This window comes from Acinetobacter sp. CY79 (assembly GCF_059515845.1).
Window position 1 is genome coordinate 1 of record NZ_JCAKMY010000028.1, and the last position, 45863, is coordinate 45863.

43 protein-coding genes, 4 tRNA genes and 1 pseudogene are annotated in these 45863 nt (G+C 39.1%); 24 read left to right on the forward strand and 24 right to left on the reverse strand.

The features are described 5' to 3' along the window. The first annotated feature begins 411 nt into the window (after nucleotides 1–411). Genes yfiR through yfiB form a run of 3 tightly spaced genes read left to right on the forward strand, consistent with a single transcriptional unit; the run spans nucleotide 412 to nucleotide 2640 of the window. A complete protein-coding gene (yfiR, locus tag AC5YCE_RS11895; RefSeq protein ID WP_496126321.1) occupies nucleotides 412–915 on the forward strand; it encodes a regulatory sequestration protein YfiR in 504 nt (167 codons plus the stop codon). A 5-nt stretch (nucleotides 916–920) separates the two neighbouring features. Next, nucleotides 921–2138, forward strand: coding sequence for a diguanylate cyclase DgcN/YfiN (gene dgcN / locus AC5YCE_RS11900; protein ID WP_496126320.1), 1218 nt, complete (start codon nucleotides 921–923; stop codon nucleotides 2136–2138). 22 nt (nucleotides 2139–2160) lie between these two features. Next, nucleotides 2161–2640: an outer membrane lipoprotein YfiB gene (gene yfiB, locus AC5YCE_RS11905; RefSeq protein ID WP_496172187.1), complete on the forward strand. Its 480-nt coding sequence runs from the start codon at nucleotides 2161–2163 to the stop codon at nucleotides 2638–2640. A 128-nt stretch (nucleotides 2641–2768) separates the two neighbouring features. Here yfiB and AC5YCE_RS11910 read toward each other — a convergent pair. The 8 genes from AC5YCE_RS11910 to secA form a co-directional block, all read right to left on the reverse strand. Further along, nucleotides 2769–2845: transfer RNA gene (locus AC5YCE_RS11910), tRNA-Pro, on the reverse strand. Between the two features lie 15 nt (nucleotides 2846–2860). After that, nucleotides 2861–2936 (reverse strand) — tRNA-His (locus tag AC5YCE_RS11915). Between the two features lie 40 nt (nucleotides 2937–2976). Further along, nucleotides 2977–3053 (reverse strand) — tRNA-Arg (locus tag AC5YCE_RS11920). 46 nt (nucleotides 3054–3099) lie between these two features. Continuing rightward, nucleotides 3100–3176, reverse strand: a tRNA-Pro gene (locus tag AC5YCE_RS11925). 156 nt (nucleotides 3177–3332) lie between these two features. Next, nucleotides 3333–4400: a quinolinate synthase NadA gene (gene nadA / locus AC5YCE_RS11930; RefSeq protein ID WP_496172188.1), complete on the reverse strand. Its 1068-nt coding sequence runs from the start codon at nucleotides 4398–4400 to the stop codon at nucleotides 3333–3335. A 125-nt stretch (nucleotides 4401–4525) separates the two neighbouring features. Next, a complete protein-coding gene (gene argJ / locus AC5YCE_RS11935; RefSeq protein WP_496172189.1) occupies nucleotides 4526–5746 on the reverse strand; it encodes a bifunctional glutamate N-acetyltransferase/amino-acid acetyltransferase ArgJ in 1221 nt (406 codons plus the stop codon). A 166-nt stretch (nucleotides 5747–5912) separates the two neighbouring features. Further along, a complete protein-coding gene (locus AC5YCE_RS11940) occupies nucleotides 5913–6260 on the reverse strand; it encodes a hypothetical protein (RefSeq protein WP_496126316.1) in 348 nt (115 codons plus the stop codon). A gap of 205 nt (nucleotides 6261–6465) precedes the next feature. Further along, nucleotides 6466–9183 (reverse strand): preprotein translocase subunit SecA, encoded by a 2718-nt coding sequence (secA, locus tag AC5YCE_RS11945; RefSeq protein WP_496126315.1) that lies wholly within the window; start codon nucleotides 9181–9183, stop codon nucleotides 6466–6468. Between the two features lie 335 nt (nucleotides 9184–9518). Between secA and AC5YCE_RS11950 the strand changes: the two genes are divergently transcribed. After that, complete coding sequence (locus AC5YCE_RS11950) at nucleotides 9519–10154, forward strand: peroxiredoxin (protein WP_496172190.1); 636 nt, start codon at nucleotides 9519–9521, stop codon at nucleotides 10152–10154. A 253-nt stretch (nucleotides 10155–10407) separates the two neighbouring features. After that, nucleotides 10408–11004 carry a dual specificity protein phosphatase family protein gene (locus AC5YCE_RS11955; RefSeq protein ID WP_496172191.1) on the forward strand — a complete coding sequence of 199 codons (597 nt, stop codon included), beginning with the start codon at nucleotides 10408–10410 and terminating at the stop codon, nucleotides 11002–11004. Nucleotides 11005–11027: 23 nt separating this feature from the next. On the opposite strand, the gene AC5YCE_RS11960 is transcribed toward AC5YCE_RS11955, so the two are convergent. The 4 genes from AC5YCE_RS11960 to trpA are packed head-to-tail and all read right to left on the reverse strand — an operon-like array spanning nucleotide 11028 to nucleotide 14962. Beyond that, entirely contained in the window at nucleotides 11028–11993 is a 966-nt protein-coding gene (locus AC5YCE_RS11960; RefSeq protein ID WP_496172192.1) for an SPOR domain-containing protein, read from the reverse strand. Next, a complete protein-coding gene (gene folC / locus AC5YCE_RS11965) occupies nucleotides 11980–13269 on the reverse strand; it encodes a bifunctional tetrahydrofolate synthase/dihydrofolate synthase (RefSeq protein WP_496172193.1) in 1290 nt (429 codons plus the stop codon). Before folC ends, AC5YCE_RS11960 begins: the two co-directional genes overlap by 14 nt. Further along, entirely contained in the window at nucleotides 13266–14162 is an 897-nt protein-coding gene (accD, locus tag AC5YCE_RS11970; RefSeq protein WP_496126310.1) for an acetyl-CoA carboxylase, carboxyltransferase subunit beta, read from the reverse strand. Before accD ends, folC begins: the two co-directional genes overlap by 4 nt. Further along, entirely contained in the window at nucleotides 14159–14962 is an 804-nt protein-coding gene (trpA, locus tag AC5YCE_RS11975; RefSeq protein WP_496126309.1) for a tryptophan synthase subunit alpha, read from the reverse strand. Before trpA ends, accD begins: the two co-directional genes overlap by 4 nt. A 348-nt stretch (nucleotides 14963–15310) precedes the next feature. Here trpA and AC5YCE_RS11980 point away from each other — a divergent pair, with 348 nt between their 5' ends. After that, nucleotides 15311–16660 (forward strand): Na+/H+ antiporter NhaC family protein, encoded by a 1350-nt coding sequence (locus tag AC5YCE_RS11980; RefSeq protein WP_496172194.1) that lies wholly within the window; start codon nucleotides 15311–15313, stop codon nucleotides 16658–16660. A gap of 123 nt (nucleotides 16661–16783) precedes the next feature. Here AC5YCE_RS11980 and AC5YCE_RS11985 read toward each other — a convergent pair whose 3' ends face one another. Then, nucleotides 16784–17824 (reverse strand): helix-turn-helix transcriptional regulator, encoded by a 1041-nt coding sequence (locus tag AC5YCE_RS11985; RefSeq protein ID WP_496172195.1) that lies wholly within the window; start codon nucleotides 17822–17824, stop codon nucleotides 16784–16786. 169 nt (nucleotides 17825–17993) lie between these two features. Between AC5YCE_RS11985 and AC5YCE_RS11990 the strand changes: the two genes are divergently transcribed. Both AC5YCE_RS11990 and AC5YCE_RS11995 read left to right on the forward strand, forming a co-directional pair. Beyond that, a complete protein-coding gene (locus AC5YCE_RS11990) occupies nucleotides 17994–18869 on the forward strand; it encodes a metal-dependent hydrolase (RefSeq protein ID WP_496172196.1) in 876 nt (291 codons plus the stop codon). 198 nt (nucleotides 18870–19067) lie between these two features. Next, nucleotides 19068–19943, forward strand: a complete 876-nt coding sequence (locus AC5YCE_RS11995; RefSeq protein ID WP_496172197.1) for a metal-dependent hydrolase — start codon at nucleotides 19068–19070, stop codon at nucleotides 19941–19943. A gap of 62 nt (nucleotides 19944–20005) precedes the next feature. Here AC5YCE_RS11995 and AC5YCE_RS12000 read toward each other — a convergent pair whose 3' ends face one another. Both AC5YCE_RS12000 and AC5YCE_RS12005 read right to left on the reverse strand, forming a co-directional pair. Then, nucleotides 20006–21001: a DUF2804 domain-containing protein gene (locus AC5YCE_RS12000; protein WP_496172198.1), complete on the reverse strand. Its 996-nt coding sequence runs from the start codon at nucleotides 20999–21001 to the stop codon at nucleotides 20006–20008. Between the two features lie 171 nt (nucleotides 21002–21172). Further along, nucleotides 21173–22291 (reverse strand): CaiB/BaiF CoA transferase family protein, encoded by a 1119-nt coding sequence (locus tag AC5YCE_RS12005; RefSeq protein WP_496172199.1) that lies wholly within the window; start codon nucleotides 22289–22291, stop codon nucleotides 21173–21175. 207 nt (nucleotides 22292–22498) lie between these two features. On the opposite strand from AC5YCE_RS12005, the gene AC5YCE_RS12010 reads away from it, so the two are divergent. The 4 genes from AC5YCE_RS12010 (at nucleotide 22499) to AC5YCE_RS12025 (ending at nucleotide 28044) form a co-directional block, all read left to right on the forward strand. Then, on the forward strand, nucleotides 22499–23509 hold the full coding sequence (locus tag AC5YCE_RS12010; protein ID WP_496126302.1) for an AraC family transcriptional regulator: 1011 nt from the start codon (nucleotides 22499–22501) through the stop codon (nucleotides 23507–23509). 406 nt (nucleotides 23510–23915) lie between these two features. Next, entirely contained in the window at nucleotides 23916–24131 is a 216-nt protein-coding gene (locus AC5YCE_RS12015) for a cold-shock protein (protein ID WP_496126301.1), read from the forward strand. A 551-nt stretch (nucleotides 24132–24682) separates the two neighbouring features. Continuing rightward, nucleotides 24683–25888: an acetyl-CoA C-acetyltransferase gene (locus tag AC5YCE_RS12020; RefSeq protein ID WP_496172200.1), complete on the forward strand. Its 1206-nt coding sequence runs from the start codon at nucleotides 24683–24685 to the stop codon at nucleotides 25886–25888. Nucleotides 25889–25899: 11 nt separating this feature from the next. Then, a complete protein-coding gene (locus AC5YCE_RS12025; protein ID WP_496172201.1) occupies nucleotides 25900–28044 on the forward strand; it encodes a 3-hydroxyacyl-CoA dehydrogenase NAD-binding domain-containing protein in 2145 nt (714 codons plus the stop codon). Between the two features lie 86 nt (nucleotides 28045–28130). Here AC5YCE_RS12025 and AC5YCE_RS12030 read toward each other — a convergent pair whose 3' ends face one another. After that, nucleotides 28131–28601 (reverse strand): Lrp/AsnC family transcriptional regulator, encoded by a 471-nt coding sequence (locus tag AC5YCE_RS12030; RefSeq protein WP_496172202.1) that lies wholly within the window; start codon nucleotides 28599–28601, stop codon nucleotides 28131–28133. A 135-nt stretch (nucleotides 28602–28736) separates the two neighbouring features. Here AC5YCE_RS12030 and AC5YCE_RS12035 point away from each other — a divergent pair, with 135 nt between their 5' ends. Then, the gene (locus AC5YCE_RS12035) at nucleotides 28737–29405 is read left to right on the forward strand and encodes a LysE family translocator (RefSeq protein ID WP_496172203.1); all 669 of its coding nucleotides are present in this window, start codon (nucleotides 28737–28739) and stop codon (nucleotides 29403–29405) included. 206 nt (nucleotides 29406–29611) lie between these two features. Continuing rightward, nucleotides 29612–29959 (forward strand): hypothetical protein, encoded by a 348-nt coding sequence (locus tag AC5YCE_RS12040; RefSeq protein WP_496172204.1) that lies wholly within the window; start codon nucleotides 29612–29614, stop codon nucleotides 29957–29959. Nucleotides 29960–30032: 73 nt separating this feature from the next. Here the strand turns inward: AC5YCE_RS12040 and AC5YCE_RS12045 are convergent, their stop codons facing one another. Further along, nucleotides 30033–30473: a GNAT family N-acetyltransferase gene (locus AC5YCE_RS12045; protein ID WP_496126294.1), complete on the reverse strand. Its 441-nt coding sequence runs from the start codon at nucleotides 30471–30473 to the stop codon at nucleotides 30033–30035. Nucleotides 30474–30563: 90 nt separating this feature from the next. Further along, nucleotides 30564–31781 carry a class I SAM-dependent methyltransferase gene (locus AC5YCE_RS12050; protein WP_496172205.1) on the reverse strand — a complete coding sequence of 406 codons (1218 nt, stop codon included), beginning with the start codon at nucleotides 31779–31781 and terminating at the stop codon, nucleotides 30564–30566. A gap of 103 nt (nucleotides 31782–31884) precedes the next feature. Between AC5YCE_RS12050 and trhA the strand changes: the two genes are divergently transcribed. The 3 genes from trhA to AC5YCE_RS12065 all read left to right on the forward strand — a co-directional run bounded on the left by trhA (nucleotide 31885) and on the right by AC5YCE_RS12065 (nucleotide 34755). Beyond that, the gene (trhA, locus tag AC5YCE_RS12055) at nucleotides 31885–32535 is read left to right on the forward strand and encodes a PAQR family membrane homeostasis protein TrhA (RefSeq protein ID WP_496172206.1); all 651 of its coding nucleotides are present in this window, start codon (nucleotides 31885–31887) and stop codon (nucleotides 32533–32535) included. A gap of 142 nt (nucleotides 32536–32677) precedes the next feature. Beyond that, nucleotides 32678–33991, forward strand: coding sequence for an MFS transporter (locus AC5YCE_RS12060; protein ID WP_496126291.1), 1314 nt, complete (start codon nucleotides 32678–32680; stop codon nucleotides 33989–33991). A 140-nt stretch (nucleotides 33992–34131) separates the two neighbouring features. Further along, a complete protein-coding gene (locus AC5YCE_RS12065) occupies nucleotides 34132–34755 on the forward strand; it encodes a hypothetical protein (RefSeq protein WP_496172207.1) in 624 nt (207 codons plus the stop codon). Nucleotides 34756–34822: 67 nt separating this feature from the next. Here the strand turns inward: AC5YCE_RS12065 and AC5YCE_RS12070 are convergent, their stop codons facing one another. Further along, complete coding sequence (locus AC5YCE_RS12070) at nucleotides 34823–35860, reverse strand: metallophosphoesterase (protein ID WP_496126289.1); 1038 nt, start codon at nucleotides 35858–35860, stop codon at nucleotides 34823–34825. A 93-nt stretch (nucleotides 35861–35953) separates the two neighbouring features. Here AC5YCE_RS12070 and AC5YCE_RS12075 point away from each other — a divergent pair, with 93 nt between their 5' ends. Continuing rightward, entirely contained in the window at nucleotides 35954–37579 is a 1626-nt protein-coding gene (locus AC5YCE_RS12075) for a phospholipase D family protein (RefSeq protein WP_496172213.1), read from the forward strand. Between the two features lie 201 nt (nucleotides 37580–37780). Here AC5YCE_RS12075 and AC5YCE_RS12080 read toward each other — a convergent pair whose 3' ends face one another. Further along, nucleotides 37781–38578 carry a lysophospholipid acyltransferase family protein gene (locus tag AC5YCE_RS12080; protein WP_496172208.1) on the reverse strand — a complete coding sequence of 266 codons (798 nt, stop codon included), beginning with the start codon at nucleotides 38576–38578 and terminating at the stop codon, nucleotides 37781–37783. A 194-nt stretch (nucleotides 38579–38772) separates the two neighbouring features. On the opposite strand from AC5YCE_RS12080, the gene AC5YCE_RS12085 reads away from it, so the two are divergent. From AC5YCE_RS12085 to AC5YCE_RS12110, 6 genes are all read left to right on the forward strand, one after another. Next, the gene (locus AC5YCE_RS12085; protein WP_496126287.1) at nucleotides 38773–38910 is read left to right on the forward strand and encodes a hypothetical protein; all 138 of its coding nucleotides are present in this window, start codon (nucleotides 38773–38775) and stop codon (nucleotides 38908–38910) included. Nucleotides 38911–38979: 69 nt separating this feature from the next. Beyond that, nucleotides 38980–40311, forward strand: coding sequence for a ribosome rescue GTPase HflX (hflX, locus tag AC5YCE_RS12090; RefSeq protein ID WP_496172209.1), 1332 nt, complete (start codon nucleotides 38980–38982; stop codon nucleotides 40309–40311). 59 nt (nucleotides 40312–40370) lie between these two features. Next, nucleotides 40371–40742, forward strand: a complete 372-nt coding sequence (locus tag AC5YCE_RS12095) for a hypothetical protein (protein ID WP_496126322.1) — start codon at nucleotides 40371–40373, stop codon at nucleotides 40740–40742. Between the two features lie 9 nt (nucleotides 40743–40751). After that, nucleotides 40752–41426, forward strand: coding sequence for an LrgB family protein (locus AC5YCE_RS12100; RefSeq protein ID WP_496126285.1), 675 nt, complete (start codon nucleotides 40752–40754; stop codon nucleotides 41424–41426). A 348-nt stretch (nucleotides 41427–41774) separates the two neighbouring features. Then, a complete protein-coding gene (locus AC5YCE_RS12105) occupies nucleotides 41775–41948 on the forward strand; it encodes a DUF2147 domain-containing protein (protein ID WP_496172210.1) in 174 nt (57 codons plus the stop codon). 166 nt (nucleotides 41949–42114) lie between these two features. Beyond that, nucleotides 42115–42558: a DUF2147 domain-containing protein gene (locus AC5YCE_RS12110; protein WP_496126284.1), complete on the forward strand. Its 444-nt coding sequence runs from the start codon at nucleotides 42115–42117 to the stop codon at nucleotides 42556–42558. 87 nt (nucleotides 42559–42645) lie between these two features. Here the strand turns inward: AC5YCE_RS12110 and AC5YCE_RS12115 are convergent, their stop codons facing one another. From AC5YCE_RS12115 to AC5YCE_RS12130, 4 genes and pseudogenes are all read right to left on the reverse strand, one after another. Continuing rightward, nucleotides 42646–43506, reverse strand: a complete 861-nt coding sequence (locus AC5YCE_RS12115; RefSeq protein ID WP_496172211.1) for a symmetrical bis(5'-nucleosyl)-tetraphosphatase — start codon at nucleotides 43504–43506, stop codon at nucleotides 42646–42648. A gap of 2 nt (nucleotides 43507–43508) precedes the next feature. After that, entirely contained in the window at nucleotides 43509–44321 is an 813-nt protein-coding gene (gene rsmA, locus AC5YCE_RS12120; protein WP_496126282.1) for a 16S rRNA (adenine(1518)-N(6)/adenine(1519)-N(6))-dimethyltransferase RsmA, read from the reverse strand. Nucleotides 44322–44354: 33 nt separating this feature from the next. Next, nucleotides 44355–45323: a 4-hydroxythreonine-4-phosphate dehydrogenase PdxA gene (gene pdxA, locus AC5YCE_RS12125; protein ID WP_496172212.1), complete on the reverse strand. Its 969-nt coding sequence runs from the start codon at nucleotides 45321–45323 to the stop codon at nucleotides 44355–44357. 366 nt (nucleotides 45324–45689) lie between these two features. Then, a pseudogene (locus AC5YCE_RS12130) lies at nucleotides 45690–45863 on the reverse strand (IS982 family transposase); the annotation flags it as partial.

Here is a 45863-nt window from a genome sequence, read left to right on the forward strand (position 1 = left end):
TTCGATTAATCAATCAGTAAAAATCCACACAAGTTGTTCTTCATAATCTCTTAATGATCTTCTCGTTGGTTCGTCACCAGCAAGCTAGGTCGGCTATACTACTCTCTTTCGATAAATAGTCAACTGCAATTTCAAATTATTTTAAACTTTCTTTCTAAAACCCAACTTAATCATTTTTAACTAAGTTACTGTTTTATCAGAAGTTTTAATCTTCATCACCGCCGATGGATGTGCATTCTACAGCATTTCAGATCCGTTGCAATACCCTTTTTTAACTTTATTTAACAAATGACCATTTTTTCCTCTAAATTCACGTTGATTTGATTTATTGATTCATTTTTTAAGCTATTTATATTTTTTTATATGTTTTAAACTAACCAATAATACAACGACTAAAATACTAAATTTTAAATGGCGCCATTTATAAATAGAAAATTCTTCTGTTTCGGGGTACTACTTTTATTGAGTAGTCTTTCTCATGCCAATTCAAATCACTCGATCTTTACTATTACGTTTTCAATTATGAGCTATGTGAAGTGGTCAAGCCAAAATCCCAGCTTATGTGTTGTAGATGATCAGATAACTCAAAATGAATTGGCTGTCATCGCAAGTTCCAAAAAACCCAACTTAAAAGTCATAAACGTTTCATCAAACAACATAGCTAACCTTAAATGCGATGCCATTTTCTTTTCGAAAAACTCCCCTTCTCAAGAACAGAATATTATTAATAATTTAAAGACTCCCCCTGCACTTTCATTTTCAATCAACAACAATGATTGTGAGATTGGAAGTGTATTCTGCTTATATACATCTAAAGGTGGCAAATCTCTTTTTAAAGTAAATCTTGACAGCTTAGCTAAAACAAAAATTCATATTGATCCCCGCGTCTTACTTCTAGCGCAACAAACGGAGTAAGTATCATGATTAAAAAATATTTTGATTTACGCTCACTTCAATCAGTATTTAGAAGATCGCAATTTATTATTTTTGCGATCACCTTCTTAATTTGTACACTGACTTTTACATCAATTTCAGTTTTCACTGTAAATTCTTATGCAAAACAAAATTTGCTTTTGGTGAGCCGAACAGTTGCAGAACGAATCCAACCTGCTTTGGTATTCCAAGACGAACTGACATTGAATCAAATTATTCAAGAATATACACAACAACATTCTGTTCGATCCATTCAAATCAACAATAGTATTGGGCAACCTATTACTAATAGTATTAAAGATATTCATCACTACTCATCACTACAAAATATCTTTGATCAATTATTTTTTAAAGAACCATTACGTATAGATGTAAATCATAATAGTGAAAAAGTCGGTGAAGTTGTTTTATATGGCAGTTCAAATAAAATTTTAATTTTTATGCTTAAAATTTTTCTAGGCTTATTGCTCGGCATGCTGTTCATGGTATTTGCATTATGGTGGTCAGTAAATATCACCTATCAACATATTATGAATTCAATTTCACCAATCAGTCATATCGCACAAATAGTAAGTAAACAAAAAGCGTATAATTTAAGATTTCCACAAAACAATATTAAAGAATTTGATGATCTTAATATTGTATTTAACGAATTATTGGAAGAAATTCAGTCATGGCATATTCACTTACAAAGTGAAAATAGCCAACTGACTCACCAAGTCCAACATGATGATCTGACTCAACTACCTAATCGAAATTATTTCAATCAGGTTTTACAGGATGTTTTTTCAAATCCTGAATTACGTGAGCATGCAGCACTCGTGTTTATTGACAGCAATAACTTTAAAAACATCAATGATAAGTATGGTCATCCAGTTGGCGATGAAGTTTTAAAAGAAACAGCCAGAAGACTAAAAACAAGTACTCGGCAAAATGATTTTGTTGCTCGATTAAGTGGTGACGAATTTGCCATTATCCTCAAATCAGTCAACCAAGTAGAGCACCTGATTTCTATCGCAGAGAATTTAATTAAGTGCTGTGCAGAACCACTAATTTACAAAGATCACGTTGTTCCTTTTAGTTTCAGTATTGGAATTGCAATTGCAAAAGAAGCGAACAGTCCCGAAGACTTAGTCGCACAAGCTGACCAAGCAATGTATAAAGCAAAAACACTCAAACATCATTGGTTCATTTATCATTCTTAAACTTATTCTAAGGTTGCAAATAATGTTTAATCGAAAATTAAAATTTATTGTTTTAGGGATTCTACTTATTACACTGTCAGGTTGTTTAAGTTTTGGTTCTCTCAATTATAAACAAGTTAAAATGCTGAAACAGCAAGGTTTCGTATTAACTGAAGAAGGTTGGAGTTTAGGTTTACCTGAGCGTTTATTGTTTGATTTTAATGCTTCAGAAATTTCAACACAAAAACATGCTGAAATAAATCAACTTGCAACGCAACTGCATAAGTTCAAATTAAATAAAGTGAAAGTTGTTGGACATAGCGATAATGTTGGCGATCCCGATTACAACTTAAAGCTTTCCCAGAAACGCGCAGAAAGTGTTGCTCAAATATTTTTAGCAAACCAATTCCAACCACAGAATATTCAAATAATAGGTAAAGGTTCATCCCAACCTATTGAGCATGCTGATACTGAAGCTGCACGCGCAGCCAATAGACGCGTTGCGATTATCATTATCCCTTAATATTTCATTCATGTAAAAAAGACTCCCTATAGAGTCTTTTTTTTGTTGCTGCAGTTTAATAGATTTTTATAGACGTAAAAAAACCGCTATTAAGCGGATCATTTTTCAATGTTCAAACTTTATTTAAATGGTCGGAGCAGTAGGATTCGAACCTACGACCCCCTGGTCCCAAACCAGGTGCGCTACCAAACTGCGCCATACTCCGATTCTCATAAGAGAGTGGGGTGGATGAAGGGGCTCGAACCCTCGACAACCGGAATCACAATCCGGGGCTCTACCAACTGAGCTACAACCACCATTACAACATTTTAGATTCTACAACATCAAACGACCAGATGGCGCGCCTGACAGGATTCGAACCTGTGACCATCCGCTTAGAAGGCGGATGCTCTATCCAACTGAGCTACAGGCGCATTACCTAACGATCTAAGATCACTGGAAAACCTTGCCTTGAAGAATTGGTCGGAGCAGTAGGATTCGAACCTACGACCCCCTGGTCCCAAACCAGGTGCGCTACCAAACTGCGCCATACTCCGATTCATCTCAGCTTTGGTACCGTCCAACTTATCTTTCGATGTATCGTTCGGTACGGTGTGCATTCTAGGCGCGACGCTTAATCTCGTCAACACCTATATTCAAAAAAAATGAAAATAATGCTTCAAATGTATATTTATCAAGCATTTTAGCCACTTTTATCGTTTTAAAGAGGCACTAAAGTTCAACATTCGATCTAAAGGCTGTTTTGCACGTTTTGACAATGCGGCATCAACGAATATTTCTTGATCGCCTTTGCGTAAAACATCCAAAATACCATCTAATTCATTCATCGCCATCCACGGGCAGTGCGCACAAGAACGACAAGTCGCACCCTCTCCTGCTGTTGGCGCCTCGATTAATGTCTTGTCTGGTACCATTTGTTGCATTTTGTAGAAAATACCGCGATCTGTTGCGACGATCATGGTATCGTGTAGAAGCTCTTGTGCCGCCTTAATCAACTGTGAAGTACTACCTACAGCATCCGCAACTTCAATCACCGATTCTGGAGACTCTGGATGCACCAGCACAGCTGCATTAGGATAAAGCGCTTTCATCTGTGCAATACCACGTGCTCGGAATTCTTCATGCACAATACAAGAGCCATCCCAAAGCAACATGTCTGCGCCCGTTTTCTTTTGAATGTAACGACCAAGGTGCTGATCAGGCGCCCAAATGATTTTTTCACCTAGACTATCGAGGTGCTCAATAATCTCAACCGCACAACTAGATGTCACCACCCAATCTGCGCGTGCTTTGACTGCTGCTGATGTATTGGCATACACAACCACAGTATGCTCTGGATGTGCATCACAGAAAGCTGTGAACTCGTTTACAGGACATCCAAGGTCTAGGGAGCAGGTTGCCTCCAACGTCGGCATCAGTACTGTTTTTTCAGGCGATAAGATCTTCGAGGTTTCCCCCATAAACTTTACACCAGCCACAACCAAGGTTTTTGCTGGATGATCACGACCAAAACGCGCCATCTCTAAAGAGTCAGAAACGCAACCACCCGTCAATTCAGCAAGTTCCTGAACTTCAGGATCACAATAATAATGTGCAACCAATACAGCATCGCGCTTAATCAATTCCGCTTGGATTTGTGCAAATTTCTGTTTTTTCAGTTCAGGAGATATTACATGCTCCTTCACTTCACCCAATAAGTCTAAATGCGCTTGTACAATCGTCTTTGCATCGTTGGCAATTAAATTGGTTGCATCATTCATTCTAGCTGTCTCTATCCTTAGCGCTCAAGTGAGCTATCACACACCGATTGATAATTTGGCAGTTTGCTTTTTACCAATCATTAAAATATATAAAAAAGCCTCAATCATATTGAGGCTTTTTTGCATTAAGAACGATAATCAGCATTAATCTTGACGTAGTCATAAGACAAGTCGCAGGTATAGACCGTATCTTTGGCTACCCCTCGACCTAGATCAACACGTATCATGATCTCTGCTTGATTCATCACTTTGGCACCTGCTTCTTCTGTATAGTCTGCTGCCGCACCACCATCTTTACAGATTTGCACATCATCCAACCAGACTTGGATTTTCTCAACGTTCAAATCTTTTACACCTGCATAACCAATCGCTGCAAGGATACGCCCCCAGTTAGGATCAGATGCAAAGAATGCCGTTTTGACTAACGGAGAATGCGCAATACTATATGCAATATCACAGCATTCTTGAGTATTTGCGCCCCCTTCAACAGCTACAGTAATAAACTTCGTTGCACCTTCACCGTCACGAACGATGAGTTGTGCTAAACGTTTCATAATACGCGTTAATACTTCTAGAACGACTGCATAGCGAGCATCTTCAGTTGATGTAATTTCTGCACCACCAGCTTGACCCGTTGCTGCAAAAATACATGAGTCATTCGTCGAGGTATCACCGTCAATCGTAATACGGTTAAATGACTGCTCTACTGTCGCCTTAAGTAATTGCTGTACCAATGCTCTCGAAATTGGAGCATCTGTCGCAACAAAACCCAGCATGGTTGCCATATTTGGACGAATCATGCCTGCACCTTTTGAAATACCCGTCATGCTATACAGCACACCATCCATTTCAAACTGTTCAGAAGCGCCCTTTGGCAAAGTATCTGTGGTCATAATGCCAGCAGCTGCCAAAGCCCATGCATCATCAACAAGCGTGTCGAATGCAGGTTTAAGGCCTTGAATTAGACGATCCATTGGCAATTGCTCACCAATCACACCAGTTGAGAAAGGTAGAACTTCATTTGTATCCACATTGGCAATTTTGGCAAATTCAGTACACGTTGTTTGAGCATTTTGCATTCCCGTTGGACCTGTACCTGCATTGGCATTACCAGTATTAATCACCAGATAACGTGGATTAGTTTCAGCCAAATGTGCTTTAGATACATGCACAGGCGCTGCACAGAATGCATTCTGTGTAAACACACCTGCAACATTCGTCCCTGCTGAAAATTCAAAAACAACTAAATCACGTCGGTTTGGATAACGCACATACGCTTCTGCTGAGCCTATTTTTACACCTTTTACCACATGCATCTGTGGCATCGCCACGTCACCAACCGCCATTTTTAAATGTCCAAAATTGAATTAAAGGAAAACTAAGCTTAGTAGAAAAGAGTCAAAAAATCGAGTCGTTCTATACCGCATTTTTTGCTTATATGAGCTTTTATAAAACAATACCAGCAAAAGCTGCTGGTATTGATCTTAAGATTAAAGCCAATAGTGTTGAAAATTATTGAGCATTTCCATCCAATAAAGCTTGTTTGGCTTTTTCTTGACTCGAAGCAGATAATGCTGGGTTAGATGCCACGATACGATTTGCCGTTGCAGGCGTTACCGCAGAAATAGCCGCTGTTTTCAAAATGATTGGGCGACCGCCTGTATTCCCCAAAGTATAGCGAATACCAGTACGCGGGCTAATCACTGTCGTAGAATTATCTTTCACTTCAGCTTGAGCAACTTGAGCACCCGTCGCCGCTTTTACTTTATCAACAGTTGTGGTTTGTGTCGCAGCATTTGCAAATGCAAGAGTCGGTAGTGCCAATGCGATAGCGAAGATTGGTTTTAATAGTTTTTTCATTTTCTTTCCAATGTTTCATTCATGACATGTAAATAACATTAACTTATTCATTAGGCAATATTTATTCACATCTTGTAAATATCAAACCACGATTTAATCCATAATCCAACGCATAAAATATACTCATCCAAATAAAAAAAGCAGAATCTAAATTCTGCTTTTTCTGAATATCATGTTTAATTCTAAGGATACATTAAGTCAGATCTTAGATTTTACCGTGACATTGCTTGTATTTAAGACCTGAGCCACATGGACAAGGTGCATTACGACTTTCAGGTGGGATGATTACATCACCCGCAGATTGATTTACATCTTGCTCAACAACTGTTTCTTCACCCGTTAAACCATCCACTTCAGCATGTGACAATGACAACTGCATTGCCTCAGCTTGAGCTTGTTGCTGTGCTTCCATCTCAGCCAGCTCTTCAGGTGTTGGTAAACGAACCAATGACAAGTCAGTCACCACATCAGACTTAATCACAGCCAACATATTGACGAATAAGTTAAATGCTTCTTTCTTATATTCCTGTTCAGGATTTTTCTGCGCATAGCCACGCAAGTGAATCCCTTGACGCAAGTAATCCATAGCCGCCAAATGATCTTTCCAATGACGATCAAGCGAGCTCAACATAAAGTTACGCTCTAACATCGCAGCTGATTCTTCACCCATTTGCTCACGGCGAGAACGATAACGTGAAATGACTTCATCAGTAATGCGTTCTACCAATGCTTCTTCATCTAGACGACGATCATTCTCAAGCCATTCGTTGACAGGCAAATTGATACCAAAATCAGCATTGAGTGCTTGCTCTAGACCTGCAATATCCCATTGATCATGAATTGACTCAGGCGGGATGAAGTTTTCAATCACCCCTTTCATCACTTCGCGATGCATACCTTCGATGTAATCTTGTAAAGTGCTTGCAGCAAGGACTTCATCACGCTGTGAGTAAATAATCTTACGTTGTTCATTGTTGACATCATCGTACTTCAATAGATTCTTACGAATATCAAAGTTACGAGCTTCAACTTTACGCTGTGCATTTTCGATTGAACGCGACACCATTTTGTGTTCGATCGCTTCATTTTCTTGCAAGCCCATCGCACGCATCATACCGACAACACGATCACCTGCGAAAATACGCATCAAATCATCTTCAAGTGATAAGAAGAAGCGAGAAACACCAGGGTCACCCTGACGACCTGAACGACCACGTAGCTGGTTATCAATACGACGTGATTCATGGCGTTCAGAACCAATGATATGCAACCCGCCTGAAGCAAGCACCATTTCATTGTTTTGTTCCCACTCTGCTTTCAGACGTGCTTCGTCCTCTGCAGTTGGATTTTCAATTTTTGCGAGTTTAGATTTCCAGTTACCACCCAGTAAGATATCTGTACCACGACCCGCCATATTGGTTGCGATGGTCACTGCACGCGGAGAACCCGCTTGCGCAATAATATCGGCTTCACGCTCATGCTGTTTCGCATTCAATACCTCGTGGGTAATCCCCGCCTCTTTCAATTTATCAGACAAAATTTCAGAAGCTTCAATGGTCGCTGTACCAATCAAAATTGGGGCAACGCCAGCTTCGTGAATTTTTTTAATCTCTTCAATAATGGCGTTGTATTTACCGTTACGGTTTAAATAGATTAAATCGTTTTGGTCATTACGCACCATTGGGCGATGTGTAGGAATCAGTACCACATCTAAACCATAAATTTCTTTCATTTCCGCCGCTTCAGTATCAGCAGTACCTGTCATACCGGAAAGCTTTTTATATAAACGGAAATAGTTCTGGAATGTCGTTGTTGCAAGCGTTTGGTTTTCAGGTTGGATTTCCAACCCTTCTTTCGCTTCAACGGCTTGATGCAGACCTTCAGACCAACGACGACCTGGCATCGTACGACCTGTATTTTCATCGACAATAATCACTTCACCATCATTGATGATGTATTGAACATTACGCTGGTAAAGATAATGAGCACGAATCGCAGCAGTCACATGATGAACCAAATTCAGATTTGCAGCCGAATATAAGCTCTCGCCTTCAGCCAACAAGCCCATTTCAATCAATTCAGCTTCAACCGCCTCAAAACCTGCTTCAGTGATTTCAACTGAGCGTTGCTTTTCATCAATCCAGAAATGACCACCATCGGCCACTTTTTCTTCTTTTTGAGCATGCAACTTGGGTGGAATCGCATTGATTGCCGCATAAAGCTGAGAAGAATCTTCACTTTGACCTGAAATGATCAAAGGTGTACGTGCCTCATCGATCAAGATCGAATCGACCTCATCAATAATCGCATACGTTAAACCGCGCTGTTTTTTCTCAGCGAGAGAAAACACCATGTTGTCACGTAGATAGTCGAAACCAAATTCATTGTTTGTGCCATAGGTAATATCAGCGCGATACGCTTCCGCTTTTTCAAACGGCGCTTGCATTGAATAAATAACACCGACGCTCAGACCTAAAAACTCATAGAGCGGACGGTTTAACTCAGCATCACGTTGTGCCAAGTAATCGTTCACCGTAATGACATGCACACCTTGTTCGGTAATTGCATTGAGGTATACCGCCAAAGTACCCATCAGGGTTTTACCTTCACCAGTACGCATTTCTGCAATTTTACCTTCATGTAAGGTAATACCACCGATCAGCTGAACGTCATAGTGACGCATCCCCATAATGCGCTTACCCGCTTCACGGCACACCGCAAAAGCTTCTGGTAGCAACTTATCTAGGCTTTCGCCTTTCTTATATCGTTGTTTGAATTCTTCGGTTTTTGCAGATAAATCTGCATCACTTAATGCAGAGATCGTCGGCTCGAGCGCATTGATCTTCTCGACAATTTTACGCATACGCTTCAGTTCGCGCTCGTTTTTAGTACCGAAGATACCTCCGATCAGACTTGCCAACATGTATAAACTCTCTAAAACTTGCTTATTAAAAATAAATTTTTTCTCAGACGTTATTATGGTGCTAGAAATTTGAAGTACAAGGGTTTTAAACAAAAGCATTCAAAAAATTCTGACCAGTGCATTTACAGCATAGCGTCAAGGGCGAATTAATGTAGCAAATTTAATCGTTCTATAGATAGTTGATTCTTATCAAACAAATCATTTTTTTAAATAAATTTTAAGTATTTATCCATTTTTTTCATAATAAAAGCTTAAAACACTATTTTTCATTCTAAATAAAATCCTCCATATTCTGATTCAACATACACCATATACAGCATAAATGAGGATTTAACATGTCTTTACGTTTAGGTGATATTGCACCAGATTTCCAACAAGAATCGAGCCAGGGTACCATTAATTTTTACGAGTTTTTAGGTGATCATTGGGCAATTCTATTTTCGCACCCTGCTGACTTTACCCCAGTCTGCACCACTGAGCTTGGCTTTACGGCAAAACTCAAAGATGAATTTGAAAAACGTCATGTCAGAGCGATTGCTTTGTCTGTAGATGATGTCGAATCACATTATGGATGGATTCAAGACATCAATGAAACACAAAATACTCAAGTGAACTTTCCCATTCTTGCCGATAAAGATCGTAAAGTATCCACGCTTTATGATTTTATTCACCCCAACGCCAGCGAAACCACGACTGTACGTTCTTTGGTGGTGATCGATCCAGATAAAAAAGTGCGTTTAATCATCACTTACCCTGCTTCAACAGGTCGTAATTTCCATGAAATTTTGCGGGTCATTGATTCTTTACAACTCACAGAGAACCACAAAGTTGCTACCCCTGCTAACTGGCAACAAGGTGAAGACGTCGTGATTGTCCCTGCGTTAACAGATGAACAAGAAATTAAACAACGCTTCCCTCACGGGTATACAGCTGTTAAGCCTTATCTGAGATTTACGGCTCAACCCAAATAAAGAGCCATTATATCTTTTGACTTAGGTTCAAGATTCTTTGACGAGCCATCTTGAATCACACCGCTTATTTTCAAATAGGCCTTTTTCTTTAAACAACATTAAATCCAATTAAAATCAAAGCTACACCTCAATCATCAGATTCGTTTTTTTGATACTTTCATTCAGCTTTGGTTGCAAGAATCAACTTGAATCCACTGAACTTCGTCACCTAAAATCGCTTTAAATTTAAATCTTGAAAATATCTAGAACGACAATGAAAACAACACCAAATTTTAATCATTTCTGCTACAGCTTGATCCTCTCTAGTCTGCTTTTAACAGGCTGTATGACCACACCTACGCTGCCAGATGATCGCAGACCAAGCCATTGGGGAAAATCAATACAGCGCGCTGATAATTTCTACCAAATCAGTTCATTTGTGTTTCGAAGCGAACAGCCTGAAGCTGAGATTATTCCTTTACTTAAACAACATCGCATTCAAACCGTTATTAATTTACGTAGTCGTGATCAAGATTCCAAAGTTTTATCCAACACCGATTTAAATCTCGTTCATATTCCAATATACACGTGGGCAATTAGCCGAGAAGATTTGCTCAAAGTCATGCGTGAAATTCAACGTGCTCAATTGCAAGATAAAAACGTACTGATTCACTGCTATCACGGCTCAGATCGAACAGGTGCAAGTATTGCGATGTATCGCATTATTTTCGAACATTGGTCAACTCAAGATGCACTTGATGAGATGAAATATGGGGGTTATGGGTTTCATCCCATTTGGATCAACATCGAAAAAATATTCACCCCTGAAAATATAAAATGGATTCGAGAGCAACTTTCGAATCCATCTTAATTTTGTCAGAACATCTACACAAATTAGCGCTTATCTAAAGGCACCCAATCAATCACCCATGCTGACTTCATGTTCAGACTTGGATCAGTATTAATTTTCTTACGCGCTGCATCCGCAGTTTCACGGTCTTTCGAAGGGCCAACCATAATACGAATACCCTTTGACGTTGGGCTTTGCGTCACTTTATAGCCTTTGGCGCGAAGTTTCGCAGCAACGGCATCAGCATTTGCTTCATTGGCAGCCAGTGCCACTTGAACCATCCACTGTTTATCACCTTTTTCCAACAGCTCACGTGCTTTATCAGCTTCAGCTTTTTTCTTGGCTTCAGCAGCCTTTTTCTCAGCTTCCGCCTTACGTTTTGCATCAGCAGCTTTCTTATCAGCCTCAGCCTTACGCTTCTCATCAGCCGCTTTCTTTTCTGCTGCTGCCTTTTGTTCAGCTAGGCGTTTTTCTTCAGCCTTCTTCTGCTCTTCTGCTTTACGTTTTTGCTCAGCAGTCTGATCGGCTTGCGCATTCAACTGCTCTTGCTTCTTGGCTTCAGCTTTTTTGTCTTCAACTAACCGTTGAGCTTTGGCCTTTTCATCTTCAACCAACTCAGGGGGAATATGATCGGAGCTTTGCTGCGCCGTACGGTTTGCATTCATCGCAGCATATTCTTCAGCTGCCTTTTGAGCTGCTTGAGCTTCTGCTTGTTGTTGCATGCGTAAAAATTCAGCAGACTTTGCTTCTTGCTCTGCCACTGCCTTTTCCCGCGCGCGTCGTTGTTCTTCAAGCAGACGCTTTTCTGTTTCAACATCAACCGTTAAAGCTTCTAATTGAACTGCTTCAGCAGGACGATTGGCTTGTTGTTGTACTTTTTCAGTCGTCGGTGTTTGGACTTGGGTTTGATGTATTTCTTCTTTACCCTTTAATAGGAGGGCTGCCAATAAAACACCACCACCTAATAAAACAACGCCACCCATCCAACGCTGTTTGTTATTCATTGACATGCTCTAAATACTCCCAGACCGCTTCTAAGGTATGAAACGAACCACACACCAAAATCAGCTGATTATTATTTGTTTCTTCAAGCGCTGATTGAAATGCTGCTTGTACATTTTGATAGGGTTGAACTGTTTCACCTTGCAATGCGTTCTCTAATTGTTCTAAAGACGCAGCACGAGGCACAGCCATAGGTGCAATTTTCCACTCTAATATGGTATTTTTCAACAAGTTAACGACAGAATGAATATCTTTATCTGCAAGCATTGAAAAAACAGCAACCACTTCTGTGTACTGTTTATTGTATTCTAAGAAATTACGCAATTGCTTTAACAAAAATTCTACACCATGCGGATTATGTCCCGCATCAAAAATCACTGTTTTATCGGCGATTTTTCGTACGTCAAATCGCCCCTGAAGCTTGGCATTTTGAATCCCAATTGCGATTGCTTGTTGTGAAACTTTAAGTCCACTCAACAAAACAGCTGCGACAGCCGTCGAAATATTATCAAGTGCTAAAGAACCGATAGGCAGTTTTAAGGTTGTCCCTGCACTTGCAAAGTTCCAGGTTTTTCCATCCAGACTATCGTTATAAAAATAGTCCCGATTGACGCAATAGAGTTGAGTATTTGAGTCTTGTGCTTTTTGTTGAATCGCCAGAGGTAGGTCTTGCTGCCCCCCAAAAATCACAGGAATATTGGGACGAATAATACCGGCTTTTTCAAAGGCAATTTTTTCAATCGTGTCGCCCAACCAATCGACATGATCTAAACCAATATTGGTGATCACGGCAACATTCGGATTCACGACATTAACGACATCAAGACGACCACCTAGTCCAACTTCAAGCACCCAGACATCGCAAGCCTTCTGCTTAAAAATCACAAAGGCAGCCAGTGTCGTTGCTTCAAAAAAAGACAGACTGAGATTACATTTACGGCGAGCTTGATCGACCAATACAAAAGCAGAAATCAATGATTGATCATCAACTTCCTGACCAGCCAATTTGACACGTTCATTAAAACGATAGATATGCGGAGATTGATAGAGGCCTACATGATAGCCTTGAGCATTCAGAATAGAGGCCACAGTGGTTGAGGTTGAGCCTTTGCCATTTGTTCCAGCAACGGTCACCACTTTAGCATCCGGTGTAACCACACCGAGTTTTTCTGCCACAGGGATGACCCGCTCTAAGCCTAAATCAATCCCTGTAACGTGAACATGGCTCCAATAATCGAGCCATGTTTGTAAATCATCAGTTTCTAATGGTGCTGTGTGCATCAAGGCAAATTCATCAACTTCGCTACTATACGGTAAACTGTATCACGTAATGCATGACGATGGACAATTTGATCGACCACACCATGATCAAGTAAAAATTCTGCACGTTGGAACGGTTCTTCCAGTTTTTCTCGAACAGTTTGCTCAATCACACGCTTACCAGCAAAACCAATCATTGCTTTCGGTTCAGCAATGTGTACATCACCCAGCATTGCCAGTGACGCAGTTACACCACCGTATACGGGATGTGTTAATACCACGATATACGGTACACGTGCATCTTTCATTTTTTGGATTGCAGCCGAAGTACGTGCCATTTGCATCAAAGACAACATGCCTTCTTGCATACGCGCACCGCCAGATGCAGCAAAACAAATCATCGGTTGTTTGGTTTCAATCGCTTTTTCAGCGGCTTGAACAAAACGGTCACCGACTACAGTCCCCATTGATCCGCCCATAAAATCAAATTCAAAAGCACATGCAATTAAAGATAAGCCTTTGATTTGACCCTGCATCACCACTAATGCTTCAGTTTCGCCTGTTTTTTCTTGTGCTTCTTTCATACGCACAGGATAGGCTTTGCTGTCGACAAACTTGAGAGGATCTTTTGCAACGAACTCTTGACCAAACTCTTTGCCTGTTTGATCAAAGAACCAATTCAAACGATCACGGGCTTTCATTTTCAAATGTTCATCACATTGTGGACAAACATAAGCATTGAAAGACATCGCTGTACGGGTAACCAAAGCGTGGCATTCTGGACACTCTATGGTCGGTTCAGTAAATGTCGCTTTTAATGTCTGTTGTTCATCAGGAACATGAATGCCCGGAACAGAACGTTCTGTCCATGGTGTAATTGGACTCAAAACTTTCCCTGATTTCACTTCTTGATTCATACTAACTCATCGAGCGCAGCTCGAAGCTCCTTAACTTTATTGACCGCTTGCTCAGCAGCTTGTTCGGGTGCAAGGGTTGCAAAAGGTTTCACAAATGCACTACCCACAATCACAGCATCAGCCACGCTTCCCATTGCTTTCGCAGAAGCCGCATCACTAATTCCGAAGCCAACACCTACAGGTACATTGGTGACAGCTTTAATTTTTTGGATACGCGCCGCAGCCTCTGCGACATCCAAAGTTGCTGCACCCGTCACACCTTTCAGTGAAACATAGTAAATAAAGCCACTTGCTTGATTTGCTACATGTTGGATACGTTGATCTGTCGATGTTGGTGCGAGCAAGAAAATTTGATCCATATTGTATTTTTTCAATACTGTATCTAAATCTTTTGCTTCCTCTGGTGGTAAGTCCACCAAAAGAACACCGTCTACACCACTTTCGTGTGCAATCGAAACAAAACGCTCATAGCCGATCACTTCAACAGGGTTTAAATAGCCCATCAGTACAACAGGTGTTTCACTGTCTTTCTCACGGAACTGCTTTACCATGTTTAATGCATCGAGGGTATTGGTACCCGCAGCTAGAGCCCGTTCAGCAGCCAGAGCAATTACTGGACCATCTGCCATTGGGTCGGAAAATGGCAATCCAAGTTCAATGACATCTACCCCTGCCTCAACCATTTGATGTAACAGTGGAACTGTTACCACGGGTTGTGGGTCACCTGCCATAACATACGAAACTAAAGCTTTACGCTGTTGAGATTTAAGCTGTGAAAATCGTGTGGCTAAACGTGACATAGGGGCTTACATTCCTTGAATTGTTTAAAATTGAGGAGTTGATATTGTAAAAATACAAGTCATCTCATTGTAACGCTATTTTTTACTCGATGAACAGAGCGAAACTGAGACAACACTACCTCAAATTCATTTAACAACACAGTGCACATTTATCAATATTTTGATTTTTTTCACAATGATCAAAAACACCTATTTTCGCTTTATTTTAAAATCATCAACGTTAATACTGACTTAGATATATTGATAAAAAAACATTATAAAAAAGTCAGTTAGAGTTTACATTTTAATTTTCCTTAAATAGCAAAAGCTGATTTATACTTCCCCCGTTTACTTATTTATTACTTTTTTATGACGACTCCCACATCAGGTAAAGCTCATCCTCGAGCGCTTGCCTTGCTTCCACTTATTGTTTTTTTAGCCATTTTTTTAGGCAGCGGTATTTATCACTCCCTGATTGGGACAGAATTTGCCTTCTATCAAATCAAAGCACCTGTTGCAGCGATCCCTGCAATTATTCTGGCTGTCATTCTATACAAAGGTAAATTAAACGCAGGAATAGAAGAATTTCTCCGCGGTGCAAGCCATCCCAATTTAATTCTGATGTTTATGGTCTTTATGCTTGCTGGAGCATTTGCAAGTGTCAGTAGCCTGATTGGTAGTGTTGATGCAACAGTTCAGTTTGGTTTATCCATTATTTCACCTGAATTCATTCTGCCCATGCTATTTATCATCTCGGCATTCATTGCAACAGCGATGGGTACATCCATGGGGACCATCGCAGCCTGTGCACCGATTGCTTTTGGCTTTAGCCAAGTCACTGAAATTAATGTGCTTTATGCCATTGGTGCGGTAATTAGTGGTGCCATGTTTGGTGATAATTTATCCATGATTTCAGATACGACGATTGCAGCTACACGCAGTCAAAATGTCGAATTACGTGATAAATTTCGGGTCAACGTCTGGATTGCTGTGCCAGCAGCCCTGATCACTTTGATCATTTATATTTCTTTTAGTAATTCCAGCCAAACCGTAGATTATAAAGCTTACAACCCTTGGCTGATTGTTCCTTATATTGCCGTGTTCTTTTTGGCTTTTAGTCGATGGCATGTGCTCGCCGTATTGACGATTGGCATTTTGATTTCTGGATTTATTGGTTACACCGTTCAACCTGATTTCAGCATTCAAAAACTCAATACCTCCATTTATGATGGCTTTGTGGGGATGTTTGAAGTCGCACTGTTGTCCATGATGCTTGGTGGGCTTTCTGCGATTATGCAAAAAGAAGGTGGTCTGGAATGGCTCATTCAGCGTATTTACAGCGTGACTCGATTATTTAAAGTCGGTACACAACGCGCGGGCGAAATTGGCATTTGCTTCTTAGTCATCTTCTCTAATCTTTTTGTGGCAAATAATACCGTAGCGATTATTTTATCTGGAGATATGGCGCGTGAAGTTGCCAAAGAGTACGGCGTTGATCCAAAACGTGCCGCGGCCTTGTTAGATATCTTCTCTTGTGTGATTCAAGGACTGATTCCTTACGGCGCACAGCTTCTGTTAGCCTGCTCTATTGCAAAACTCTCACCCGTCGAAATGATTACAAGTATTTATTACTGCTGGGTGTTGGCAATATTTGCAGTTTTGGCAATTATTTTCCGTTTTCCACGTCTTAAACAAGTCAGCACTACAGCGAATACTTAAATTTAGCTTGGATCCATTGGTTCATGATTAACATAGTGCTAAGCATTACAATAGAAACGAAAAAGGTGAGTTTAGACTCGCCTTTTTATTTAAATTAATAATTTAAACTCTGACAAAAACTGGTTAGAACGTCTTCTCTTTTTTATATTGCAGCAACGTTTTCCCTCTGCACGCTTTGTATGCTCGTGCCAATGCAGACTGATCCGAATAACCTAACTGATTGGCAATCTCGGATAAACTACACGTTTGATTCAGTAATTTTTCACACAGTTGCATACGTTCATCATCTAAAATTTCTTTGAATGTGGTGTGCTCGATTTTTAACTGTCTTTGAAGCGTTCGTACTGAAATATGCAATTGTTGAGCAATTTCTTCAATTTTAGGTGCTTGATGTTTGGCTTTTAGATAATCTGCAATATAAATCTGTAGTTGGTGCTTCGTACTGTTATGCTCATGATTCAAATGCTGTTTTGAAGCAATCGCATCTTCCGCTTGTTTCAAAAGTAACTCCATCAACGACGGATCTGCCTGTTCTAACTCTACATCCAGGCTGCTTAGACTAATCTCAAATTCATATCTTGAATGATTAAATATCACGTCACAGCCATAAAATTTCTGATAATGATAAATCGGCATTTGAGGCGGATGCGCAAAGCTAATTTTTTGCAAGGGAAAATGATTTAAACCTACGATTTGATGTGCCATTTCTATGATAAATGCACTATTCAATTCATTAATTAAAATATAGTCATCCGTAATATAGGGCCAACTCAAAATCAGCGCTTGACCATTATGGCTCATTTGCATCGGTGTAATTTCTTCGCCATCAATCACCAGCCGACTAAAGCGCATCATATAATCGATTGACTCTGAAATTCTTTGGCTTCGCGTAGCCATATAACCGACCAAACCAAAATGCTCTGCTTTAATATATTTCGCCATGTCAAAGCAAATATTGGGAATTCCTAAAGCCTGTTGGGTCAACTGAATACACTGTTCAAAAAGCCGATATGACGATTGCTGTGCAATAGGCGCCGAGAGTATTTCTAATAGTTGTGTTTTGAATCCATGTGATTCTGCAAATGCCAAAGCATCCAAGTGTTGATGCGAGATATATGTTTTCCAGAGATGAAAATATCCATTGGGAATATGTATATCCTTCATCAGTACACCCATTGCAATGCTTTAAGCTGACTTCTCAAATCAGTATTCTCATTCTAACATTCGTTATTTTGATTTGTCGTAAACTGTATAAAAAATGGCAAGAACTGTCAAAACAAAGTTGTGAGCGGACGCCATACTGACTACAACTCAATAATGCTCTAAAAATAAGATGAACGCATTTACACAATATTCAGTCGAAGCCGTAGTACGTAACAACTTCGATTTTAAGTTAGAAGATATTCCGCGCTTTTGGTTTGGTGGAGATCCATTCAAAACACGTATGTTCGATGCTTTAAGCTTAACTTTCCCAGATGGAGAACGTTACTTCATTGAGTCCGTTCGTCTGTTTAGAGACAAAATCTCTGATCCAGACCTACAACAACGCGTTGCCGATTTTATCCGCCAAGAAGCACAACATGGCATCGCACATGACAAAATGAATCAAGTAATGAAAAATCAAGGCATGCCTGTTGATCAATTTATTAAAGTTTTAAACAAAATGTTTAAATTCGAGCTCACCAAACGCTCCCCTGCTTATAACATTGCAATGACAGCTGCCGCAGAACATTTAACGGCATTAATGGCAGATACTTTTTACAGTCACAAAGAAACCTTACAGGATGCTCATCCCTATGTCCGTGCCTTATTGGCCTGGCATGCGATTGAAGAAATGGAGCATCGAGATGTTGCTTTTGATGTCATGAAACAAGTAGGAGGAGTCCCTGAACTGACTCGAAAATTTGCCTTAGCATTCACCACGGTATTAATGCTTGGCTTTACCACATATCGTGCCAATATCATGCTCAAATACGATGGTTTTGACCGTTTATCTAGGCTGAAAATGACTGTTAAAGGTCTGCCTTGGTTTATTGGAAGCAATGGCATGCTCACCAAAATGCGTAAACCTTATGCTGAATGGTTTAAGCAAGATTTTCATCCAAGCCACCATCCGATTATTGCTCAATACAATGTTTGGTTGGAAACACTAGCAGAAACCAACGATCCCATCCAAGCGGGTGAAGCATTTTGGCAAGCAGGTAAATAAATTAGCTCTGAAGTGCTTGATTGGTTAACATTTTAAAATCAATTGATCATGTTAAGCTCAATACACTGAGTCGATGCACTGAGTTGTTGAGTATTCATAAAGAGCATTATGATAAATAAAATGATCTTTCATGATAGAGACCCTATTTCATTTATTTTGCATAATCTGAATTCAATTGATTTGAGCGATAAAAATAAAATGAATGCAATTAATCATCCTTCTTTCGATCCAGTGGTTCGTAAAAATCTAGATTTTCGCTTAGATGAAGTACCGCGCTTCTGGTTCGATAATGATCCTTTTAAAACAAGACTCTTTGATGCATTGAGTTTAACCTTTCCAGATGGAGAACGTTATTTCATTGAATGTGTACGACTTTTTCAAAATCAAATCGAAGATCCTGAGTTAGCCAGTCGTGTGAAAGATTTCATTCAACAAGAAGCGCAACATGGCATTTCACATGACAAAATGAATAAAATTTTGATCAATCAAGGAATGCCAATTGAAAAATATATTCGACAGGTCAATCAACGTTTCAAACACGCCCTAAAACGTTATCCAAACACCTTTAATATTGCGATTACAGCCTCATGCGAGCATTTGACAGCATTGATGGCGACCACATTTTTTAGCGAAAAAAGCACCATGCAGGGTGCACACCCCTTTGTTCGTGGACTTTTTGCTTGGCATAGTATTGAGGAAATGGAGCACCGCGACGTTGCTTATGATGTGATGGTTGATGTTGCGAAAACTTCAAACGTGGTTCGGTATACCGCTCTGATTTTGGTTACGATCATGATGTTTGGTTTTACCATGCAACGAACTCATGGTTTGTTAAAACAAGATGGATTTACTCGTATTGAAAGAGTCAAAATGTTTAAAGAAGGCTTGAAATGGCTCCTTGGTCAAAAAGGCATATTGACCCTAAAAAAACAGGACTATTTAGATTGGTTTGATCCTGAATTTCACCCGAGTCAACATCCGATTATTCAACAATATCAAGTTTGGGTGGAGACTTTAGCGAAAACACAAGATCCCATAGTCGCAGGTGAGGCTTTTTGGCAGGCAGCTCACTGATCTAATCTTTTAAGTAAAAAAGCTCACCTGATTAGATGAGCCTTTATGAGGATCTCAACCATTCACCACTTCGCGTAGTGTTGCTCAAGCAGTCCATATTGTTGATCAAAATGAACAACACCCTGATCTTCTGTTTCAATCTGTCCTGTAATTTTAGATTGCCATTGGCTAAATTGACTACCGACCATCCGTAGATTCATATTCTCATAACGGCGCCAACCCGTTTCAACCACTAAATTGAGTTTGTTGTCTAAAGAACGAATGGACCAATGATTTTCATCGGTCACTTCAAATAATACATCAGCCAATGGATACATCCGTCCATTGATCCAGAGGCAATTTTCATTGCCAAAGCTTTCATTTACACCTGATGCTAAGTTAATTCCAATTCGATTTTGTTGTTGATCCCAGAAATTACAAGACAACCAAAACCATGCCGTTTCAGGTCTTAAAAAACCACAAGTATCATCCAATGCCGCAAAACTACGTTCATTAAAGTCAATGCGTTCGCCTTGTTTATTGAAGAAAAAGCCTTCAACAGCCAAAGTCGTTAATTTTTGAGTATAGGTCCAACCATTGGTTCCTGTCGGACTACACATCGATAAAGGATCTGTACCTGCACAAAAAATTCGAGCACGAAGCTGTTCTTCGCCATGTTTTTTTACTGCAATATAACGCACGCCATTGGCATGTTGAATATCAAGTTCGAAGGGAGAATGACTAAAATGACTATGATTAAATAAAGGTTGCTCATCTACAAGCGTAGCACGAGCCAACACATTGATGGCATTCCACTCTAACACTTGTTGGGTCTGATGATCATAGATATAGATAAATCCATGCCCTGCCCACGCAATATCTGCAATCGCAAGTCCAATACTATAGTGTTCATGTTGAATGCTACAAAACTTAAACTTCTTAAATTTAAGTTTCTTACGCCAACTTTTTAAAGTTTTTCCATAAGGCGTTTTATATACATACTTAGAAACAGTAATGGCACTTGGCAACTCAGCAAACCGCCCGAAACGGGGCTGTCCATTTATTTGTATTAAATCCATTTAAAAGCAGCCTAATGATCGTCTATAAATTTAGACTTTAGTCGAACTTTGTCATTATTACTGATTTTTGGAAATTAGCAAATTACTAAAATGATCAATTTAATTTTTTTAGTCGCCAGCTACTCGACTGGCTCAACTAAAAAATTAAATCAGGTTCATTGCTTCGCTCTATTACCATTTTCCCTCACCCAAAGCCTGTCCAATAAATTGATACTGTGCTTCAGATCTTGAGAATTTAATAGGAAATGCCAACTGTGGTTCTGTCTCAGATGAATCGAGTTTCATTGGTACATTGACAACCCAACCACGTTGTTGGGCCAAATCTGATGTTAAAGCTTCATCTAGTTGCATCACAGGCTCAACGCAGACATCTAATTCTGAAAATATAGTTTTCCATTGATCAAATGTTTTTTCAGCAATCTTCATTTGTATCGCTTCTTTGACGGCTTTACGCTCATCACGATCAAATGAAGCACCTTTTTGCAAGAGAATGGGTAAATCCAAAGTTGTTGCTAAGCCAGACATAAATTGTGGCTCTAAACTCCCAATGGAAAGGTATCGACCATCACTGGTTTTGTAATAATCATAAAAAGTACCACCATTAAGATGTTCACTTTCAGGCTGTTGTTTTGCATCCCCCGCTAAAACCGCTGCAGCTGCCATATTATTTAAAGTGACCGCACAATCTGTCATGGAAATATCAATAAACTGCCCTAAACCACTAGTTTGACGCTCAATCACTGCAGATAAAATACCAATTACAGCATGCAATGAGCCTCCCGCAACATCAGCAATTTGTATCCCCATCGGCGGTGGACCATTTTCCAAACGACCAGAATGACCAGCGATGCCAGACAATGCCACATAATTAATGTCATGCCCTGCTTTACTTTTATACAAGCCTGTTTGACCATATCCTGTAATTGAACAGTAAATTAATCGCGGGTTAATCTCCGATAATGTTGCATAATCCAAACCTAAACGTTGCATAACATCAGGTCTAAATTGCTCAACGACAATATCGTATTCAGATATTTTCTGCTTAATCAGTGTAATACTTTCAGGATTTTTTAAATCTAAGGTAACTGATTGTTTATTACGATTTAAATAGCTATGTGAAGTCGCTTGACCATTGGCATAAGGCGGTAATAATCGGATTAAGTCAGGCCGTGTGGGTGATTCCACATGCACGACTTCTGCTCCCATATCCGCTAGATATAAAGTGGCGAATGGCCCTGGTAATAGGGTCGAAAAATCGAGTACTTTGAGTCCTTTTAAAGCTGCGTTCATTGATTATTGATCCGTGATTATGTTGATTTTTCATTCATATTAAAAATTTAAATTGAGCTAAACAATGTCATGTTCAGCCATTTACCTTGATCATTTCGGCAATTTATGATGTATCAGAGCAATTACTCTAGTCATAATTGCTAATTTATATTCTAGTGTTATTTAGGTTAAGTAGAAGTGAATATCAAAGATACTGAAGGATTTAACATGAGCCGAGATACGATCAGTATCCATTTTGTGAATGCAGCCCTGACCGGTGTTAAGCGTTTAGGCATGGATGTCGATACTCTACTTTCCCATGTTGGTATTGAAGCAGAACTTCTCCGTCAACCTAAAGCCCGAATTTCTCCAGAACAATATACACGTTTTGTGAAAATGTTATGGATGGTCACTCAAGATGAACACGTTGGTTTTGATATCCAACCGCGTCGTTTGGGTACTTTTGCCATTATGTGCCAATTGGTGATCCATGCTAAAACACTGGGTGAAGCTTTAGAACGTTGTTCTCAGTTCTATAAATTATTTGGTGATGAATGGTCGGTCTCTTTAGAGCGTGATAAGCACGAAGCGCGTCTTGTTCCAATCATTCCAAAGTCAATGGATCCTGACCACTTTATTACCGAAAGTATGCTGATGATTTGGCATGGTCTTGCATCATGGTTAATCGAGCGCCGTATTCCATTAGAACGCGTTCATTTCTCATATCCGCGTCCTCAACATGCCGATGAATATGATGCTTTGTTCTTTGCACCCGTATTACAGTTCGATGCAGCACGCACAGAAATCACCTTTGCAGCAGATTATTTAGACCTTCCGATTCGTCAAGATGAAAATACACTTGAAGAGTTTCTAAAAGGTGCGCCTGCTAAACTTTTAGTGAAATTCAAAAACACCAATTCTCTGACCTCACGTATTCGTGAAGTATTGAAGAGCCAAATTGGTGAAGAGATGCCAACATTGAATGATGTTGCAGCAATGCTTTACCTTTCTCCTCAAACCTTGCGTCGTCGCTTAGCGGCTGAAGGTAAGAGTTACCAAGGTGTAAAAGATGCATTACGCCGCGATGCTGCGATTCACTTATTGTTAAATCCTTCATTAACTTTAGAAGATGTCGCTCAACAAGTCGGCTTTAGTGAAACCAGTACCTTCCATCGCGCATTTAAAAAATGGACAGGCGTAACACCAGGTTTATATCGTCAACTCCATGGTTATCATTAATTTTTTAAATGTATGAAAAGCCCATAGTTTTCTATGGGCTTTTTTTATTTACGAGTTAAATTTATAGAGAGTTGAAACCTATAATTGAAGTAATGATCTGATCTCATCTGTTGATCCACCTTCATTGAAAGTGATAACTTTAAATTAATCAGCAACCTACACTATTGATTTTTAAATAATATAAATATATTAAATAATTATTATAAATTGATTGAATAATCCTAAAATTGCTGTATTATGAAATTAACTAGAAAAAAGTGTTGTTTCTATAAATCTTCTTTAAGTATCGCAGTTTTAGTCATAATCCTCCGTTTTTTCAGATTTTAAGTGCTACTCTTTGTTATTTTCAAGTTAAAACAATGTCAAATTAATGACTTAAAATTATTAAAAATCAATAGGATTTATTATGTCTAATTCAACTCTTGTAAATGGTACAGTAAAGTGGTTTAACGAAACTAAAGGTTTTGGTTTTATTCAACAAGAATCTGGTCCTGATGTTTTCGCTCATTTCAGCGAAATCTCTAGTTCTGGTTTCAAAACTTTAGCTGAAGGTCAACAAGTTCAATTCAGCATCGCTCAAGGTCAAAAAGGCCCGAATGCTGTGAATATTGTTGCACTATAAGAATTAAGCAAATTTAAGGAACACATAGTTCATTTAAATTGCAAAAAAGCCTGATTTCGATCAGGTTTTTTTAGTTTAGAGGGAAGTCTTTTGCCTCTCTTATACAGAGTTCTGAATCAGCCTGATACATTACTCTTTTTCCATTTTGAATCAGCATTATTTCTGCTTTTGTGACATTAAAATTTTTATCATATTCACAAGCTAAACCACCGCTTCCTTCATCAGATGGGTGAATTCCTTAGATCATATAAATATAAAAACTGATCAGCAATAAAAAGCCTAATACAACAAATAAAATGATTCCGAGCAATATTTTTAAAATGATCTTTGTTTTCGATTTTGTTATCACATTAGCCCTTTTATATCTTATAAATTCCGTCATCTGTCTTTAAATACATCATCGATTCGATTCACTCTGTTGTTATTTTAAATCTGTTTATAAATGACAAAAAATATCAAACGACTCTCCCGTTCTCGTCATTGCACTCTCAAAAAGATCAATTACACTCGAAGCACCATAACAAATTTTATTCAATAAAAAAGGAAAGCATATGAGCGAGGCATACATCATTGACGCCATTCGCACACCGCGCGGAAAAGGAAAAAAAGACGGATCACTTTACGAAGTTAAACCGATTAGTTTACTTACCACACTACTGAATGAATTGGCATCACGCCATCAACTCGATACTTCTAAAGTTGATGATATTGTGTTGGGTTGTGTCACCCCAATTGGCGATCAAGGTTCTGATATTGCGAAAACTGCAGCCATTGCAGCGGGTTGGAATGATGATGTTGCAGGCGTTCAGATTAATCGTTTCTGTGCTTCAGGCTTAGAAGCCGTCAATCTTGCTGCACAAAAAGTACGTTCTGGCTGGGAAGACCTAGTAGTCGCAGGTGGCGTTGAGTCGATGTCTCGTATTCCCATGGGTTCTGATGGTGGACCTTGGGCGCTGGATCCTGAAACGAATCTAAAATCTACCTTTGTTCCTCAAGGGATCGGTGCAGATCTGATTGCAACTTTAGACGGTTATACGCGCTCTGATGTGGATGCATTTGCAGCCAACTCACAACAAAAGGCTGCCGCTGCGCAAGCCGCAGGTTATTTCGATAAATCAGTTGTTCCAGTGAAAGATAAAGCGGGTGTAACGATTTTAGATAAAGATGAATTCATCAAACCAACCACCACTGCCGAAGGCTTAGCCAAACTGAATCCAAGCTTTGAAATGATGGGTGGTATGGGCTTTGATGCTGTTGCACTACAGAAATATCCAGAAGCACAAAAAATTAATCATGTTCATCATGCTGGTAACTCATCAGGTATTGTTGATGGCGCCGCTGTTGTGCTGATTGCCTCTGAAAAAGCAGTCAAAGAACAAGGTTTAAAACCTCGTGCCAAAGTATTATCAACTGCCTTGGTTGGCACAGACCCCACGATCATGTTGACGGGTCCTGCGCCTGCTGCGCGCAAAGCTTTGGAAAAGGCTGGCTTAACCATTGACGATATTGATCTGTTTGAAGTGAATGAAGCTTTTGCGGCAGTTGTCATGCGCTTTATTACAGAACTTAAAGTTGATCCTGCCAAAGTCAATGTCAACGGTGGCTCAATTGCAATGGGGCATCCACTGGGTGCAACTGGGGCAATGATTCTCGGTATTTTAATGGATGAGCTTGAACGCCAAGGTAAAAAACGTGGTTTGGCTACACTCTGTGTAGGCGGTGGTATGGGTATTGCAACCATCATTGAGTTGGTATAAGGAGAATCATCATGAGCGCAATTCAATATGAAAAAAATGCGGATGGCATTGTTATTCTCACTTTAGACTCACCGAATCAGTCTGCCAACACGATGAATGCAGATTTCCGTGTCGCTCTAGAAAATATCGTTTCTAAACTGAAATCAGAAACAGGCATAAGTGGCATTATTTTTAAATCGGCGAAAAAGACATTTTTTGCAGGTGGTGACTTGGATGAGCTGATTCAGGCTCAGCCAGAACATGCCACTGAATTTTTCGGCATGATTCAAAAGATGAAAGCTGAGTTTCGTTACATCGAAACTTTAGGTGTCCCTGTGGTGGCTGCGCTGAATGGCACAGCCTTAGGTGGTGGTTGGGAAATCGCCCTCGGTTGTCACGCACGTATTGCTTTAAATGATCCTAAAGCAAAATTTGGTTTACCTGAAGTGACACTAGGCTTACTGCCTGGTGGCGGTGGTATCGTCCGCATGGTACGCCTGCTCGGCTTACAAAATGCCTTCCCTTTCTTGATGGAAGGCAAGCAATTTGGTGTAGAAAAAGCGAAATCTTTGGGTTTAATTCAAGATACGGCTGACTCAGAACAAGAGTTAATGGATAAAGCAATCGCTTGGGTCAAAGCCAATCCCCCATCTATCAAAGCCTCACAACAACCCTTTGATGTCAAAGGCTATAAAATTCCTGGTGGTACACCATCTTCTCCACAAGTGGCTCAAGTCCTTGCGATTGCACCTGCCATGCTCCGAGATAAAACTAAAGGCTGTTACCCTGCACCTGAAGCGATTATGGCAGCAGCAGTTGAAGGCGCACAGGTGGATGTGGATACGGCGCTCACCATCGAATCACGATATTTCACTTATCTGGCAACAGGTCAAGTGGCGAAAAATATGATTGGGACATTCTGGCATGGTTTAAATGCGATCAAGTCAGGTGAAAGTCGCCCTAAAGATGTCGCAAAATGGCAAGCAACCAAAGTGGGTGTATTGGGTGCTGGCATGATGGGTGCAGGTATCGCCTATTCAACAGCCATCAAAGGCATTCAAGTCGTTCTTAAAGATGTATCGATTGAAAATGCTGAAAAAGGCAAAGCTTATAGCCAAAAGCTTTTAGACAAACGTGTTTCACAAGGTCGTATGACCGCTGAAAAACGTGATCAAGTATTGTCTTTGATCACAGCAACGGCTTCAGCAGCAGATCTTCAAGGTTGTGACCTGATTATTGAAGCTGTTTTTGAAAATCAAGAGTTGAAAGCCAAAGTCACTCAAGAGGCTGAAACCTATCTTGCTGATGGTGGTGTCTTTGCATCGAACACATCAACTTTACCTATTTCAGGTTTGGCACAAGCCAGCAAAGATCAAAAGAACTTCATCGGACTACATTTCTTCAGCCCTGTTGATAAAATGCAACTGGTTGAAATCATTAAAGGTAAAGAAACCTCTGCCGAAACTTTGGCAAAAGCTTTCGATTATGTCCAACAAATTGGCAAGACGCCTATTGTGGTGAATGACAGCCGCGGATTCTTTACCAGTCGTGTCTTTGGTACATTTGTTCAAGAGGGTTTACGTTTACTCGCTGAAGGTGTTCACCCAGCAAAAATTGAAATGGCAGCATTAAAAGCAGGGATGCCAGTCGGGCCGTTGGCGATTCAAGACGAAGTATCTCTCACTTTATCTGAGCATGTTGCGTCAGAAACACGTAAAGCATTACAAGCTGAAGGTAAAGACCTGCCTCGCTCAGGTGCTGATGATGTGATTCATCGTATGATTCATGAATTTGATCGTAAAGGTAAAGCAGCAGGCGCAGGTTTCTACGATTATCCCGAAGGTGGCAAAAAACACTTATGGGAGGGTTTAAGCCATTGGAAGAAAGACACTGATATTTTAGAGCAGGAAATGATCGATCGTTTCTTGTTTGTGCAGTCTTTAGATACCCTACGTTGCCTTGAAGAAGGTGTACTTGAGTCTGTGATTGATGGCAATATCGGTTCGATCTTTGGGATCGGCTTTGCCCCATGGACAGGCGGTGCTTTGCAGTTCCTCAATCAATATGGATTAAACAAAGCCCTGCAACGTGCAAATACCTTAGAAGCTAAATATGGTGAGCGCTTCAAAGCACCACAGCTTTTAATCAGTAAAGCTCAAAGTGGTGAAAAGATCTAAATCACTATCATAAAAGACCTCTCCTTGTGAGAGGTTTTTTTATCATTGAAGACATCGATTTCTCAAAACATGACTAAACATTATGGTTAAACATTTCTACGAACAGGAAAACCTTGAAAAGACTTAATCTCTTTGAGTGTAAACATACTTTGCATTTCTTTAATACCAGTTAATCGACGAATGATTGACATCGAAAATTCAGCATAAGTATCCAGATCATACGAGACCACTTGCAATAAAAAGTCAGCATCACCGCCGATACTATAACAAGCTACAACATCCTCTAATTGCATTACTTCTTCTTCAAATTTTAAAGCTTCTGCTTCACTATGCCGATCAATAGAAACTCGGATAAAGACCATGACACCTAAACCTAGTTTTCGTCGATCTAAGAGAACGCCGTATCCACGTATCAATTTTTCATCTTCTAATCGTTTTACTCGGCGCCAACAGGGTGATGCAGACATTCCTATGTTTTCTGAAAGCTGTTGATTCGTCGTCCTTGAATCCTGCTGTAAAATTCTCAGGATGCTTTCATCCGTCTTATCGATTTTCATTGGAAAATTTAACCTAAATTTATTATAAATATTATTTTTTATACCCTAAATATAGCCAATATAGAAATAAATAGATCAGTTTTACCTCTAATTTTAAAACAAAATAATTCCAAATCTTTAGCCTATAAAACCAGTATGAATTATTTTCTCGATCTTATTCCCTATGTCATTATGCTCTCAATCGCAGCACTTATTCCTGGCCCAGGAATGCTCGGACTGCTCTTTAAAACCTTAACCCATCATTATAAAAATGCCTTATTCATGCTTTTAGGACTCATTACAGGGGATTTGATCTATCTGACGATTGCCTTATCAGGATTAAATTTTATCAATCAATTCATTGACCCTATGCTCAGTAAAATTCTGATCATCTTGGCATGTATTTATTTATTTTATATTGCTTGGAAATTGTGGCATTTCCGACAAGTTCCACTCAACTCAGAATTGCAAGCAGATCAACTTAAGCAACGATACAATCAACAATCAAATAAAAAGCTTCATTCAGATTACGTCGTTGGCTTAGCCATTACTTTAAGTAACCCGAAAACCATCACATTCTATTTAGCATTGTTGCCTTCAATTTTTGGTACACGCTTATCACTCAGTCTATCTTTTATGATGATGTTAGTTTTGAGTACGATAGTCACTTTAGCCCTTGTCGGTGCTTTATATATTTTCTCTGCTTTGAAAATGAAAGCGCTATTAGACCAACCTCATTTCCAAACTTATTTGATGAAATTTATGGGAATCGCCATGACGACGATGGGTATTGCTTTAATTTACCTACAGATTATTCGGGTTTAATATCAAAAATAAATCGTTATTTCATACACTTAAATTTAATCAAGCATTTAAATTTATTCATCATAATCCATAGATTTTTTATCTTTGATTATCATTATAAATACCCTAATATTTATAGGGTTTTATCAATTTTAAAGCTATCACTGCTGATTTTGTGTTATAAAGTTACATTAACGAATTGTCTTCTTATCGCTTGGTACAGACCTATGACTGATCATTCTTCTCCTGAAAAATCACCTTGGGGTTGGAAAGCCTTAATCATTGCCGTGATCTTGAGTTGCTTCTTTATGGGCTTTTTCTATTTAGCAGTGACCAATGAGCCTGACTATATGCCAAGCCAACAGAATAAAGAAACGCATCAACATGCATTTAAAAACTCACCAGTCATGTCTGAAGAAGCATTAGCTGAAGCTGAACAACAGAAAAAAGAACATGAGCAAGCATCTCAACATGCACATGCCACTGCAGCGGATCACAAAATGACTGCCGAAGAACATGCTGCAATGTCTGACAATGATCAAGCTCCAGCGGAAAGCAAAGAACATAGTCATTAATAAATTTCAGTTAATAAAAAAGAGCTTATTGATAAGCTCTTTTTTTATACTTAGACTCTAATAAAATTTAGTTTCAGCTATGTCCTTCTAAATACATATCAATATGTGGAATTCCACAATCTAAATACTCCTCGCCTTTGATTCTAAAGCCCAGCGTTTCATAAAAAGGAATGGCATGAACTTGAGAGGACAGTTTCAAACATTGACGCTTTTCAGTTTGAGCATATTCAATGATCTGTTGCATGATCAATTGACCTATGCCTCTACCCCGATATGCCTTTAGAACTGCAACACGCCCAATACTGTTATTTTCTAATAATCGTGCTGTAGCAACGGGTTGGCTCTGCTCATGATTGAGGTCATAAACAACAAAATGAAGTGAAACAGCATCTTGATCATCCCATTCATCTTGTTCAGGAATAGATTGTTCTTGGATAAAAACTTTACGGCGAATCTGTGCTGCATCGCGTTTTAATTCAGCCCAAGAGCCACTTTTGATGATGTATTCACTCATTGCTATTCCCTAATTTTCCTATTGCTTAATTAATGTTTTCTGATTAGACAAACATATTAAAAAAGCAGTAGGAACTACTCTTAAAGATGATTAACACTTCTCACCAATATTTTTTTGATCCCATTGATTATTCAGCAGTAATTCCAGCGAATGTTTTTGGATCCCATACATCTTCTTCAGATCTTGAATTTGAGCGATCACTTCAGCATCAGGCTCAAAAAAATCTTTACGTTTGGTCGCCAAAATCATTTTATTTTTACTGGTATGTTCTAAAGCGACAAATTCAAACACTTTGGTTTCATAACCATAGGCTTTCAACAGTAATGCGCGAATGGTATCTGTTAGCATTTCAGCTTGCTGTCCTGCATGTATGCCAAACTGTAACATCGGCTGAATGACTTTTGGACTTTGTAACTGTGGTCGCAACTCTTTGTGACAACACGGCGCGCACATAATCACTTGAGCACCCAATCGAATCCCCGTATGAATTGCAAAATCCGTCGCCACATCACAGGCATGTAGTGCAATCATCACATCCAAATGTTCTGGTTCATAGGTACGTACATCGCCTTGGAAAAAATCCAATTGGCTAAAGTTTGCAGCCTGTGCAATGTTTTGACAAAACTCGACCATTTTCGGGTTCAACTCAACCCCTGTCACTTTAGGCGTTTGAAAATGCTGATTGATATAATCATATAAGGCACAGGTGAGATACCCTTTGCCGGATCCAAAATCAACTATATTCAAAGAGCGATCCTGATGATTAATTTGCTCTAAAGCACCTGAAAATATTTCAACAAATTTATTAATTTGTTTCCACTTACGCGCCATACTTGGAATGATTTGTGCCTTCGCATCAGTGATTCCAAGATGTTGTAAGAACAAACTATTCTGATCAACAAATCGATGTTTTGCTCGGTCATGACCTTGAGCGCTATCAACTTTCTTTGTTGTTTGAGTTTGGCCTTGCGTCAACATTGCTTTTTTCTTATTTTTCTTCAGTTGAATTTCTTCAGCATCCGTAAACAGATTTGCTTGTTTACATTGTTGAATCAACGCTGAAATGACTGTTTCAGCCTCACTGATTGTATAGTTCTTGGTGATATCTTGCGTCTTATATCGATACACTGCATTTAATACCGTCTCATTCTGAAGCTGAATCAGACGTAGCGTAATCTTCTCTAAATCAACCAATTCACCTTTATATTGACTTAAAATTGCACGATCAATTTTATGCGTATCAATGGCTTGCAACGTTGCATCTAAAAACTCTTGTTCCTGAATAAAGGAGAAAGCCACATGGGACATAGTTAAAACTCAAATCGATCTAGTCCTCTATTTTAAAGCGTCTTACTTTAAAGGTAAAACTTGATTATGATAGAAATGTACCTTTTAACGAATACATATCATCATGGCCCAAGCCAAAATTCCAAAAACTCAAAGTTACGATCCTGTAGAAGAAAAAATCAATGCATTTAGTCATGCGGTTGGTGCTGTACTCGCTTTCATCGCCAGTATTTTTATGTTGATGAAAGGCAGTTATTTACCCACAGGTCAATTTATTGGTTTATGCGTTTATGCTTTCAGTTTAATTTTATTGTTCTCGAGTTCAGCGTTTTATCATTTTTCAACTGATGAAACAAAACGCTATTGGTATAAGAAATTAGACCATACGGCTATTTATTATTTGATTGCTGGAACGTATACCCCCTTTCTCGCTATTGCTTTACCAACAGACAAAGCCAAGTATTTACTGATTGCACTGTGGGTGATTGCATTGATTGGTACACTATTCAAACTGGTTTTTATTCATCGTTTCCAAAAAATTTCTCTGGCGGCCTATTTGGTGATGGGATGGCTGGCTTTATTGGTAATTGATGATATGCAACGCTTTTTAAGTGATCAAAGTTTAATCCTTCTCATTGCAGGTGGACTTGCTTACACGATCGGCGCATTGTTTTATGTGTTAAAAAATGTAAGATATACCCACGCTATCTGGCATATTTTTGTATTGATCGGTGCAGGATCACATTTCCTCGCAATTTATCTTTACGTGCTATAACCGTCATTGACCACATCTTTAGCAACCCTAAATCAGTGGAAAAATTCGGTATTTCGTATTTTTTTAAAAAATTACGCCTTTTTTAAAAAGATTACGCTTTTAAAACTAAGTTCTTTTATTTTTATGAAGTGTAAGGTTTCTCATGGCGTCATCAAATTCAGCGGCAGAACAAACTCAACCCGCAAACTCTAAAACACGCGTTTTAACTGCAAGTCTTGTGGGTACAACAATCGAATTCTTCGATTTTTACATCTATGCGACAGCAGCAGTCATTATTTTCCCTTACTTGTTTTTCCCTGCAAGTACAGACCCAATGACTGCAACAATTCAATCTTTAGCCACTTTTGCGATTGCGTTCATTGCACGCCCAATTGGCGCAGCACTATTTGGACATCTCGGTGACCGTATTGGTCGTAAAGCAACACTCGTAGCGGCTTTATTAACAATGGGTTTATCGACCGTAGCCATTGGTTTACTCCCAACGTATGCACAAATTGGTATCGTTGCTCCATTACTCCTTGCACTTTGTCGTTTGGGTCAAGGCTTAGGTTTAGGTGGTGAATGGTCAGGTGCAGTACTTTTAGCAACTGAAAATGCCCCTGAAGGTAAACGCGCTTGGTACGGCATGTTCCCGCAGTTGGGTGCACCGATTGGCTTCATCTTGGCGACAGGTTCATTCTTAACGCTTGGCGCATTTATGACTGAAGAAGCATTCATGCAGTGGGGCTGGCGTATTCCGTTTATCTCAAGTGCATTATTGGTCATCGTAGGTTTATGGATTCGTTTGAAGTTGCATGAAACACCTGCATTCCAAAATGTTTTAGATAAACAAAAAGAAGTAAATGTTCCTTTTGTTGAAGTATTTAAAAAGCATTCTCGCATGTTGGTATTGGGTACAATCGCGGCAATTTGTACATTCGTTGTATTTTATTTAACGACCGTATTTGCATTGCAATGGGGTACAAAACAACTGGGCTATAGCCGTGAAGAATTCCTTCAATTACAGCTTGTAGCAACGCTTTGTTTTGCAGCCTTCATTCCACTTTCTGCGGTACTCGCTGAGAAATTTGGTCGTCGTGCAACGTCTATTGGTGTATGTGTCGTTTCTGCAATTTTCGGTATTTTCTTTGCAGATATGCTGGAATCGGGTAGCACACTCATTGTGTTCTTGTTCCTCTGTATCGGTTTAGCGATCATGGGCTTAACTTATGGTCCAATTGGTACCGTACTGTCAGAAATTTTCCCGACATCAGTACGTTATACAGGTTCAGCATTGACCTTTAACATGGCTGGTATTTTTGGTGCGTCTTTTGCGCCATTGATTGCAACTAAACTCGCAACGGAATATGGCTTATCTGCAGTAGGTTATTACTTAACTGCAGCATCAATTCTTTCTTTAATTGCTTTCTTAATGATTCGCGAAACGAAAAATGATGATGTAAATAGCCAAATCTAATCTTTTAGATTTAAACAAAAGCCGGCTCAAATGCCGGCTTTTTAATGTCTAGATTTAATACATGAATTACATAAAACTTATATTAAAAGTGCATTATATTATTAAGATATAATTAAAACATATGTACTGTGAAATAAATTATGTCTCAGATATCCATAGAAGAAATTGATAAAGTCTTAAATCTGATTGAAGACAACAGGAGTGTCGAGGCTGTAAATTTTTTAGTAGAAAATACAGATTATAGTTTAAGAGAAGCAAAAGAGCTGGTTGACCATTTGATTGAAAATCCAAATGCTGATCCGAATTTGATGAATATCTCTCATAACAGAAATAAACTCAACGCCGATCAAGAAAGTGAAGTTGAAAATAATGCTGATAGCACATCTATGTCTTCCATTATCAGTCATTACTCAACTCGGCAAGTTTTTATAAAATATGACAATGGTATGGAAGTTGAAATTGATGAGTTTCATCCTTTATGGCAGCAGGCTATGCATAAATTTGGACGTGGTACACAATATTCGAGCAAACATGATTTTTTAAATGCTATGCAATCTGATAGTAATGAATGCTCAAAATCTGATGCAAACACTACATCACCTCAAGCTTACGCTCGGTTGAAAATGTTTTCTCATGCACCACCTCATCAAGCCTCCAAAGGTGTTGAAGATCTAAGGCAAAAAAGTGGTATTCCCAAACTCATGATTCTGCTGATTGTAGTATTGCTGGGTGTTGCAATAGCATCTTATGTTCTTCAAGGCTAATACATGATCTGTAGAGCCTTATAATCATTCAGAATGGATGGAAATGCGTTAGCAAGCCAAACTTGAATTAATGAATCTCAATAATATCAATCATGGGTGGTACCCGAAAACGAAATGGAACACCGACCATTCCTGTTCCAACCGATACAAAGACATCGGCATTTTCATGCTGATACAAACCGCGCTTATGTCCTAAGATAGAGACTTTACGCATCACGTAATTGGTCAGCCAAGGCAATTCAACCTGTCCACCGTGAGTATGACCAGAGAGCATCAATGGTCGAGTCGGCAGTTTAGGCACCATATCCACAGTATCTGGATTATGAGAAAGAATCAGCCATGGTTTATCCTGTGGTAAATCTGGCATATAACGCATATCAGCCTTACCAGCCCAAAGATCACCAACGCCAATTAAACGAAAATCATCAAATTCAACGATTTTTCCTTCAATATCCATCACATCATTCACTTCAAGTGCATGCTTGAGTAATGCTTGAATCGGTGGTCCAGGATATTGTTCATCATGGTTGCCATTCACAGAATAAACCGGTGCTTGAATTCCTTTCAAAATAGTTAATTCATCTGCCAATTTGTTTTCAGGTTCGTAGGTCCAATCCCCCGCCACCACGACAAAATCGGGTTTTTGCTGATTAATTTTCTCAACGATAATTTTTAACTGACGCTCATGTCCAGAAAAAAGACCAATATGTAAATCCGCAATGAGCGCTACTTTGACTGGTTTTTTTACATGTTGAGGAGAGGTTAAATTATTTTCTATATCAGGATTTGAGAGCTGGTACTGCACATGATTGATTTTCACCATATGCGGTTCGATAAAACGTGCATAGATCAATAGAGTAGAAAGTAAAAATGAAAAAATGCTTTGATGCAAAGAGAAAATTTCCATCCATCCTGCAAAAATACTAAAAAAGAACAATGGAAATAATAAATAAGAAAGGTAAAATGCCAACAAATGCACAAAGGCTTTAAATGGGTGAATCGTTTCTGTACGTGATTGACTAATCCAAGCTTGCGCGACTCCCCACACAGCCAAGATAGCAAAAATGATATAAAAACCCATTAAAATGGTATTTGTTGTCCACATATATTATCTCTTAGCGCGACGACGAGCATGTTCGGCGCATTTATCTTCTGATTTGAGAGAATTATACTCTAGCCTAGCGAGTTCACCGAATACATTATGCAAACCATAAACAAGAATCAGATTCAATTCATACCAAAATCTAAGCCTCACTATCGCTCGATTTTGATTCTAAGTTCTTGCTTAGTGGTCGGCTTACCCGCATGTACGACGCTTCCCAAACAACAAATTGTTCCTGCACAATACGCTTTTGATACCAATACAGATGACACAGCACTGTCTAAAATCATCACTCCACTCAAAGCTCAAAATCCAGATTTAACAGGCTATCACATCTTATATGAACCCTTAGAAGCCATTGCTTCAAGGCTGCAATTGATTGATAAAGCCGAGAAAACCTTAGATTTACAATATTATATTTGGGATAACGACACGATTGGTTCCCTTGCACTTTACAAAATTATCCAAGCCGCGGATCGTGGAGTAAAAGTTCGTTTACTGATGGATGATAACAATGCCAAAGCCATGGAAGCCATCTATCTTGCGCTGGATCAACATCAAAATATTGATGTAAAACTCTTTAATCCCTATCGTTTAAGACGTTTACGTCCAGTCGAAATGATCATCGACTTAAAACGCATTAACCGTAGAATGCACAATAAAACGTTTACCGCCGATAATCAAATTACCTTAATTGGCGGTCGTAATATGAGTAATCAATATTATAACGTTAGTGATAATTATCAGTTCTCAGATGTAGATGTGATGTTGGTCGGTCAAGCTGTCGAGGAAATCACTCATTCTTTCGATGAGTACTGGAACCACAATTATGCTTATCCTGTACGTAATATTGTGAATCATCAGCAATACACATTACGTTATGAAGGACTTAAACAACAGCTCAAGACACATTATGAAGAGAAATCGATTCAAAATTATCTTGATCTCAGCAATCGAACCCATGATTTTGATCAATGGTTAAATTCAGGGATTAAACTGGATTGGGTAAAAGCTCAAGTCATTAAAGACTCACCTGATAAGATCAAAGCTAAGGCAAAAAAAGAACAACATCTTAATTTTCAACTTGTTGAACGCCTTGAAAAGCCTGAAGAGAGTGTAGATATTATTTCAGCTTATTTCGTTCCTGAGAAAAAAGGCGAAGAGCGACTAAGTAAACTTGCACAAAGTGGTGTTCAGGTTCGAGTACTCACCAATTCCTATAAAGCCAATGACGTTTTCTTGGTACATGCTTTTTATGGTAAATATCGTGAAGATCTGTTGAAAAATGGGGTAGAACTTTACGAGTTTTTGCCCGCTATGCCTGAAGAGTTCCAAAATAAAAATAATAAGGAAATATCGAAACAGCTTAAAGTAAGTTTAAAGGGATTAAGTCGTTCCAGCTTACATGCCAAATTAATGGCGCTTGATGATAAACAAGTTTTTATTGGCTCTTTTAATTTCGATCCACGTTCAGCTAATTTAAATACTGAAATTGGTGTGATTTTAAATAGTAAAAATTTAGCAGATGCAGTTCATCGTACAATGGATAGTAACTTACAGAAGTATGCTTATAAACTGGTTTTAGATCCCAATCAAAAGATCAATTGGTTACAGCAAACACCTGAAGGAACTCAAACCTTAACAAAAGAACCTAAAATGAAATGGTGGCAACGAGCAGGCGTTAAAATGATTTCATGGTTGCCTATAGAAGGTTTTATGTAACCACTGTCTCTTGATCCTCATCAATTGAGTTAATGAAGAAAAAGAGCTTCCCAACTTATTCACAAGATGATCAAGTGCAATTTAGTGTGATCGTAATCGCTTCGATAACCGACTTCATCTTTACTAGCTTTGTAGCAAAAACATTCAAGCCTGTTCTCAACGCTTTTAATCCCCTAGCATTGGTATAAATGTTTGCTGCTTTTAAGACGCTTTCGGATTTTGTAGCAAGACTTCTTGCTGAAGTTGTTCCAAGCCTTGCTGCATTCGCTCTTGCACTTCTTGGGTCAAACTTTGCACGGTATGACCAGCCACATCAATTTGAGGAAGTGTTTTTAAATGTGCAATGACTTTGGGCATTTTTAAAACACGTGTGACATGTTCAGTAAAACTAATATGACCGATATAGGGTGCAACCTTATCCAATTCACCTTGTTTATTCACATAACAAATTAAGCAAATTTGGATGGGGCGCTGAGCATCAATCGCAGCCCCCAACAAACGACCATGCACCTTTTTTACTTTAGTTCCATCGGTCGTGGTCGCTTCTGGGAAAAACAATACCGGAATATCTTGTTTTAAAAATTCTGTGATCTGCTCTTTAATTCGAATTGAATCCCCAGATCCACGCTGAATAAATAAAGTTCCGCCACCTTTCGCCAATTTGCCAAAGATCGGCCAATTTTCAATTTCAGCCTTGGCTAAAAAGAAAACCCGTGCCCCTGAACCCAAAACAGGAATATCCAACCACGAAATATGATTACTCACCCATAATGCAGGCTGTCGTGGAATCTCACCATGCACTTGTACTTGGATATTGAATACATTGATCAAACGGCGACAAAAATGTTGAACATAACGTGTGTTTTGGGGATTATTAGGCTCTTTATACATTTGATGCCTAAAAATCAAATAAAACCCTTCAATCATTGCTGCAGAACCTGCAGTAATTTTTCGAGAATACAGCATTGTTTTAGAAAATATATTTAACTTCTTAGGCATTATTTCAGTCATCAATTTGTCGCATATTAAATCAGCGGAAGCTTCTGATCGTTTATTTTCAAATATTCTATACCTTTTAAACTGGACATGCATTGATTATAAAAACCAGATACAAAGATCAAAAAATTCAATTTCAATCTATGTATTAAATTTAATATCATAAATTTATCGTTTATTTAGATTGATTAAAATTTATGAAGCATCCGCAACCGAGTTCAGAACAGTGGTTAATGCCGATCCACCATGCTCTATTGGCGATTACAGCAATGGTGGGTGGTTTATTTGCAGTGATGTTATTGTTTATTGCCATATTTCATGGAATAGCGCTCTAAAACCATCTATTTCCCATTCTTCATGATTTTTACTCTAAAATAGAATTTTAAGTATGGAGTAGGGACTTAGTGGAAGATTTTGAGCAACGTCAAGGTAACGAACGTGTTGTCCTCATTAGTGTCGCAGTTCAGATCCTTGAAGATCTTGATCAAGAAGAATTTCGTTTACTGGCAAAATCAGCTGGTGCAGATATTCTTGACCACATTCAAGCTCAAAGAATTAAACCGGACTCTAAATATTTTATTGGTTCAGGTAAGGCAGAAGAAATTGCTGAACGTGTAAAAGAACTAGAAGTAGATATTGTCATTTTCGATCATTCTCTCACGCCTTCACAGGAACGAAATCTTGAACGAGTCATTCAATGCCGTGTGATTGATCGTACTCGTTTGATCTTAGATATCTTCGCGCAACGTGCACGTACGCATGAAGGTAAGCTTCAAGTGGAACTTGCCCAACTCGATCATTTAGCATCCCGATTGGTGGGTGGCCGTATGGGACTGGATGGTCAAAAAGGCGGTATCGGTCTCCGTGGCCCTGGTGAAACTCAACTTGAAACTGATCGTCGTTTGCTTAGACTTCGTATTAGCCAATTAAAAGAGAAACTTGAAAAAGTCCGTCAAACCCGGATTCAAGGACGTGCTGCTCGCCAAAAAGCATCGATTCCTACGGTTTCATTGGTGGGCTATACCAATGCGGGTAAATCGACACTGTTCAATATTTTGGCTGAAAGTGATGTATATGCTGCTGATCAACTTTTTGCCACACTCGATCCGACCTTACGTCGTTTAAACTGGGATGGCATTGGAACATTGGTTCTTGCAGATACCGTGGGCTTCGTACGTAACTTGGCACATGCGCTAGTTGAGTCGTTTAAAGCAACGCTCGAAGAGACCTTAGAAGCTACCCTACTCTTACACGTGATTGATTCAAGTAGCCCTGAAAAATTAGAGCAGATTGAAGCGGTAGAAAAAGTACTCAAGGAAATCGGCACTCAAGTTCCAATTCTACGTGTTTATAACAAAATTGATCAAACAGGCGAAGATGCCAAGATTATTTATGCGGAGCCACATTTACCTGATCGTGTGTATGTTTCTGCACATGCAAGTCAAGGCTTAGATCTACTCAAACAAGCTGTACAAGAATGTCTTATGGGACAATTACAGACTTTTGAAATATTGCTTAAACCCGCTTATGGCAAGCTCAGAACTCAACTCTATGCATTGAATGTGATTCAATCTGAAAGTCATGACGAAGAAGGCAACTTGATTTTAAAGGTTTGCATGGCGCCTCATAAACTCGAACAACTGATTAAACAAGCACATTTACCAATCGATGAAATTTTAGGTGAAAAAGCGCAACAATTTAAAAGAGTTTTAGAAGAGTTTGAAATTAAAGGTTAAATGAGTTAAAACGTGAATAGTTAAACATAAAAAATGAACAAACCAGTAGATTAATAATGATGCAATGGATGAAAGAAATAGATTGGCCAGCGTGGATCGGCACCTTAGTTTTAATTGTAGGCTTCCGTGAAGCCGCCGTGTGGATTGCAACTCAGTTTGGCAAACCTGAACTGGGTAATCTGATTGGACTATTGAGTTTATTGGTTGTTCTGTTCACATGGCGTAAATTTAAAAAAATTCCACCACGGATGGTCGATGTAAACAATAAATTGATGAAAGAAAGTGCTTTTGCTTTTCTACCCATCAGTGCAGGTTCTCTCATTATGCTGGTTTACATGGGTAAAGAGATCCCGTTATTACTCGTTGTATTGTGTGTGAGCACTCTGCTTCCACTTTGGATTTACGCCAAAATGGCTAAACGTTGGTTATAGGGGAAAATCATGCTCAGTATTATGTTCGCATTTGCACTGACCTTCGTTGCCTATATGCTGGCTAAACCGTGTAATAGAAAAATCCCACAAATTCCTGTCATTGTTTTTGGTATGTTCTTCGTCATTTGTTTCTTACTCCTTGTAGGGATTCCATACGAAAACTACATGAAAGATGTCAATCCATTATTTAATCATTTACTTGGATACGTGACTGTCGCCTTGGCCATTCCACTTGCTGCAATGCGTTACGATGACCTTCCTTTAAAAGGAATTCTGGGCATTTTAATCTTTGCCAGTATCAGCGCCGTTGCCTTACCAATGGGACTGGCTTACTTATTCCATATGGCTGATTCAACTATTATGGCTTTTGCCACACGTGCCGTCACCACCCCTATTGCAATCAATATCGCGACTTTATTGCATGCACCAATCAGTCTCGTGATTTTAATTGTGATTCTTTCAGGTGTGATCGGTTCAGCTTTTTCACCTCTGCTCTTAAGACATATTAATGACGAACGCGCTTCAGGCTTAGCATTGGGTCTAGCAGCACATGCGATTGGTACAGCACAAGCATGGCAACGTGGGAGTGTGGCAGGTCGATACGCGGCTTTTGGTATGGCGGTAAATGCCGTCTTCACCGCGATATGGCTACCACTCTTTATTAGTTTTTTGAACAACATGTGACTAAATAGATAGTTCAGGTGATTAATTAGTTGATTTTTCCAACTTAAGATGCTGTGCCAAATTTATTCACAGGTTCTTGGGTCATTTATATGGGATTCAGAAAATTTCTCTTAGCAATCCCTTTTACATTACTGAGTAATATCGTCATTGCTGATGATATTACAGGTACATGGATCTGGCACTCCCAAGACCATCATTCAAAACTGTAAAGAAGCAAACGCGAGTTATACGGGTAAAGTCATCTAACTCACACCTCGCGCTGGTTGTACTCTTCACCAAGTTTGTAAAAGCTGCCCAGCACCTTTTACCAATAGACCTATTTTGGGTTTAGATCTAGTTTAAGGCTGAGTGGGATCTAAACAAGCGAATCACTTTGATGGTGGCAAAATCATTGACCCTTTGTCGCGGAAGCTATATTCAATAAAAGCTAAATTAAATCAATCTGGTAAACGATTAACGCTTTGTGCCTGTGTAGGAGTTTCCAGTCTCGGAACAAGCCAAACGTGGATTCGGCTCAATTAAACAAAAAATGTTAAGTACATCTCAAAATAGACCTCAATATTGGGGTTTATGATTTAGAGACTTGTAAACCATCAAATTATCTATTATTTTAAGAAAATTCTTGAGTTTTTACTCTAGTGAATTACGATTTCTGAATAATTTCAATGCTCTAATCAATGGAACTGAAATGACAAAAAAAATATTATTCGCTGTAACAGGAATACTCTTTTCCACTCAAATTTTTGCTCAAGATATCTCTGGGTTATGGCACAGTGTCGATGACAAAACTGGGGCCTCTAAAGCTATACTTGAGATCAGAAAAGATCAAAATAATACTTTTAACGCTAAAATCATTAAAATTACGCCTATACCAGGCTATACACCTAAAGAAACCTGTGTAAATTGTCCAGCGCCCTATACCAACAAACCGATCTTAGGTCTAGATGTGCTGACTGGACTTAAGTTTGACAAAGGAAATCAGTATAAAGGTGGCAAAATCTTAGATCCATTAAGCGGTAAAATTTACTCTATGAGTGCGAAGTTGAGTGCGAATGGTAAACGATTACAAATGCGTGGATATGTGGGAGTATCTGCAATTGGACGTAGTCAAACTTGGATTCGTGCGCAATAATTATTGCATGTATAAACAAAAAAGCCACATGCCGTGGCTTTTTTAATCCATCATTTATAAAAAATCATGTTGATACTTAATAATCAATCATGACTGGTAAGCCGATACTGGATTATCCACAGCAAACATTTTTTGATCTTCTAAACGATACGCCAATAGCTGATGCCCCCAGACACAACCACCATCCACATTTTGGATTTTGTCTGAAATCGATTTACCTTGTAATGCTGCCCAATGCCCGAATATTACTTGATGCGTTTGTGTCGCTTTTGATTCAAATTCAAACCAAGGTTTAAATCCTTGTGGCATTGGATCATCTAAAGAATCTTTAAAGCTAAATTCCAACTCGCCAGATGCAGTAGTCAAACGCATTCGTGTCAGATAGTTCGTAATACATCTTAAGCGAGCATTTCCTTCCAGATCATCTGACCATAAACTTGGTTTTTTACCGTACATGTCTGTTAAGAAAGCATCGACTAAATCAAAATCGTCATTTGAAATGATTGCTTCAACTTCTTTCGCTAAAGTGGCCGTTTGTTCAGCAGTCCAAATACACGGTATTCCTGAATGGGTCAAAATCGTGTGCTCATTCGGAAATAGGCATAACGGTTGTTTGCGCAACCAATCGATTAAATCATCACTATCAATGGCATCAATCACATCACGCGTATTGTCTTTATCTTTTGGCTCTTTAATACCACGAGCAACAGCCAGTAGATTTAAATCATGATTACCTAATACCGTTGCCGCGACACCTGAGTCAACCAGTTTTTTGATAAAACGTAACGCTCCAATTGAGTTTTCACCACGTGCAACCAAATCTCCTGCAAACCAAATAAAATCTTGATCTGGGTCAAATTTAATTTCTTTTAATAATGCTTTCAATGCTTCAAAACAGCCTTGAACATCACCAATCACATAGTTATAACGAATATTGGAGCATTGCATGATTAACCTACCATATTGTCAGATAAAGCCACAAATTGTGCTAATGACAACGTTTCCGGACGTGCCATTGGATCAACACCTGCTTTCTCAAATCCATCTTCTGCCAACATGCCTTTTAAACTGTTACGAAGTGTTTTACGGCGTTGCGTAAATACATGTGAAACTAAACGAGCCAATGCTTTTTCATTCTTAGCAACAATGGGTTTATCCGCATAAGGTTCTAAACGGAAAACCGCTGAAGTTACTTTTGGTGGTGGATTAAATGAACCTGGCGGTACTTCAAACAAGAACGTTGGCTTACAAAAATATTGAATCATCACAGACAAACGACCATATTCTTTGGTGTTTGGTTCTGCAGTAATACGATCAACCACTTCTTTTTGAAGCATGAAATGCATATCTTTCACTTGACCACCAAATTCCAAGAGATGGAATAGCAATGGCGTTGAAATATTGTAGGGTAAGTTACCGACTACACGTAGAGGGCGACCATCTTCAAATAAAGTTGAATAATCAAAGCGTAAAGCATCCGCCTCAATAATGGTTAATCGCTCAGGATGTGGCACACGACCTGGTAAGCCTGCTGCTAAGTCACGATCGAGTTCAACCACAGTCAAGGCATCACATTCACCAATTAACGGTGAGGTTAATGCAGCCAAACCGGGACCAATTTCCAACACATTATCGCCCGGACGTGGGTTTACCGAACGCACAATTTTTGCGATAACACGTTGGTCATGCAAAAAGTTTTGACCAAATCGTTTTCGAGCCTGATGCCCTTCTTCTTTTGGGTTTAAGGCATTAATTTGATACATAAAACATTTCCAACGTGAATAAATGATACTGAATCAGTGACGTGCTAAATCTAGTGCTAAATCAACAGCAACGTGCAAACTTGAACTTTTCGCGCGTCCAGTGCCTGCAAGGGAGAGTGCTGTACCATGATCAACAGATGTTCGAATAAAGGGTAAGCCTAAGGTAATATTAATAGCTTCCCCGAATCCTTGCGATTTTAACACAGGTAAACCCTGATCGTGATACATCGCTAAAACTGCATCTGCATCTTTTAAATTATCAGCAGTAAATAAGGTGTCTGCAGGTAAACTCAAGCTCATCTTTACACCCTGAGCACGGTAACTCTCCAGTACCGGATTGATCACTTCAATTTCTTCCATACCCAAATAGCCATCTTCTCCTGCATGTGGGTTTAAACCACAGACTAAAATATTCGGCTGTTCAATTTTAAATTTTGTTTTTAAATCACGAATTAAAATATCAATCACTTGATGTAAACGTTCTGTAGTAATAGCATCCGGTACATCACGAAGTGCTAAATGTGTCGTGGTTAATGCAACTCTTAACATTTTGGTTGCAAGCATCATGACCACACGATCCACGCCCGCGTATTCTTGGTAATATTCAGTATGTCCGCTGAAATGAATACCCGCATCATTGATTACTGATTTTTGCACAGGTGCTGTTGCCACACCTACACTTTGACCTGATATTGCATAGTCTGCTGATCGTCTTAATTGTTCCAGTACATAAGCTGAATTCTGAGGATTCAATTCCCCCAGAACCACATCTTGAGCTAACGGCACATGCTCCACATACAATTGACCTTGTAATGAAGATTGTTGCTGTCCGTTAAAAGGAATCAATTCCACGTCCATATTCGTCGCTTTGGCTCGTGCGTTCAGCATCTCTAGATCAGCTAAAACAACAATCGGACGCTCGTCCACACGTTCAGCCAAACTCAAACAGATATCCGGCCCAATACCCGCAGGTTCACCACTTGTGACATAAAGAGGAAGCATGACTCATCTTCAAAAATGCAATATCTATAATTATACACAGCATTAAAATAATGAACTGAACTGATTTCAAGACTGACTGACTCTAAACTAAAAAAAATGCATAAATTCAGTACCGATGTTCAATCAAAAATAGGGTTTATCAAATTTGACTTTATTCATCACTTCAACGACCAACTCAATTCATCTTTGATAAAACAGAACTTCTTTAAAATAATAATTTTGTGTTCATTTACGGCAGCTTAAAAACAGATTTAAAGATTCCTTTGTAAATCAAAAAAGTAATATTTAAAATAATTGACTATTTCCTTGTTATTTTATTTCTTTGAGTAGATATAATCATTTCAATGTATCTAACCCGAATCCTGCTTAAGCCGATGAATCAATAATTTGAATTGTTGGCTTATTTCGATGGGTTAATTGATATGCACATAACGAGGCGTAAATTCCACTGAGAAATCCACGAACACTGCGTGCTTTACTCGTCACTAAATTGTATTGACCTTTCAATAGGCTGAATAACGTTTCTATTTTATTGCGCTG

Bases quoted from the DNA above. Each gene is read 5' to 3' on its own strand.
- yfiR (WP_496126321.1), top strand. From the start codon at position 412: ATGGCGCCATTTATAAATAGAAAATTCTTCTGTTTCGGGGTACTACTT.
- dgcN (WP_496126320.1), top strand. From the start codon at position 921: ATGATTAAAAAATATTTTGATTTACGCTCACTTCAATCAGTATTTAGA.
- yfiB (WP_496172187.1), top strand. From the start codon at position 2,161: ATGTTTAATCGAAAATTAAAATTTATTGTTTTAGGGATTCTACTTATT.
- nadA (WP_496172188.1), bottom strand. From the start codon at position 4,400: ATGAATGATGCAACCAATTTAATTGCCAACGATGCAAAGACGATTGTA.
- argJ (WP_496172189.1), bottom strand. From the start codon at position 5,746: ATGGCGGTTGGTGACGTGGCGATGCCACAGATGCATGTGGTAAAAGGT.
- AC5YCE_RS11940 (WP_496126316.1), bottom strand. From the start codon at position 6,260: ATGAAAAAACTATTAAAACCAATCTTCGCTATCGCATTGGCACTACCG.
- secA (WP_496126315.1), bottom strand. From the start codon at position 9,183: ATGTTGGCAAGTCTGATCGGAGGTATCTTCGGTACTAAAAACGAGCGC.
- AC5YCE_RS11950 (WP_496172190.1), top strand. From the start codon at position 9,519: ATGTCTTTACGTTTAGGTGATATTGCACCAGATTTCCAACAAGAATCG.
- AC5YCE_RS11955 (WP_496172191.1), top strand. From the start codon at position 10,408: ATGAAAACAACACCAAATTTTAATCATTTCTGCTACAGCTTGATCCTC.
- AC5YCE_RS11960 (WP_496172192.1), bottom strand. From the start codon at position 11,993: ATGTCAATGAATAACAAACAGCGTTGGATGGGTGGCGTTGTTTTATTA.
- accD (WP_496126310.1), bottom strand. From the start codon at position 14,162: ATGAATCAAGAAGTGAAATCAGGGAAAGTTTTGAGTCCAATTACACCA.
- trpA (WP_496126309.1), bottom strand. From the start codon at position 14,962: ATGTCACGTTTAGCCACACGATTTTCACAGCTTAAATCTCAACAGCGT.
- AC5YCE_RS11980 (WP_496172194.1), top strand. From the start codon at position 15,311: ATGACGACTCCCACATCAGGTAAAGCTCATCCTCGAGCGCTTGCCTTG.
- AC5YCE_RS11985 (WP_496172195.1), bottom strand. From the start codon at position 17,824: ATGAAGGATATACATATTCCCAATGGATATTTTCATCTCTGGAAAACA.
- AC5YCE_RS11990 (WP_496172196.1), top strand. From the start codon at position 17,994: ATGAACGCATTTACACAATATTCAGTCGAAGCCGTAGTACGTAACAAC.
- AC5YCE_RS11995 (WP_496172197.1), top strand. From the start codon at position 19,068: ATGAATGCAATTAATCATCCTTCTTTCGATCCAGTGGTTCGTAAAAAT.
- AC5YCE_RS12000 (WP_496172198.1), bottom strand. From the start codon at position 21,001: ATGGATTTAATACAAATAAATGGACAGCCCCGTTTCGGGCGGTTTGCT.
- AC5YCE_RS12005 (WP_496172199.1), bottom strand. From the start codon at position 22,291: ATGAACGCAGCTTTAAAAGGACTCAAAGTACTCGATTTTTCGACCCTA.
- AC5YCE_RS12010 (WP_496126302.1), top strand. From the start codon at position 22,499: ATGAGCCGAGATACGATCAGTATCCATTTTGTGAATGCAGCCCTGACC.
- AC5YCE_RS12015 (WP_496126301.1), top strand. From the start codon at position 23,916: ATGTCTAATTCAACTCTTGTAAATGGTACAGTAAAGTGGTTTAACGAA.
- AC5YCE_RS12020 (WP_496172200.1), top strand. From the start codon at position 24,683: ATGAGCGAGGCATACATCATTGACGCCATTCGCACACCGCGCGGAAAA.
- AC5YCE_RS12025 (WP_496172201.1), top strand. From the start codon at position 25,900: ATGAGCGCAATTCAATATGAAAAAAATGCGGATGGCATTGTTATTCTC.
- AC5YCE_RS12030 (WP_496172202.1), bottom strand. From the start codon at position 28,601: ATGAAAATCGATAAGACGGATGAAAGCATCCTGAGAATTTTACAGCAG.
- AC5YCE_RS12035 (WP_496172203.1), top strand. From the start codon at position 28,737: ATGAATTATTTTCTCGATCTTATTCCCTATGTCATTATGCTCTCAATC.
- AC5YCE_RS12040 (WP_496172204.1), top strand. From the start codon at position 29,612: ATGACTGATCATTCTTCTCCTGAAAAATCACCTTGGGGTTGGAAAGCC.
- AC5YCE_RS12045 (WP_496126294.1), bottom strand. From the start codon at position 30,473: ATGAGTGAATACATCATCAAAAGTGGCTCTTGGGCTGAATTAAAACGC.
- AC5YCE_RS12050 (WP_496172205.1), bottom strand. From the start codon at position 31,781: ATGTCCCATGTGGCTTTCTCCTTTATTCAGGAACAAGAGTTTTTAGAT.
- trhA (WP_496172206.1), top strand. From the start codon at position 31,885: ATGGCCCAAGCCAAAATTCCAAAAACTCAAAGTTACGATCCTGTAGAA.
- AC5YCE_RS12060 (WP_496126291.1), top strand. From the start codon at position 32,678: ATGGCGTCATCAAATTCAGCGGCAGAACAAACTCAACCCGCAAACTCT.
- AC5YCE_RS12065 (WP_496172207.1), top strand. From the start codon at position 34,132: ATGTCTCAGATATCCATAGAAGAAATTGATAAAGTCTTAAATCTGATT.
- AC5YCE_RS12070 (WP_496126289.1), bottom strand. From the start codon at position 35,860: ATGTGGACAACAAATACCATTTTAATGGGTTTTTATATCATTTTTGCT.
- AC5YCE_RS12080 (WP_496172208.1), bottom strand. From the start codon at position 38,578: ATGCCTAAGAAGTTAAATATATTTTCTAAAACAATGCTGTATTCTCGA.
- AC5YCE_RS12085 (WP_496126287.1), top strand. From the start codon at position 38,773: ATGAAGCATCCGCAACCGAGTTCAGAACAGTGGTTAATGCCGATCCAC.
- AC5YCE_RS12095 (WP_496126322.1), top strand. From the start codon at position 40,371: ATGCAATGGATGAAAGAAATAGATTGGCCAGCGTGGATCGGCACCTTA.
- AC5YCE_RS12100 (WP_496126285.1), top strand. From the start codon at position 40,752: ATGCTCAGTATTATGTTCGCATTTGCACTGACCTTCGTTGCCTATATG.
- AC5YCE_RS12110 (WP_496126284.1), top strand. From the start codon at position 42,115: ATGACAAAAAAAATATTATTCGCTGTAACAGGAATACTCTTTTCCACT.
- AC5YCE_RS12115 (WP_496172211.1), bottom strand. From the start codon at position 43,506: ATGCAATGCTCCAATATTCGTTATAACTATGTGATTGGTGATGTTCAA.
- rsmA (WP_496126282.1), bottom strand. From the start codon at position 44,321: ATGTATCAAATTAATGCCTTAAACCCAAAAGAAGAAGGGCATCAGGCT.
- pdxA (WP_496172212.1), bottom strand. From the start codon at position 45,323: ATGCTTCCTCTTTATGTCACAAGTGGTGAACCTGCGGGTATTGGGCCG.